The organism is Acinetobacter sp. BEC1-S18-ESBL-01 (assembly GCF_014169935.1).
Lineage (GTDB): Bacteria > Pseudomonadota > Gammaproteobacteria > Pseudomonadales > Moraxellaceae > Acinetobacter > Acinetobacter pittii.
Map to the genome: position 1 here is coordinate 573749 of NZ_AP022302.1, position 57671 is coordinate 631419.

Here is a 57671-nt window from a genome sequence, read left to right on the forward strand (position 1 = left end):
GAGGTTATTATGTCCGGAAGCAAATTGCTAGTACTTTATGATGAAGTTGCAGTACAGGATGTGGCTATCAAACAACAATTAAACTCCTTAGCTCAACAGCGGTGGTTATATTTATTAAATTTTTTAGATGCTCATCAAATTGTTGAGGCTGTCCAAAAATTAAAAGTACAAGACCATACGGGAGAGATGACTCGAAAATTGAATAATATTTTGGGAAAATAAACTAAATATTTAGATTTTATTTTTTAATAATCGCCAACTTGATCATTCAATACATCAAATTCTAGATAAATTTAAAAAATAAAAAGAGCAGGAATCTCCTCTTTTTTATTTTGTTTGCTTTAATAATGCTTTATAAGGAGCAACGAAGCAAATTGATAAAATAAGTTGTATAAGTAGTTTTAGAATATAAATAGGTACAATGTAGAAAGGTAAAGTCTCCAGCGCTGTTATACAGGTTGGCATAATCCGATTATAATAACGACGACGAATAGCTAAAGAAGCATTTTTTCTTAATTCTTTTGATAGACATCTTTGGTTAATTTGATAAGCCTTATTCGCTTCTGGATGTTGATGGGAATAGGCTTTTAAAAACTGTGACATGCTTTGGCGGAACAAAATGACTTGACGTCTAACTTCAAAATGATCTTTTTTCTTTTTTGCCTGCGCAATAACGCTTGTATTATGATAACGAAAATAGTTTAAACATTCATGAGTAAAAAAAATATCGCCTTGTGTTACGATCTTTGCCCAAATTTCCCAATCGCCAATGAAGCGTAAGCTCGGGTTAGCCCCTCCCACATCAAAGTAAGTTTGTTTTTTGAAAATAACCCCACTCGCATTAGGAATAGTATTTTGAGTATTTAAAAATTTTTCTATATATTCAAGCCCTTTCATTTCAAAGTTGTTTTCGAAAAGTTTTGGGTCTACTTGATCTGTAAAATCTTTCCAAGAACCAGTTATTTCTCCTCTAGCGTTCATTCGATATGATTGGCTATACGCCAGTACTAAATTGTGGTTTTTCTCAAACTGTGGTACTAATTTTTCTAAAAAACGAGGATCTGCTATATCATCGGATTCAGCAATCCAGATCAGCTCTCCTTTCGCTAAATGCATCCCTTTGTTCCATTGGTAGAAGGTGGAGCCTGAATTTTTTTCATTGATAATGCAATGAGAAACTTTAGGATGTTTTCGGTATTTTTCTAAAATTTTAGCGCTATGATCTGGTGACAAATCATCTAAAAGGATTAATTCAAATTGTGAATAGCTTTGATTAAGAATACTATTAATTCTTTCTTCTAAATATTGAGCATGATTATAACTTGGGACAATGATACTAACAAACACTGAGTAGAACCTATAACATGAATACTGGTAACGATACTCTTAAAGCAATAGGTCAACAATCGTATCTATCCTATTTTTATAGGTATGATCTCGTTGAACCTTGTCCATTGCTAGTAAGGGATTAATAGAATTTTCTTTGAGTTTGCTTTGCAGTTCGGAAGGGTCTGAAAAAGTTATAATTTCATTTTCTATGCTGAATGCAAATTCAAGATCTTTTACATATTCACTGACTAAAATGCAACCGCAAGCAGGTGCTTCAAAACAACGCATATTCATGCCTTGTCGTATATTTACTTTATTAATGAGGTTAAGAACATACTTATGTTTACGGTAAAGTTCAGCGACATTGGGTAGACTAATATTATGTGGATGAATAATACTGTCATTTTTTACAAGATTATTCCAGCCTTTACCATAAATAGTAATTGGGAGCGGAATTCGTTCAATTAGTTCTTGTCTGTCAGGAGACCAAGCTCCTACAAATAAAAGTCTGTCATTTTTTTGTTCATCCTTCGGAAAAAAGATTTCAGGATTGTAAGCTAGTGGAAGGTAGATTGAATGATCTAATCCTATATCTTTAGCATCTTTAATAAAACTGAAGTCGGTAAAGCAGTATAAGTCAATAATTTCTTTTGTTTTTTTTAGCCTTGAATCAAAAAAATCTCCGATCCAATGAGCTTTTTTGCATGGAAAGTCAGCTAAAACTTCTAGTAGATAATCATTAAAATAAAAGAGATCGGCAATCAATATTAGATCGGGCTGAAATGTTTGTAACTTTTTCTTTAGTAAATTAGCTGTATATATATCTTTATTTGGTAAAATTTTCTTAAGAAATCGTTCACAGGTATTATTGTGATTTAAAGCAAAGCCTTGAATCACATAATTAGGGTGTCGGTGAGAAGTGGCAAGAATATTTTCGAACCATTGCAATATACCCCCACGTTTACCAAGAATGAGTAATTTCTTTTGCATTACTCTTTGTCCGCATTTCCTTTTAAAACCATATAAATCAATGCAACAAAAATGAGCAATGCACCAACCAAGCTACTTACACAGAAAAATAAAATACGTTGATTTGTAGTCATGTTAAATAATTCATTTGCAAGAATATAGCGCATGAAAAACCATTGTGCGAGGGAGAATACAATCACGACTAAAGCATGTCGACGTACATCAGGGCGCATAGCCATAAAGCTGACCTCTTAATTAAAAGCAGCCTATTATGCCACTGACGTGCTTTTTCGCAAAGCATAGCTTATGAAAATTGAATGTTTGTTTAATACTGTCTAATAAGAAACCCTGCATAAGCAGGGTTTTTTAATTTGAAGATCTAAAAAATTATTTAGATTCTTCAGCTTTTGGCTTTTCACGTAAGCGGATACCCAAGTCACGAAGCTGGTTTGCTTCAACAGGAGCAGGTGCTTGAGTAAGTGGACATTCAGCAGTCTTAGTTTTCGGGAACGCAATAACGTCACGAATTGAAGTCGCGCCAGTCATAAGCATAACTAAACGGTCAAGACCAAATGCCAAACCACCGTGAGGAGGAGCACCATAACGAAGCGCGTTAAGTAAGAAGCTGAATTTCTCTTCTGCTTCTTCATCAGAAATACCAAGCGCTTCAAAAATCGCTTTTTGCATTTCTAATGTGTAAATACGAAGTGAACCACCGCCAACTTCAGTACCATTCAATACCATGTCGTAAGCAACAGAAAGTGCTTCACCTGGATTGCTCTTCACGTCTTCTACGCTAGATTTAGGTAGCGTGAATGGGTGGTGAACAGAAGTCCATTTACCATCGTCAGTTTCTTCAAACATTGGGAAGTCAACAACCCAAAGTGGAGCCCACTCACAAGTTGAAAGGTTCAAGTCGTGACCAATCTTGACACGAAGCGCACCCATTGCGTCATTTACAACTTTAGCTTTATCAGCACCGAAGAATACGATATCGCCATCTTGCGCGCCAACACGTTCCAACAGCTCAAGTACAATCGGTTCAATGAATTTCACGATTGGAGATTGAAGACCTTCAATTCCCTTAGCGAGTTCATTAACTTTAATGTACGCTAAACCTTTAGCACCATAGATGCCAACGAATTTGGTGTATTCATCAATTGCACTACGTGGCAATGAAGCTGCACCAGGAACACGTAAAGCAACAATACGGCCTTTAGGATCTTTTGCAGGACCAGCGAATACTTTGAACTCTACTTCTTGCATTAAGTCTGCAACGTCAACGAGTTTCAACGGAATACGCAAATCTGGTTTGTCAGATGCATAGTCACGCATTGCTTCGCTATATGGCATACGGCGGAATTTTTCAAATTTTACGCCAAGCAAGTCGTTAAATAATTTAACAGTCATGCCTTCCATCAAATCCATGATTTCATCGTCGTTTAAGAACGATGTTTCAATGTCGATTTGAGTGAATTCTGGCTGACGGTCAGCACGTAAGTCTTCATCACGGAAACATTTCGCGATTTGGTAGTAACGATCAATACCACCAACCATCAATAATTGTTTAAACAATTGCGGTGATTGTGGAAGTGCATAGAAGCTACCATTTTGTACACGACTTGGTACTAAATAGTCACGTGCACCTTCAGGAGTTGCACGGGTTAAAATCGGAGTTTCAACGTCTAGGAAACCGTGATCGTCTAAATAATTACGGATCAAGTTAGTTACTTTAGAACGGAAACGTAAGCGATCTAACATTTCTGGACGACGGATGTCCAAGAAACGATATTTTAAACGGTGTTCTTCTGACACGTTAATGGTGTCATCATTTAACGGGAATGGCGGAGTTTCAGAAGCAGCAAGAACTTCGATTTCTTTGCCTAAAACTTCGATTTGACCACTCACCATATTTTGGTTTTCAGTACCTTCATAACGGCGACGAACACGACCTGTAATTTTTAATACATATTCAGAACGTGCTTTATCTGCTGTTGCAAATGCTTCTGGAGTATCTGGGTCAATAACCACTTGAACGAGACCATCACGGTCACGCATATCAAGGAAAATAACACCGCCATGGTCACGGCGACGATGTACCCAACCGCATAGTGTAACGGTCTGGTCGATTTGGGCTTCAGTTAAAGAGCCACAGTAATGAGTTCGCATCATGATGAAGATTATCCAAACTATATTGGCTGAAAGGACGGATGCGTAAACCGCGCACCGTCAAAAAAGTAAGTTTTCGATTATGCCTTGTTGGATGGTTTGTCACAAGAACTAGATCAAAAAACCGCAGAAATTAACCTGAAAATGAGCAATTTGGCAGCGATTTTAATTATTCATCCCATTCTTTGTTGTCGATCTAAAACCAAGAATAGTAAGCATCCTAAGCTAAAGGTACTTAACCAACCTTGCATAAATTCATTAATAGAGCGGCCCGTAAAATAATACGTATCGGCATGCCAAACTTCATGAGGAATGTAGCGGGCATAATCCCAAAAAGAAAATAGGCCTAACACTGTAGATAAAATCAAAAGAAACCATGCAAAAAATTTAATTTTTTTACTTACTTTCCAGTGTTGTTTATAGCGCTGATAATAGTGAACACACATCCAAACAATAAAAGGTAAGGCAAGAGCAGAGGAGCCTAACTGTAAAAGACGATGTAAGGGATATGGGTGCCCTAAAAGATGAATATTTGTTGCTAATACATCTTTAAATACAAAGGTCCGAAAGTCTGAGTGTGTTAGACCATCCCAGATTAAATGTGTTGCAATTCCTAAAATAAGTGCGAGTAATGTTCCAACCAAAAATAAAAAAATACGTTTTAAAGAGTTGAGGTCAAGATCATGCTGAATGCCCAAAAAACGATAAATTACAGGCCGGTAAAGTAAATACCAAATAGCACAGAATAATAATCCTAATGCTAGATTTGGGTAGAAAAGTCCTTTCCATTGATGTGTCAACATCCCTGACTGCATTGTAAATAAGCGGTAAAGATCGGGTGTCATACTTCCAATTGCTAGAGCTGCAACTGGTAAAGTGTTTCGGCTAAGCTTTGAAAGAGGAGGAGCTATAACGGCATGAGAGATTGTAAAAGGCATTATAAAACAGAGATTACTCACATCATTTAATTGCCCAGTCTAACGAATCAGCCGATTGGAAATGTTTTTTATTGCAAAAAGACTGAAATGTTATAATATAACAAAACAAAAGGCGTAGCGATCAGAGAATCACCTCATGTTGTTCTATAAAAATATTTTGACCTTATCCATTTTAGCTGTCATATCCGTACCTTCGTTTGCAGCAGAAAGTGAAAATGTTGAAAAGCTAGAAACTATCCGAATTAAGGCTCATCCACTTGAGCAAACTTCACAAGATTTTGCTGTGGCAGATACTGTTGTTGATCAAAAGCATCTGTCGCAAGGCACTGCTACCATTGGGGATGCACTCAGTAGTGAAGTGGGAATTTACGCGAATCAGTTTGGGGCTGGTTCGAGTCGTCCAGTCATCCGTGGACAAGATGGACCACGCGTTAAAGTACTTCAAAATTCATCAGAAAATATTGATGTCTCGACGTTGTCTCCTGACCATGCTGTTACTGTAGATCCTGTGCTTGCGAAACAAGTCGAAGTAATTCGCGGCCCTTCAACTTTACTGTTTGGTGCGGGGACTGTCGGTGGTTTAGTCAACGTCATTGATAACAAGATCCCTACGCAAATGCCTGAAAATGGTTATGAAGGACAAGTTGGCTTACGTTACAACACTGGAAGTGATGAAAAACTGGCGAGCGCTGGCGTAACTGTTGGCTTGGGCAGCCAAGTTGCATTACGTGTTGAGGGGTTAACACGTGATGCGAATAACTATATTGCACCAAACTATATTCATGAAGGTGAAAAAGAGCGCCGTGTAGACAATACTTTTGCTCAGGGTGACTCGGTTAATGTTGGTTTGTCTTGGATTTATGACCGTGGTTATACGGGTATTTCTTATAGTAACCGTCGTGATCAATATGGCTTACCGGGGCATAGCCATGAATACGAAAGTTGTAGCGCTCATCTAGGTGGAAGACCACATTTGCATTGTGGAGACCATGAGCATGAAGAGGGTGAAGAAGCTCACGATCATGAGCATGAAGAACATGAGCACGAGCATGGCGGCCCATGGATTGATTTAAAATCTGAGCGTTACGATTTTAAAACCGAGTTAAATGATCCATTTGCAGGCTTCCAAAAGTTACGTGCGCAAGCAAGCTATACTGACTATCAGCATGATGAAATTGAAGAGGGAACAATTGCGACCCGATTCCAAAACAAAGGTTATGATGGACGTATTGAGTTAGTACATAACCCGATTGCAAGTTGGGAAGGGGTAATTGGCGCACAGTTAGGTCAACAGAAATTAGATTTAACTGGCGAAGAAGCATTTATGGCTCCGACCACTACCAAAAAGTGGAGCGTATTTGCTTTAGAACATAAACAATGGAAAGACGTACATTTTGAGCTTTCTGCACGTGCAGATCAGCAAGAGATTGATGTAGACGATAACTCTAAACAAGATTTTGATGGTTCGGCATTTTCTTACGCAGGTGCTGCGAATTGGGAGTTTGCACCGAACTATAAACTTTCTTTTGTTGCTTCACATCAAGAGCGTTTACCTTTAGCTCAAGAGTTATATGCAAATGGTGGACATTTTGCGACGAATACTTATGAGTTAGGCAATGATCAACTCAGTAAGGAAAAATCGAATAATGTTGAGTTAGGTTTGCATTTTGATAATGACAAACTTGATTATCATCTGCATGTTTACCATAACTGGTTTGATGACTACATCTATGCACAAACTCTTGACCGTTATAAAGACTTCCGTTTAGTTCAATACACTCAAGATAAAGCACGTTTCTATGGTGCTGAGGGTGAAATTGGTTATCAAATTACTCCAATGTACAAGATCAGTGCTTTTGGTGACTATGTACGCGGTAAAATTGATGCCGAGGGTAACGCTCCACGTATTCCAGCGGGACGTTTAGGGACTAAAGTTGATGCAGACTTTGGCGATGGATTTAGTGGTTCTGCCGAGTACTACCATGTCTTTAATCAAGATAAGATCGCAGCTTACGAGACCGAAACTGAAGGCTATAACATGCTCAATCTTGGCGTGGCATATTCTGGACAATATGGTGCAAAAACAGATTATCGTGTTTATATGAAAGCAAATAACTTGTTAGATGACACGGTTTATCAACATGCTTCATTCTTATCAAATATTCCACAAGTTGGACGTAATTTTACTGTAGGTGTTGATTTTAGTTTCTAAGGTTTTAACACGAAACTAAACTTGAAAAATCAATCCAAAAGACCTAATTTGAAACCATCAAGTTAGGTCTTTTTTATGCGTATTTTTCAACGAATTCATCAAAAAATAAATTGGTCAGGGCGTCGTTATATGGCGGTATTACTTTGCGTTGTTGCTATTGCATATCTTGCGTCGGCGATTTACCACACAGTAAAACCATTACCACAAGGGATTAACTTTAGTGGCAAGCTTAGACATGCCGATGTCAAATTTTTAGCTGATAAAACCTACCTAGATGCGAAAGGACAACAGCAGGTTGATCAGCATATTTTTGATGAAATCTTGAAAATGATTGATGAGGCAAAAACCACAATTGTGGTGGATATGTTCTTGTTTAATTCAGAAGTGGGTGACTCGAAAATCAAGCAAAGACCATTAATGCAAGAGTTAACCGATGCATTAGTGAGTAAGAAAAGACAGAACCGTCAAATTCAGATCGTTATGATTACCGATCCGATTAACTCGGTATACGGTGGTATCAGCCCTGAACACTACCGTCAGTTACGTCAGGCAGGTATTGATGTGATTGAAACGAATTTAGTCCCTTTGCGTGCTTCTAACCCGTTTTGGTCTGGGTTCTGGTACATCTGCTGTCAAAATATTGGCAATAACCCTGAAAAAGGCTGGTTACCGAATCCATTCGGTGATGAAAAAATTACACTGCGCAGCTATCTAAACTTATTTAATTTTAAGGCCAATCACCGTAAAACCGTTGTCGTTGATACCGATGCTGGTTGGAAGACATTGGTGACCTCAGCAAATCCACACGATGGCAGCTCTAGACATTCTAATGTCGCATTGGTTGTAACAGGGGCGACAGCTGCTGATGTTCTCCAAACTGAAGCTGCAGTTGCACAAATGTCAGGCAGTAGTTCTCCATCGCTCATTTTAGGTGACTTTGAAAAAGACGTTAGCAAGCCTCAAGTGCAAGTTTTAACTGAAGGTGCAATTTATCAATCTGTATTGAAATTAATTAATTCAGCGAAGCCGAAAGAGCATCTTGATTTAAGCATGTTCTATTTATCTGAACGTAAGATTATTAAAGCCCTAAAAAGTGCTCAAGAACGAGGCGTTATTGTTCGTGTTTTATTAGATCCAAATAAAGATGCGTTTGGTCGACAAAAGAATGGTATTCCAAACCGTCAGGTGGCTTCAGAGCTACACGCTGCGGGCATTCCAATCCGTTGGTGTGATACACATGGCGAGCAGAACCATAGCAAAATGATCTTGAAATATAATGCCCAACACGCTGAGTTGATTGTAGGATCTGCCAACTTTACGGCCCGTAATTTAAAGAATTACAACCTTGAAACGGATATGTTGGTCATTGGCAAAGTTCAAGATCAAGTTTTTAAAGATGCACAAGATTACTTCAATACCTCGTGGTCAAACCTAAAAGATAGACAGATGAGCGTGGATTATGTGAAGTATGCAGATGAGTCTAAAGTGAAGTATTGGATTTATCGTTTTATGGAATGGTCAGGATTATCGACTTTTTAACCACCATCTTGAAGTTTTCCAAAAAATGGCTGTGCCTATAGTCATCCACAACCAGCCCAAAATCTACGATTAAATTGTTTTTGCAATAAAATTAGATAAACGAAAACAGTGAACAGGTTTTGTGGATGACAAATGCTTTTGGTTACTTTGGGCGAAACCAAAGTAACGAATTAGCTACTACAAGTAGAACTTAAAGCGTTAAGACCCCGTCGTGCTAATTAAAAATAGAGAGTAAAACTTTGAATATTTTAAGGCGCTGGCGGAATCAATTGATCCAACGCTTTATCATCAAGTTTTTCGATTTCACTCAAATCCGTTTTAATTTTCCACTGTGACTCATCATCTACAGGGGTTGGTAAACGTGCTTCAAGCCAGTCACAGACCACATCTGGAGAGAATTCAGGATGGTTACATTGAATAATCCATGATAAAAAATCTTTGGCTTCACCATTCATGTAAGGCGGTGGTGAAACAGGGAAGAATAATGTTGGTAGGCGTTCATTCGTCGATAGATAGTTTAAAACATGTCCTAATTCTTGAACTGTTTGCCATGCTAGCGGATGTTCTACATCAATACTGAACTTAAACCACCAAGCATGTTCGCCATCTGCTCCATGAGCCATGATACGGGCTTCTTGTACACTTGGAACTTTGCAAAAAAATTGATGAAGACGCTCAAAACTGATTTCAGACACAGCAATTGACCTAGTTTGAAAAATGCTAATGGTAGCACAGATACAGATTCTTCATATTTTCTTTATAGTCATTACAAAGTTTAGCAATCAAAGCGGTTTTATTCATGGTTTCTCCTTGAGTCTCTTTTAATCTAGCTTCATATCAAGATTAAAAGGAAATAGGCCATGAAAAAGCCAATCGTTCTTGTACTTTCGACATTAATGTTAGGTATATCAGCTACCGCGATGGCCGATTCTGGACACCGTTGGAACAATGACCATGGTAAAAACTATGATCGATATGAGCATCGTGATGACCGCCGTCATGATTATCGTAATGATCACCGAGCGCCAGTTTGGTCAAATGCTGATCGTGGTAAGCATTATGGTAACTATGTTGCTTTTAAACGTGGTGAACGTATTCCTGCTCAATATCGCCATAGCCGCTATTATGTTTCGGACTGGAGAGCACACCGTTTATATGCGCCACCACGTGGATACCACTGGGTTAAAACACCTAATCAATACTTATTAGTAGACTCAAGACACAACATTTACCGAGTTCGTTAAACGTAAAAATAAAAAGGCCTCAATATTGAGGCCTTTTTCTATGCTAATTCGTCATCTTGCGGTTGAGGGGTTTTCAAATTATTAGAAGTTTTTGCATGTTTCTCTTTCATCACTGATGGGTAGTGCCATGAAGCAAATCGAACGACTAAAATAGATAAAGCTAAAATCAAAATTGAGCCCGTAATAATGACTTGATCGATATCCGCTTTATGATCATGTTGAATATCTGAAATGAGTAGACGGGTTAAGGCCGTAATCGCGACATAAATAAGAAAACGCACAGGCATATGATTGGTTTTAAAGTAAATTCCAACCATTGCTCCAAGCTCTAAGTAAATAAATAATAATAAAATATCATCAATTGAAGCATACTTTTTGACGGTCAGAATTTCAAAAACCGTATTGGCTGCAGACCATGCCACCATACACCCGATAATGAATAAGGCTAAATAATGGAAGGCTTCTACTGCATAATGTCCGAAACGGTCGAGTATTCGTTCGTATTTTTTAGGATCAGGCATAATAAGATCTTTTGTTCACTTCGTAATGTTTAGAAATTAAACAAATTTTGTGCCAATGGAAATAGTAAATACAAAATAAAAAACGCCTGATTATTCAGGCGTTTTTATGAAGATTTAATTCAACTCAGGTAGTAAGGTGATATCCACTATAAATACAAAGACTATTTCAAATTTTTATATTGTTGAATGACATCTTCAAATACAATATGGCCTAAAAAGTTACCTGTACTCTTTACGGATTGTTCTTGTTCAATTGCATGCGCAAATTTAACCGCCGCCTCATTTTGTAATTGTTCATAAAGTCGTTTGCAGTTTGGAAATTGATCAATATCAATAACATTATGATATTCCAACCATCGTGCGATACCTGCGTAGTATCCGTCTACAAAAGACAATTGATCGCCAATTAGCCAAGTTTGATTTATCAGACTATTTTCTAAAGCGGTAAATGCTTTTTTAACTTGGACTGCTCCATATTCACATAATGCTTGTTTATTACTTTCTGAGGACGAGTGTTCAAGGCTATACCAGAGAGGGCTAAATGCATTGAATAAAGTCGTATTCAAAAAAGCTAGTTTCTGATTAAAGAGATTAAATTGTTCTGTTCCTTGTTCATAATGAAAAGCCGCATTCAGGCTTTTTGCCATGACATGGTTCAAGATAGCCATGCTTTCCGTTAAAACTTTACCATTATCGTAGAGCAGTGCAGGTGTTTCACCGACTGGATTAATTTGGCTGTATTCCTCGGTATTACACTGAGCCGGCATCTCAATTCTACAGAGTTGATAAGGTAAACCTGACCATTCCAATGCAACTATTGAACCAAATGAGCATCCAGAAGGTACGCCATAAAATAAAGTGAAAGTTGACATGATGATTACTCTTTTTTGATGTGTTAAATCATCATAAGTCGACAGAAAAGTTTCTAGTAGTCAGGTATTATGAAACTTATTGTCTACATATATGGACATTGAATAATGCTACTTAGACAAAACTTGAATGATGTTTATCTCTTTGTTGTTGCTGTAGAGCATCAAGGATTTTCTGCCGCAGCTAAACAGCTCAATTTACCTAAATCAACTATTAGTAAGCGTGTTGCAATATTAGAAAATAAGCTGGGCTTAACGTTAATTCATCGTAGTTCACGTAGTTTTGTCTTAAGCGAATCAGGAAAACTGTTTTATCAACATGCCAAAAATGCAGTAGATGAGTTTCGTTATGCAGAAGAAAATCTATTAATACAACAACAAGAACCAAGTGGTGTAGTCAGACTCAGTGCTTCTGTACCCATTGCTCAGTATCTTCTATCTGATTGTTTGCCTGAACTTGCAGAACGTTATCCTAAGCTGTTATTACAAGTAGAGGTAACTGATCGTTACGTTGATGTTATGAGTGAAAACTTTGATATTGTGATCCGTAGTCATTTTCAACCATTGCCGGATTCTGGATTAATTCAACGTGTGCTTAAAAATGATAAAATCATTGCTGTTGCAGCGCCTACCTACTTAAGGAAATCGGCTCCTATACATACACCAGAAGATTTGCTTAAACACGAAGGTATATGGCCTGAATTGCAAATGAATCCATGGCATTTTCAAAATATAAATGGTCAGAAAGAGATAGTACGTCCAAACATCCGCTTTGTAGCAAATGAGTCGGAGATCTTAAAGGGGGCTGCAAAAAGGGGATTGGGTATTACGCTTTTACCTGAAACTTTCTGTATGAATGAACTATCTGAGGGTAGCTTAATTCATGTTTTGCCAGATTGGTCTGCTGGTAGCGTAACGACAAGTTTATTGATGCTGACAAGACGAGGGCTTTTACCCAGTGTCAATATTACAGCTGACTTCTTGGTCGAGAAATTAAAAACTTAAAAGTTATTCTACTTTTTATGATTATAAAAAAACGCCTGATTATTCAGGCGTTTTTTATAAAGAACTTAATTAAGCTTGATTTGTAAAGTAATCTTCACTAAAGCCCATAATTAAGTCAGAACCAGCTTTAATTTTAGCAATACGCGTATCAATATCTGGCAAGATACGTTCAACAAAGTACTGAGCCAAAGCAAGTTTGTTTTGGTAGAAATCACCAGACTTATCTTTAGCAGCGGCAGCAATTTTCGCAAACATGTATGAGAAGCTGAGTAAACCCACTGCATGTAAATAATCAACCGCAGCTGAGTTAGGAAACTCTACATTCTCAGCAGCTTGCTCAATAATAAACTGAGTGATTGCTTCAATTTCAGTTGCAGCATCTAAAGTTGCATCTTTAATGAAGTTCAAATCAGTGTCTAAGTCATTTGCAAAGTCACGAATTTCAGTGATGTATTCAGCAATGAATGCACCGCCACATTTAATGGTTTTACGACCAATTAAATCTTGAGATTGAACACCGTTGGTTCCTTCGTAGATTTGAGCAATACGAAGGTCACGAATACATTGTTCCATACCCCATTCACGGATGTAACCGTGACCACCAAATACCATTTGAGCATCTAAAGTCGCTTGGAATGCTGTATCTGTGAGGTAAGCTTTTGCAATTGGAGTTAAAAGCGCAACACGGTCATTAGCTTTTTTCACTGCTGCTGCATCAGTTGAGAATTTAGTAATATCGAGTTGTTGACCTACATAGACAGCAAATGCACGAGAAGCTTCATTATTGGCACGTACATTTAACAACATGCGACGTACATCACCATGCACTAAAATGCTGTCAGCAGGTTTGTTTGGTGATTGAACACCAGCTGCACTACGACCTTGTAAACGGTCAGTCGCGTATTGAGCAGCATTTTGATAAGCAAATTCAGATGCACCTAAACCTTGAATACCCATTGATAAACGTTCATAGTTCATCATAACGAACATTGCAGCAAGGCCTTCGTTTTCTTTACCAACGAGGTAACCTTTAGCTCCATCAAAGTTCATCACACAAGTTGCAGATGCCTTGATACCCATTTTATGTTCAATAGAACCTGGACCAACATGGTTACGGTCGCCTAAAGAACCATCTTCATTTACAAGGTATTTCGGTACGATAAATAACGAGATACCACGTGAACCAGCAGGGGCATCTGGAGTTTTAGCAAGTACCAAATGAATGATGTTTTCTGCTAAATCGTTGTCACCGCCAGTAATGAAAATTTTAGTACCGGTAATGTTATATGTACCGTCTTCATTACGTTCTGCTTTACTTTTGATAATACCTAAGTCAGTACCTGCATGTGGTTCTGTCAAACACATGGTACCTGACCATTCACCTGAATAAATCTTAGGTAAATAAGTTTCTTTTTGTTCTTGAGATGCGTAGCTGCTTAAAGCCATACCAGCACCTACTGAAAGAAGCGGGTAAAGCATGAAAGATGGGTTAGTCGCAAATAACATTTCATCAGAAAGAACGGTGAGCATTTTTGGCATGCCTTGACCGCCCCATTCCTCATCGGCACCTAAGCCAATCCAACCACCTTCTGCATATTGACGAAATGCATCTTTAAAACCAGCTGGTGTGAATACTTCGCCGTTTTCATAGCGGGCCCCTTCTTCGTCACCAGTACGGTTTAATGGATGAGTCACGTTCTGAGCAAATTTAGCCATTTCTTCTAAAATTGCTTCAGCTGTTGCAGCATCTACATGAGCGAGTTTCTCATTAGACTGCCAAAATTGTTCTGCTTTAAATACATCATTTAAGATGAATTTCATATCAGCTAAAGGAGCATTGTAAATTGGCATAATCGTTCACCTTTTTTGTGCACATCGGCCTGTGCTAGATATCCTGTAAAACGAAATGGATATGGAATTTAAAGTGTAAATTTATCATTGATTTTATAAAAAAAGGACCGTCAAAACTGAGCAGTCCTTTTTTGTTTTTTAACATTGCATATCGCAACTAACTATGGTTAGAAAGCGAAATGTTCAGCGTCTAATGACATTAATGGATCTAGACCACCAGCGATCACATCTACGTGAGAACGTACACGTGGCAAGATTTTCTTGAAGTAGAAACGAGCAGTAGTTACTTTCGCATTGTAGAAGTCAACATCGGTTGTACCTTCTGCCAATTTCTCTTGTGCTACAAGCGCCATACGAGCCCATAGGTAAGCTAAAGTGATATAACCTGCGAAGTATAGGTAATCTACAGCAGCAGCACCGACTTCATCTGGGTTTTGCATCGCACGCATACCGATTTGCATAGTAAGATCGCCCCATTCTTTGTTAAGCGCCGCAAGCGGTTCAACAAATTCTTTCATAGCAGCGTTGTCTTTGTTTGCTTCTACGAATTTATGGATGATCTTAGTGAAGTCACGTAGCATTGCACCTTGAGTTTGCAATACTTTACGACCTAACAAATCAAGTGCTTGGATTTCAGTTGTACCTTCATACAAGCAAGCAATACGTGTATCACGTACGATTTGTTCCATGCCATGCTCAGAAATAAAGCCATGACCACCGAAGACTTGTACACCGTGCTTAGCAGATTCAGAACCTGTTTCAGTTAAGAATGCTTTTGCAATTGGAGTCAATAAAGACAAGATGTTGTCAGCAAACTTACGCTCTTCTTCAGTTTCGCCTTTTTCAACGATATCTGCGTATTGAGCAAGTAAGTAAACAAGAGCACGACCGCCTTCAGCAAACGCTTTTTGAGTTAAAAGCATGTTACGAACAGCAGGGTGAACGATAATTGGATCTGCTTCTTTTTCTGGAGCTTTAGGACCAGAAAGTGAACGCATTGCTAAACGTTCTTTGGCGTAAGTCAACGCACCTTGGAAAGATGATTCAGACGCTGCTAAACCTTGAACAGCAGTACCAATACGTGCTGTGTTCATGAAGGTGAACATACAGTTCAAACCACGGTTTTCAGGTCCAATCAAGTAACCTTTAGCTTGGTCAAAGTTAATGACACAAGTCGCGTTACCGTGAATACCCATTTTGTGTTCGATAGAACCACAACGTACCGCATTACGTTCGCCAATAGATCCATCTGCATTTACATTGAATTTAGGAACAATGAATAATGAGATACCTTTAGTACCTTTTGGTGCGCCAGGTAGGCGAGCAAGAACGATATGGATGATGTTCTCAGCCATGTCATGTTCACCAGCAGAGATAAAGATTTTCTCGCCAGAGATTGCATAGCTACCATCAGTATTTGGTTCTGCTTTAGAACGGATAATACCCAAGTCTGAACCTGCGTGAGACTCAGTTAAGCACATCGTACCCGTCCAAACACCTGAAACAAGGTTTGGCAAGTAAGTATTTTTTTGTTCATCAGAACCGTGATGCTCTAATGTACGTACAGCTCCGTGAGACAAACCTGGGTACATGCCCCATGCCCAGTTAGAGCTACCTACCATTTCAGAAATTGCGATACCTAAAGAGTTAGGTAATGCCTGACCACCGTATTGTTCTTCTGCTGATAAAGACGGAAAGCCAAGTTCAATATATTTTTGATAAGCTTCTTTAAAACCTGTTGGAGTAGTGACTACGCCATCATTCCAAGTACAACCTTCGCGGTCGCCAACTTGGTTTAGAGGAGAAAGCTCATTTTCACAGAAGTCCGCCGCAGCTTCTAAATATTGATCAACCAATTCACGGCTTACGTTACCTTGGAAATCAGGTAATTTTGCATAGTGTTCTTCAGCATTTAATAATTCATGCAAAACGAATTGCATATCACGTAAGGGCGCTTTGTATTGTGGCATATCGGGTTCCTCAATACTGGTGAAACCAGAGTTATAATCTTAATCTATGATAATGTGCCATGAGGCACCTTGGACTATTACATCGTGCAACAACTTGCATAACTGTACAAGCACCTCAGGACCTTTACTTTGTGACTGCAAAGTCAAGAAAAAAATGCTGAAACTATGTAAGTGCTTTGAGTGTAAATACTTTTAGTTATGTTTATATGATACAAATAGTCAAAATCGTAAACACTTATGTATAAACAAAAGGCGCCTATAGGCGCCTTTTGTTTTATGATTTTTAGAATTATTTTGCTTGAACTGGTGCAGGAGCAGGGGCATTAACAGGTGGTTGAGGGCGTTTTGGTTCAAAACGAAGGTTACAAGTACCTTCAACTGTCTTATCCCCAATTTGAACACTTACGGGTTGTCCATTGGCCTTACCATCACATGCTTTTTGGATTTGTTCAAAGCGAGCTTGACGTTCTGCGCGGTGCTGTTCCCATGCAGCTTTTTGTTCTGGGGTGAACTCACGGTGCTTCATACGGTGGTGACCCTCACGTGGGCCATCTTGCATCATTCCATGCTCTGGTTTAGGTGGTTGAGTTGTCGATTGACACGCAGCCAAACTTCCCATTGTTACAATTGCCGCACTGAATAATGCAATTTTAGCCGTCATTTTCATATTTAAAGCCTTTTAATGTTGTGTTTTCTGATGGCTTAAAGATTAGATAATAAAGATGTAGAAACAATGGAGAGTTTTTCTTTTCGTTGTTGGTTACAATGCAAAATATAGGGTAAAAATGAGAGAGTGCTTTTGAACGTTCTACGTGTTCCCATTGCATTACGGTTATTTTTGACAGTCTTGCTCACCACATTGCTTATTGCGACTGCAAGCTTGAGCGTTTTGCACTGGACCATGCAAAAGAATTTTGCCAAATACGTGGCTGACGTTGAAATGCAGAAACTAGACCGCCTCATTACCAATCTGGGTGACGTCTATACGGTGTATCATGATTGGGGGAATGCGATTCAGGCACAGATTTTACAAATTGAAGGAACCGCAGCTCCTGACGACTATGATCGTCTCTCGCAGTGGTGGCTTCGTCGTCAATATGACATTGCAATACAACAGCATTCTTTCGATGAACATGCCCTTATTAATATTTCACCGCAAGTTGCACCGACCAATAAAAATACTATTTTTAGTGATGAGGAATTAAGAGCACTCGAGCAAAATTTACCTTCCCAGTATCAACCCTTTGAAGGGCTAAGATTCCCTTTAAGCGCAAATCAGTTTCGCCCAAGTGATGATAAAAATAAATCAAAGAAGGGAAGCTTAAAAGATATTGAAACCCAAAATGGCAAGAAACGTTTTATTGCTTTACCAGACCGTTTAGGATTGAGTTCGCGTTTATCTCTATATGATGCACAGCACCAGTTTGTGGTAGGTGAACCGCCTTCATCAGATCAGATGTCATTTCGCCCAATTATTTTAAATAATAAAGTCGTGGGATATTTAGGTTTAAAGCCTGTTTTAGATAAAGAAGACGCTTTGAGTATTAATTTCTTTAGTAATCAAAAGCGTTATTTACTCTTAATCTATGCTTTAACCTTACTATCAAGTTTAGTTGCAGCACTGTTAATGGCGACTTATTTTAAAAAGCCAATTCAGCGTTTATTAAATGCAACCAATGAATTAACCAAAGGAAATTATCAACACCAAGTAGTTATTAAGCGAAATGATGAGTTAGGTGATTTATCAACTCAATTGAACCATTTGGCAGAGATTTTACATCAGCATGAAGAGTCACGACGTCAATGGGTGGCAGATACTTCTCATGAATTAAAAACGCCTTTGGCTGTATTGCAAGCACAAATTGAAGCCATGCAAGACGGGATTCGAAAAGCAACTCCTGAACATTTAGATGCAATGATGCGTCAGGTTTCAAGCTTGAAAAAATTGACCCAAGACCTTGCAGACTTGGCGCAGGCAGATGCTCAGCAGCTTAAGTGTTATTTGAGCTCTGTAAATCCATGGGAAGTGGTACTACAAGAAGTTGAAAACTTTAAACCCAAACTTGAGCAGGCTGGTCTCGAAATTCAAGTTGAAGGAACAAGTTCTCCGCTATTATTAGACCGTGACCGGTTTAAACAGATTATTGTTAATTTAATTAGTAATAGTATTCGTTATACGGAAACAGGTGGCAAAATTCATATTCATACAAGCCAGACTCCTCAAGAGTGGACTTTGTATGTCGATGATAGTCCTTATGGTTTAAGTGATGAGCAGTTATCCCGTTTAGGTGAACGTTTCTATCGCGTAGATGATTCGCGTACGCGTAGTACAGGTGGAACAGGGCTGGGCTTAGCTTTGTCTTGTAAGATTGCGCAGGCGCTTGGTGGTACACTCAGTTTTGAACATTCACCATTAGGTGGTTTACGTTGTGTACTTACTTTTAAAAAGCAGAGTTAAATATAAAAGGAAAAATATCTCATGAAACATGTGATGTTGGTTGAAGATGAAGTCGAATTGGCGCATTTGGTGCGTGATTATCTTGAAGCTGCCGGTTTTGAAGTAAGTATGTTTCATGATGGTCAAGATGCCTATGCGAGTTTCCAGCAACGTAAACCAAATTTGATGATTCTGGACCTAATGGTTCCACGAATGGATGGTTTAACGATTTGCCGTAAAGTTCGTGAACAATCAGATTTACCGATTATTATGGTCACTGCCCGTACCGAAGAAATTGACCGAGTATTAGGTCTTAACATGGGAGCTGATGATTACGTATGTAAACCATTTAGCCCAAAAGAGTTAGTGGCTCGTGTACAAGCTGTTTTACGCCGTTTAGAGCGTAAGGCAGAACCTGAACAAAATGATTCTTTCCGAATTGATAAAGCACAACAAAGAATTTGGTATCAACAAAAATCATTGAGTTTAACACCAACCGAATTTCGCTTACTTGAGCTATTTTTAGAGCATGTGGGGCAAGTTTATTCACGTGCACAATTATTGGATCATATTAATCCAGATAGCTTCGATGTTGCCGATCGTGTGATTGACAGCCATATCAAAAATTTGCGACGAAAAATTAGTGAAGCAGCGGAAACTGGTAACCGCCATGAGTGGATTCAAGCAGTTTATGGCGTAGGTTATCGCTTCGAATATCCTGAAGAGTAAGTCTTCATAAAAGTTATTCTGTGGATAACCACAATGTTATCCACAGAAAATGTGGATAGTTTTAAAGATTTTATGGATAAATTATAATCTTGGTTTGATTGGGTACCAATTGCCAAATTTCATCTATATCTACATTTCTAACCGCGATACATCCTAACGTCCAATCCTTATGGGGCATATAAGTCGAGCTAAAAGGCATCGAGAGTAATGATTTCGGAACAGATCCATGAATCATGATATCTCCTCCTGTTGGTTGATGATGTTGCTTGGCATAAGCAATATCTTTCGCATTGGGATAGGAAATATACAAAGATTTATAGTAAGCACTTTGTGAGTTTCGCCAATCTATAGAATAAATCCCTTCAGGTGTTCTACCATCATTTTCAAAGTGTTTATGTCCTTTGGGATTAAAGCCGAGACGAATCGGATATTGCCGAATCACGTCCTGATTACTCTTGAGCAGAAGTAGGCGTTGGTTTTTAAACACTTCAATTGAAGTAACAGGCTTGGTCTTGATTATTTCTTGGATCTCTTCATTTGAGAGGGCTTGATGGCTTGACGTAAAAGTCGGTAAATATTTTTCATAATTATAAAAAGCGATTCCCAGTGGAACTATAAGAAATGTACAAATAATGAGGGGTTTAATTTTCATATATTATTCTTTGATGTGTAAGAAACTCTCTTAAGCTAAGTGGCTTAAGAGAGTTTAGTTTTTTAATATTAAGATGAACAGCTCACTGCCACATCTGGAACATCACTTGGTAATGGCCCTAAATCTTGTGGTTGCTCAAGATCTGGTTGTCTTCTGTATGGATGATTAAGTAGCTTAAATAAACGATCTACTTCGCTAAAATCATCTCTTTCCGCTGCTTCAATAGCACGCTGCGCCATGTGATTACGTAAAATATAAACTGGATTTGCTTTTTGCATATTTGCATCCAGCTCATCAATATCTTGATGTTCACGAATGCTTTCATATTGGCTAAGAAACTCATCAAACTGTCGAATATCAAGGCAATCATCTCGTAAAGCTTTGTATTCTTTATTTTGAAGACGAATAAAACTTTGAGTGTAATCGAGTTGTTCAGTTTGTAAGATTCTTAAAAACGCAAAACTACAATCAAGGCTGTCTTTGTGGAAATGGGGAAGTCCCATTTTTTGACATAAACCTTGTCCATAGTGTTCTAAAAAGATTGGTTCAAATTGTTCTAAGCAACGTGCTAACTCTTCTTTAAACTTATCTTTTTGTTCAGGTTCAGCGAGAGGAATTAAGTTGTTTAGCCACGTCCATAAGTTCCAATGGCCTATACTCGGTTGATTTTGATAGGTATAACGACCTTGGTAGTCTGAGTGATTGTTGATCCAGTTCGGGCGAAAACGCTCCATAAAACCATATGGCCCAAAATCGAGTGTTGAACCTGTAATATTTAAGTTATCGGTATTCATTACGCCATGAGCAAATCCAACCAATTGCCATTTCGCAATCATAATTGCAGTACGTTCAACTACCTTTTTGGCAAAGGATAAAATTGGATTTTCAGTTTCTAAGCATTCTGGATAATGCCATTCAATACATTTTTGAGTGAATTCTGGTAGCAATTCAGGCGCATATTGATTAATCCATTCGAAGTGTCCTAAACGAATATGACATTCAGATGTTCTAAGTAGCATTGCGCCTAACTCTAATTTTTCACGCTGTACGCCTTGAGTCGAGGTTGTAAAACCGACTGCATGACTAGATGCGACGCCTAAAGCATTTAAAGCATGTCCTGCTAAATATTCACGGACCACAGAACGTAATACTGCTCGCCCATCTCCCATTCTTGAATAAGGCGTAGGACCTGCACCTTTTAGGTGTAGGTCAATGGTTTGGCCCTTTGTATTGAGTATTTGCGCAATGAGTAAGCCACGTCCATCGCCGAGTTGTCCTGCCCATTGTCCGAATTGGTGGCCAGCATAGACCATCGCAAGAGACGGAAATTCAGGGAATGTACGCTGTCCACTACAGATATCAACCCATGCATTTTTATCGTCTTCTGACCATTGCAGTTCATCAGCCAAAGCACTGTTAAAATGTCCTGCTTTTGCACCACGTAAAGGTGATGGTTGCTGAACATGAAATAATTTAGACGGAAGTGAAGGGTAGAGCGGATTAAACTGCATAGGCTTAGCAAAATAGAGAGAGCGGATTTCACTATAACACAGTTAAAAAGCAGGCATAAAAATAGCTCCCGAAAGAGCTATTTTAGATCAGAATTTATTTTAGTCTGACACCACATTGGTATTCTTTTTAACACTACGCATAAGTGTTTCTAAGCATTCGCGGTGATGACTTAAACGGTGTTCAAGCAATTGGAAATCAACTTTAAGCTTATGATCCATTCTATGAATCTTTTCAGCCATTGCTGCTTTTTTAGCTTGTAACTCTTGTTCTTTAAGTTTTGCCCAATCATTTAATGTATGTGTAAATGCTTCGTACTCTTGTGCAATACGTTGCTTCATTTGAGTAATGTCTGCATTTACATCATGACCATAAATAGCGAGGTCTTGTTCAGCGTATTTAAATTTCATCGCCAGTTCTGCTTTTTTAATATTAAAGCTTGGAATACGACGTAAATTTTTAGCTAAACCAATTTTAGAACATGACCAGATCAACCATTTTGTTGGGTCATATTGCCACCATTTCACACCATTACGATAGTCGTATTGGAAGATATGGTGATAGTTGTGGTAACCCTCGCCCCAAGTGGCAATAGCTAACCAGAAATTATCACGTGCTGAGTTTTCGTCTGTATAAGGACGTTTACCAAACATATGGCAAAGCGAGTTAATAAAGAATGTAACTTGATGGCTGATGATTAAACGTAAGAGACCACCTAGGAGGACTACACCCCATAGATCACCTGTTGCCCAACCAATTAAACCTAAAATACCAACATGAACTGCAACTACAAGTAGCGCGTAATATTTATGCTGGAACATGACCAATTTATCATTGAGTAGATCTGGTGCATTTTTAAAGTCTGGCTCAGATGGTGAATGATCGCGGATCATCCAACCCATATGGGCATACCAAAAACCACGTTCAATTGAATACGGATCTTCATCAACATCATCAACATGTCGATGGTGAGTACGGTGACCAGATGCCCAGAACAAAATACTATTTTGTACGGCAAATGTTCCACCGATCATTAAAAGAATTTTAAGCGGTAACGATGCTTCATAAGCTCGGTGAGCCCAAAGGCGATGGTAACCAGCAGTAATCCCCATACTACTTAGAGCTAAAAGAAAAAATAAGCTTACCCATGCGCTTACACTAAAATCATAATAATACGCATAAATCGGGATTATGATTGCGGCAAGAATTGGTAAACCAATTAAGGTAATGCTAGCGGTCCAGTTAATTGGGGCTTTGAGTGGGGCGGAAGTCATATCCGGCAGCGCTCCTAGAATCCTTGTGAAACAAGGTACAAAGACAAAACGACATAGCAAAACCAATCATCAAGATATATTGCTATTCTATCCTTCATATTAGCACGTGCTTAGTGAGAATCACTAGCATTATTGTACAGATGTATTGAAAGAACCGTAACAGAATTAAACTATGTCAAAGAGTTTTTCAAGCAGGAGAAGTTGTTTAATGAACGTACAACGATTGAAAAAAAAGAACAGCATTGATATTTCAAGAAAATTATCATTGAAGTGTGTCTTGGTCACAATCAGTCTTGTATTAGCCGCATGTCAAAGTGCACCCGAACAAACTACGAAAAAAGTTCAAACAAAAAGAACAGTTCATCAGACTCAAACCCCTATTGTAAAAAAGCGAGTGAGTCCAGATGGCATTCAAGATATTGATTGGCAGATCACTCAGATCAGTGGTCATAAGGCAAAATTTTTTAACCAATGGCCAACCCTTTCACTGAACTCAGCAGTCAAAACAGTATCGGGACATACTGGCTGTAATGCTGTTTTTGGCCGTTATACATTTAATTTTAGTCAGCAAAAACTTGATATGCAAGTAAATGCAGGCCATTCAAGCTGTGATGGTGCTTTGGCTCAAGAAGCAGAGCTGGTAGATGCTTTGCAACGTATTCAACGCTTTCAACTCGTAGGTAATACGCTATATCTACTTGACCAGAGTGGTCAGCGCCTCATTCAGGCACAAAAGAAATAAAAGGTGGTTTTTACCACCTTTTTTATATTTACAGGGCTTGTAACATCGTGGTTGGAATATCTGTAATTAAGCCCTGAATCTCTAAATCACGCAGCCTTTTTGCTCTTTCTACATCATTGACTGTCCAGACACTAATGTTCAAACCAGCTTGATGTGATAATTGAATCATTTCATCTGTTGCCAGTTGGTCGTGCCAACCAATATGACAGCACCCATATTGATGCGCGAGTTCAATTGCCGTTGCCCCAACTGGAAGCTCAACTAACAATCCGCGTTTAAATTGAGAGTTGATATCGCGTAAGGCGTTTAGAATTTGAAGATCAAAACTTGTGATGGTTACAACTTTTTCAAAGCCCTGTAATTCCGTCTCAAGCTTTTGAACGAGTTTTTCGGCCAACGCCATATCTCTTACAGCTTTAACTTCAACTTCAATATGATCGAAATTATCAAGTAAGTTTAAAACGGCTGTGAGTGTAGGTGTTGGCTCTGAATTTGGCCAGTCAGGCCAGCTTTGACGATGATCAAATGATAATGCTTGAGCTAAAGTAGATTGTTCTACAACTTGATCGACTCCAGCTGTACGCAAAAAATTGTCATCATGAATAACAACCAACTCTTGGTCTTGAAGCTGACGAATATCGAATTCGACACCACGAATACCTAAATTTTTTATGTACTGAAACCCACCAAGTGTATTTTCAGGAGCTTCTCGGCGTGCACCACGATGACCAATAATGCGCATAATTTTCTTCTATGAAATCTTTTGATTATGGTCTCTTTAAAAAGAGCAGAGACCATGTTTAATCTAATCTATTTTTAAATAATCTCATTAATATTTTTTTGCCAAAGCACTTCTTGACCACCTTCGGCACGCTGTAAAGCTCGTGATGCAACAAATAACCAGTCAGATAGGCGGTTTAAAAGTTGGAGTGCTGTAGCTTGAATATTTTGATCACGAGTTTGTACTGACATGAGCGATCGTTCTGCACGGCGGCAAACGGCACGGGCTTGATGAGCATAACTACAAGATAAAGAACCAGACGGTAGGATAAACTCTTTAAGCATCGGTAAGTCTTCATTCATACGGTCAATTTCTTTTTCAAGAAATTCAATACAAACCGGCTGGAGTAGATTGTAATTTGGAATACAAACCTCTCCACCTAAATCAAAAAGCCAATGTTGAATCAGACTTAAGCTTTTATCCCAAGCGGCCTTATCAGTTACTTGGCTATCTGTGATTTGAGCACGAAGTACCCCAATAATGGCGTTGAGTTCATCAACATCACCAAGTGCCGTAATTCGTAAATCATCCTTGGCAACACGAGAACCATCGCCTAAACCTGTGGTACCTGAATCGCCTGTGCGTGTATAGATTTTGCTTAAACGGTGTCCCATGATGGATATCCTGAACAAAAAAAAGGGATAATGTCGGTCAGAACATTACCCCGAAACTGGAGTTAAGAAAATATTTTTATAGTTGGCGTGAGAAATTAATAACGGAAAGTTACGCCAACAGAAGCTTGACGGCCACCGTTCACATACCAGTTACTAAAGTTGTAAACTGTTTTATATTCAGCATCACCTACATTTTCGATATTAGTAAATACTTTAACATTTGGATTGATATTCCAGTAAGCACTTAAATCGACAGTAGCATAGCCTGGTACTTTTTGTGGATTAGAGCTATTCTGCGCATTAGAGCTAGAGCGGGCAATAACAGAAGCGCTAACACCGTAAACAGCATTTTCTAAGCCTGTAGTTAAGGTAAGTGTTTGTTTAGGTCGATAAGCAATTTCTAAACCAGTTTCTTTATTCTCAGTTTTTACATAGGCATATTCAGTCGATAAAAATAGATCATCTTGTTTCCATTTAAATCCAACTTCTCCACCAGAAAATTGTGCTTTGTTTAGATTTTCATAAGTACTTGTCGTTGTATTAGTTGCAACATCAAAGCTTGAAGTTGAGGCAATTAAATTTTTGACGTCTGTTTTGTATGCCGATAAATATGCTGTTAATGCAGGAGTAAACTGATGATCTAAGCCAATTTCATATGAAGTACTTTCTTCTGGTTTTAGATTAGTATTCCCATAAGTATGATAAATTCCAAAAGAACCATAATCCGCTTCGCTGTGATAATACAATTCAGTAAGTGAAGGAGCTCTAAATGCTGTTCCGATATTTGCATATATACTGGTTGACGGTAATACAAAGTAACGAATAGCCCCTTGTCCTACATTATGTGTTCCAAATTTTTCATTATCTTCGAGGCGGATGCCTAATTGCGTGCTGATTTTATCAGTTTTATATTGATGTTGTAGATAATAGCCAGTAGAGTCAATATCTTGCTTTCCATTTAAAATGGAGGCATCTTGATACTCTGTATTATCAATACTTGTGCCAACCAAGATGTTTTGTGCCTGTGTAAATTGCCACTTAACATTTAAATCACCTTCATTGCGTTTAGTGTCGGCATGATAAGGTGATGATTCACGATACTTTTGTGTATCTTTAAAATTAGAATATCTTGTATTGATAGTGATATTAGTTGTCGGTTTGTATTCGACTCTGGTACTGACTAACTGATTGTCAAACTCACGTTTAGCTGTATTACTTATGCCACCATTGTCTGAATAATTATTAGCGCCTTTATTTTGAGAAATTTCAACACTTGTATTTAAATTATTTTTATTGTCATATCCTAATTTTGCGCTATAACCTTTTTGATCATAAGCAGCTTTTAAATTGTCTGGTTGTGTGTTGAAAATATGTGTTCCATCACTTTCCATACTTTGCCCACGAATCTGAGCAAAGAATCCTGCATCACTGACCAAATCTGTTCCAATAATGGCCTTATAAGTATTATCTTCACCATAAATACCTGTAACGAATGCAGAGTTTCTTTCAGGTGTAGATGTAATCATTTGAATCACACCACCAATCGCATCAGTACCATATTGAACTGATGCAGGACCTTTTAATATCTCAATGCGGTCAAGATTAGTTGTATCTAAAAGTTCAGGATAGATTGGGGAAAGGGTATTTGGAGTATTTAGACGTGCTCCATCTTTTAATAACAGTACATGATTTGGATTTGTACCACGAATCAAAAGATTAGTGCCTTGTCCAAGACCACCATTTTGTTTGATATAAATAGATGCATCTTTTTGTAAGATATTAGATAAATTTGAAATAGGATTTTTTTCAATTTCTTCTTTTGAAATCACTGAAATACGCGCCGGAACCTCACTGGCTTTTTCAGCACTTTTTGAAGCAGTCACTACAATTGGATCAAGCTGAGTTACATTCGTTGTATCTTCAGCAAAAATAACAGGTGAACACCCCATCGCAATAGCGATAGCCCCTACCAGACGAGTAGGTTGAAAAGACTTAGACATAACATGCTCCATACATTCACCCCACGTGAATGATCGGGTAGATAGATGAAACAAGTAGGTCTCCGGACTTCAGCGCCATATTTAATTTATGGACATATTCACCTTCCCACATTACTGCAGTGGTGTAAGTCGAGAACGACTTAAAAAATATGCTTTACATTGTTACCGTTGCGGGGGCAGTGCCGGACTTTCACCAGCTTCCCTAAAGCATGAATTGCTTACACTTGCTTCCAATTTTACGCAGTATAAAGTGGCGATTTACTTCATACAATGTCATTTGGAGCAATTCCCTGAGAACTTTTACGCAAGGGACAAAAATTGCATTACAATGGCGCTTATTTTAAGAAATGGTTGTAGTTTAGGCAGATCATGAGCCAATCAAACCAAAAACGTACACGAGCAAAAATCTGTGGAATTACTCGCATTCAAGATGTTCAGGCAGTTGTTGTTGCTGGAGCAGATGCGATTGGTTTTGTTTTTTTCCCGCCAAGTCCAAGACATGTAACGGTTGAACAGGCCCAAGAATTAGCAAAAGTAATTCCACCTTATGTACAAATGGTAGGTTTGTTTGTAAATGCGAGTGCTGCTGAAATTCAGGATGTACTTGATTGTGTTCCCCTAGATGTATTACAACTACATGGCGATGAAACTCCAGAACAATGTCAGGAAATTGCTCGCCATTGTAAACGTCGCTGGTATAAAGCGATTCAGGTTAAACCTGATCTGGATGTAGTTGCTGAAATTCAAAAATATCAGGCAGCTGGTGCCAGTGCTGTATTGCTCGATGCGTGGCATCCTGAGCTCAAAGGGGGCACAGGACATCAGTTTGACTGGTCTAAATTCCCAAAACTTGATATTCCATTAATCTTGGCAGGCGGTTTAACCCCTGACAATGTCATTGACGCTATTCATACTACCGGTGCTTTTGCAGTAGATGTGAGCGGAGGCGTAGAGTCCGCAAAAGGTATAAAAGACCAACAACTCATTGAACGATTTATGCAAGGAGTCCAACGTGGATCAGCAAAACAATGTGATTGACTATACACAGTACCCAGATGCTGCAGGGCATTTCGGTATCCATGGCGGACGTTTTGTGTCAGAAACTCTAATGGCGGCATTAGAAGATTTAGAAAATCTCTATTCCCGCATGAAAAATGATGAACAGTTTTTGGCAGAATTCGACCGTGACCTCGCCTACTATGTTGGTCGTCCTAGTCCACTTTATTATGCTGAGCGATGGTCAAAAGAGTTAGGTGGTGCGCAAATTTACCTTAAACGTGAAGACTTAAACCATACAGGTTCACACAAGGTAAATAACACGATTGGTCAGGCGTTATTGGCAAAGCTTTCTGGTAAAAAACGTATTATTGCCGAAACTGGAGCAGGGCAGCATGGTGTAGCAACAGCAACCATTGCAGCACGTTTAGGTCTCGAATGTGTTGTTTATATGGGTGCTGAAGATGTTAAGCGTCAAGCGATGAATGTTTATCGTATGCGTTTGTTGGGTGCTACAGTTGTTCCTGTACAAAGCGGCTCTAAAACGCTGAAAGATGCCATGAACGAAGCGATGCGTGACTGGGTAACTAATGTTGATACGACGTACTATGTGATTGGTACAGTTGCAGGCCCGCATCCATATCCTCAATTGGTTCGTGACTTCCAGTCGATTATTGGTCGTGAAGCACGTAAACAGATTTTGGAACAAGCAGGTCGCTTACCAGATGCATTAGTTGCCTGTGTAGGTGGTGGTTCAAATGCAATGGGCTTGTTCTATCCATTCTTAAACGATGCCAACGTGAAAATGTATGGTGTTGAAGCAGCTGGTTTTGGTATTGAAACTGGTAAACACTCTGCGCCGTTAAATGCAGGTCATGTGGGTGTATTACATGGTAATCGTACTTATTTAATGAGTGATGAACAGGGCCAGATTATTGAGACACATAGTATCTCGGCGGGCCTTGATTATCCGGGTGTTGGCCCTGAACATAGCTTCTTGAAAGATATGAAGCGTGTAGAGTACGTGCCGATTAATGATACAGAAGCTCTACAAGGTTTCCGTGATTTAACTAAAATCGAAGGGATTATTCCTGCACTTGAAAGCTCGCATGCGATGGCTTATGTCTCTAAGCTTGCACCGACGATGTCTAAAGATCAGATTATTATTGCGACTGTTTCAGGTCGTGGTGATAAAGATTTAATGACAGTTGCACGTATTGATGGCGTAGAAATGGTCGAGATGTAAGAGGAAAAAATGCCAAGTTTGTTTATGGTGATGTTAGGCGGGCGTCATGCTCGCGCTAATACAGAAGTTCATGATGTAGTCATGGCTGTAGGAGATACTTTGGAAGAAGTTTATCCTCAACTTAAACAGGCTTGGTTTGGTGAGACTCAAGGATTGCATATTGATGCTTGGGCCAAGCTCTCAGGAGTTAGCTCTCAAGGGCAAAATTATCAAATTCATTTTACAGATGCTGCTCCACAACCAGATGATTTAAAATTATATTTAATTAATCTGGGCGGATATAATGCAAGTGAATTCGGTGAACTTCACCGTTATGAGTTTGTGGTTGCACCGAATGCGGTAGCTGCCAAACAATTAGGTAAACAATTTATAGATCGGCAGTGGCAAAAAGCACATACAGATCGAGTCATTGATATTGATGACTGCTTAGCGATAGATTGTGTAGCAGGGCGCTATATTCATTTAATAAAAGGCGATTTTGCTGAAACAATTTGGGAAAATACGTATTTGACCGTGGTATAGGTCATTTGAAATCTAATATTCATATGGAAGTGGGTAAATGGATTTAATTCAAGAAAATGGACAGCCTCGCTACGGGCGTTTTGAATCTGTACCGTCAACCATTCACGTACAACATTATATTTATAAAACCCCTTACGGTAAGGTCCTTAAAGGCTGGCGTAAACAATTAAAATATAAAAAATTTAAATTCTGCGGCATTCAACATAAACACTATAGTATTGGTCTGGCAATTGTAGATATTGGCTGGGTTGGGCACGGTTTTTTCTATATTTATGACCATGTAACAGAGCAAGTCATCGAGTGGAATGCGATTCAGCCTTTGGGGCATAAAACCTACCTTGATGAACAGCCCTTATTTAATCAAAGTTATTTTTCTAAATCGCCTTATCAGTTTGATATCCAGCATGCCAATGGTGTGCGATATATCCGAGTCACTAAATATGGTGAGATTCAACTTAGCGCTCGAATTTTTTGTGCTGGAACCGATATATTAAGTTTGTGTACACCAACTGGCATCAATGGTTGGACTTATACCCAAAAGCAGACCACATTGGCTGTAGAGGGGATGTTTATTAATAAACAAAGCCAAATCGTACAATTTGATGAAAAGACATTTGCCTCTTTAGATGATACTTGTGGTTTTTTGCGGCCTGAAACAGCTTGGTTCTGGCTTTCATGTAATTTCTGGGATGAGCAAGGGCGGCGTATTGGTTTAAATTTAGCTTCTGGTGTTAATGAAAGCTTTGGTAATGAAAATTGCTTATGGATTAACGGCGTTTTATTTCCACTGACTGATGTTTTATTTGAAAAAGTAAATGATGAGCTTTGGCAAATTAGCTCTTTAGATCAAAAACTTAATCTCCAAGTGCATATTGGTTGGTGCCGATATGAAAATATAAACTTAAGAATGATCGGCAGCCAGTTCAATCAGTGGCAAGCTAAAATTAGCGGCACGATTGAGCATGAGGCAACCGATATCATCAATTGCAATGAGCAATACGGTTTACTAGAACAACATTATGCAAAATGGTAACAAGCAGGTTATAAACCTGCTTGCCAAAACGCTTCACCAGCTGCAATAGGATCATTCGTCTTTTCAAGTGTTTCAATCCAAACAGGATATTGGCGAATGACCGGATGCTGACTTGGATGAAAGTCTTTTTTAAACCAATCTAAATATTGGCTTTTCATGGCGGTTAATGTGCCATTTTTCCCAAAGAACCAAGGTAAGCCTTTAAGGCTCATCAAGAGTCGTTCTCTAGAACTAAAGCCATCACATTTCAACATGATATTCGTGCGATAGAGTGTGAAGCCAAACATCAGTACCGTCGTAAGAACCAATACAAAACGACGAGTCGACTCAGGAACTTCACCTACTTGTTTCATGACATCAAAAGCAACATCACGGTGCTCCATCTCTTCAATGGCATGCCACGCGAATAGCGCTCGAACATAGGGGTGAGCATTTTCTAAAGTTTTTTTATGGCTATAAAAGGTTTCTGCCATTAGTGCTGTTAAATGTTCCGCTGCCGCTGTCATCGCAATATTGTATTGTGGTGAGCGTTTGGTGAGTTCAAAACGAAAAATTTTTTTAAGTGTGGCTGTGAACTGGTCAACAGGCATGCCTTGCTCTTTCATGAGCTGATTCATTTTGTCATGTGCAATACCGTGTTGAGCTTCTTGTTTAATAAAGTCTGCAACCCGTTTTTGTAGTTCGGGATCATCAATTTTGTCTCGGAACATACGGACACATTCAATAAAATAACGCTCTCCATCTGGAAAGGTTAAGCTGAGCGCATCAAACATACGAGTCAAAAAAGGATCATTATTAAACCAAAAGCGAGGTGCTTCGTTTAAATGAAAATCCAGATCTTTACGAACCACTGGCTCGACCTGATAAGAAACATGTGCGTTCATATTTTTATTTCTCGCATCTAACATGTTCATTAGTATGTCGCTAATAGTCGGCTTTGTTTTGACAGTTATTGCCAATTTTTATACAGTTTGCGACAAGATGGCATTAAAAAAAGGATGAGCCATGCAGGATTTTACGATTTCAAACGGCTACTTTTATCTGTGGAATACTTATCTAAAAGAAAAAGGAATCGATTGGCAGGTATTAAACCTTACAGATGTTCAGGCCCGTCAAGTTCAAAATATTTTAGCTTCATCTATTGATGCTCAATCTTCTTTAAACTTTTTTCTTGAACTTTTAGAACTGACAGAGTCTCGTCTACAAGTTTCTAATTTAGCCCTAGAAATGGCAACTTGTATTACACCTGCCAATTTTGGTGTACTGGGATATATGGCTTCTCGAAGTGGGAGCTTTGCAGAGGTTCTTGAATATGTCATGAAATTCCATCGTCTCGTGATTGACGGTGAGCAAGTCGTGCCTATGCAAGTTGAACAAGATGCTTCTAACATTCGTTTGTATTGGCCTTTGGTTGATGCCAGTAATATCATACTTTGTGAGCTGACTTTAGCTGCTATGGTTCAGCTTGCTAAACAAATTGCTCCTTTCCATGATTTTCTCTTGCAGCATGTTGAGTTTGTGCACCGCTCACGTGGTCCCTTAGTTCACTATCAGCGTTTCTTTCAATGTAAATTATCATTTGAGCAACCTTACTATGCATTAACTTTTGCAAGTGAAGGATTGAATGTTCGTCCTCGACATGCAGACCCCAGCTTAATGCAACTTTTAGTGAAACAAGCAGAAGAGGCATTAGCTCAGCGGAAAATACATACAGATTTAGCTCAGCAAATACATTGGATTGTTCATGAATATTTCAAACACAAGCAACAAGCCCCGAAAATTGAGGATATTGCCATCGAGTTGAATATTTCAGTACGAAGCTTGCAGCGTCAATTACAGTCATTAAATACTTCATTTAAATTAATTTTAGATACTGAACGCATGAAACGCTGTGAAATATTACTTCACCAAAATGAAAGCCTCACCACAATTGCTGAACAGTTGGGATATTCGGATCAGTCGGCACTTGCACGGGCTCATAAAAATTTGACGGGACAAACTTTACTTACGCGGAAAAGGGAATTACAACTCGCCAATAAAAATATTGAGAAATAAGCTTTATGCGGTTAATTTTTGGTCAGTCGACGATCTAATAATGGCTCGAAAATAGGAAGCTTTGATCATTGAGAAAAGTTTCAAAATATTGATAAATGTACACCATGGGTTGTATGAATCATACAATCGAATATCGCCATAACGTTAGACCTGTTCAATGGACAAAAAATAGCGTTAAAATGCGATGTTCTTGTATTTCTACAAACAACTCCTCAATTTTAAATAATTCAAGGAAAGCACAACCCTATGTCACGTCTTGCCACCCGTTTTGAAAAGCTTAAGTCCCAACAACGTAAAGCGCTTGTATCTTATGTTATGGCGGGTGATCCACAGCCACAAGTAACGGTTCCGTTACTGCATAAAATGGTTGCAGCAGGAGTAGATGTCATTGAGCTTGGTTTACCATTTTCAGATCCAATGGCTGATGGTCCGGTAATTGCGCTTGCAGCTGAACGTGCGCTTGCAGCAGGGACTAACACGTTGGATGCACTCAACATGGTAAAAGAGTTCCGTGAGCAGGATCAGGAAACACCTGTTGTTTTAATGGGTTATCTCAATCCGGTTGAAGTGATTGGTTACGAGAAGTTTGTTTCTCATGCGAAACAATGTGGTGTAGATGGCTTATTACTTGTGGATTTACCACCAGAAGAGTCAAAAGAATTTGGTGCTGTGTTGAAACAACATGATATGGACCAAATTTTCTTACTTGCACCAACTTCTACAGATCAACGCATTCAACATGTGACAAATCAGGCAAGTGGTTTTATTTACTACGTTTCACTTAAGGGTGTAACTGGAGCAGCAACACTTGATACGGCAGAAGCTGCTGCACGTATTCAAAAAATCAAAAATGCCACTAATATTCCAGTGGGTGTTGGTTTTGGTATTAGTGATGCCGCTTCAGCAAAAGCAATGGGTAATGTTGCTGATGCCGTGATTGTGGGTAGTGCTTTCGTTAAAAATTTTGCAACGTTGGCAGCGGATGACGCTGTTGAACAGACGGTGAGTAAAGTCAAGGAGCTTCGAGCAGCGCTCGATGAGTTAGTATGAATCAAGAAGTGAAACCAGGGAAAGTTCTTAGCCCTTCGACACCATGGACAAAACGTCCGGTTCCAGGTATTGAAGTCGCAGATGAGCAACAAATTCTCAAAGCAACATTTACTGAGCCAACGATTGAATGTCCTGAATGTCATGCACTAGTGACACGTACAGCAATTTCTTTCAATGCATATGTTTGTCCGCAATGCGACGAACACTTACGAATGAAAGCTCGTGACCGCTTGAACTGGTTCTTCGATAATGTTGTAACTGAATTGGGTCAAGAATTTACTGCTAAAGATCCATTAAAGTTTGTTGACTCTAAACCGTATCCAGATCGTATGCGTGAAGCGCAAAGCAAAACTGGTGAAACGGAAGCATTAATTGCCATGCAAGGTAACTTAAATGGCGTAGATATGATTGCATGTGCTTTTGAGTTCGACTTTATGGGCGGCTCAATGGGTACAGTTGTCGGTGACCGTTTTGTAAAGGCTGCCGAGCTTGCAATTGAAAAACGTCAGCCATTAATCTGTTTCGCAGCTTCTGGCGGCGCGCGTATGCAAGAAGGTATGTTGTCGCTTATGCAAATGGCGCGTACTTCTGCCGCGATTCAAAAATTAAAAGATGCTGGCTTACCATATATCGTTGTGTTAACACATCCTGTGTATGGTGGTGTAACAGCTTCTTTAGCAATGTTGGGTGATATTCATATTGCTGAACCTAAAGCGATGATTGGCTTTGCTGGTAAGCGTGTAATTGAGCAGACTGTACGTGAAACTCTTGAAGAACCGTTCCAACGTGCTGAATATTTGCTTGATCATGGTGTAATCGATCAGATTGTTCATCGTCATGCTTTACGTGATACTGTATCTCGACTTGTATCGAAATTGATGAACTTACCTTGAACCAACAAGCTCCACTTTCAATAGACTCTTTAGATACATGGCTCAATTATTGGAGCCATGTTCACGTTACAGGGATAGATCTTGGTCTGGAACGTGTAATTCCTGTTGCAGAAAAGCTGGGTGTAACTCAGCCTAATGCTAAAGTTTTTACAGTAGCCGGAACGAATGGTAAAGGCTCAACCACAACCACACTGGCTGCGATATTAAACGCACAGGGTTATAAAGTTGGGTTATATCAGTCACCGCATATCTATCGCTTTAATGAGCGAGTTAAGTTAGGTGGAGTTGAAGTCGATGATCAAAGTCTGATTGATGCTTTTGTTCAAGTTGATCAGGCTCGTCGCGATTGTGATTTAAGCTTATCTTTTTTTGAAGCAACCACTTTGGCTGCTTTTGTTATTTTTAAACAACAACAATGTGATGTATGGGTGCTCGAAGTTGGTTTGGGCGGGCGTTTAGATGTCGTCAATGTGATTGATCCCGACATTGCAGTAATTACTAATATTGGCCTAGATCACACAGATTGGCTAGGCGATACCATCGAAAAAATTGCTTTTGAAAAAGCAGGCATTATTCGTCCATATATTCCGGTTATCTTCGCGGGTGAGCAACAATTACCGCAAGCAATTCAAGATAAAGCACAAAGTTCACAAGCAGACTTATATACCGTTAATCGTGATTATTTTTATAAGCTCGCAGAAGATGGACAAAACTGGTACTTTGCTTCGGAAGGAACCACTTTAAAACTTCCTTTAGGTACATTAGCGATTGAAAATATTGCAGGAGCAGTTGCGGCCATTTTAAATAGCGGACTTGAAATTTCTCAGTCAGCATTAGAAAAAGGTATTCAATCTGCTCGCTTAGCAGGGCGTTTTGAACAGCGTCAAGTGAATGGGAAGACGGTCATTTTTGATGCTGGGCACAATCCACATGGTGTTGAATTTTTGTTAAAGCAATTGCGAAATTTCTTAGAATACAATAAACAGTACACAGAAGTTGTCGCAGTATTTTCAATGCTGGCAGATAAAGATATAAAATCAGTAGTCGATTTATTGAAACCTACTGTTTTACATTGGAAAATTGCTGAATTGAATGTGCCGCGTGCTGCGCCGATTCAGCAACTCAATGATGCCTTGCAAGGCCAGACAGTACAACAATATGGCAATATCAAAGAGGCTTTTAAATCAGCGCTTGAGCAAACAAATAACAATCAGCTGATTTTGGCCTGTGGTTCGTTTCATACTTTAGAAGCGATTTGGGAGTATTTGGAAGAATGTCAATGAATAACAAACAACGCTGGATGGGTGGCGTTGTTTTACTAGGAGGTGGTGTTTTATTGGCAGCATTACTTCTAAAAGGAAATGAGGAAATAAAACAGGTTGAAGCTCAACCATCCGCATCCACATCGCCAAAAACTCAAACTAAACCAAAAGAGACAACTGAAGGGCAAATGGTACAACTACAACCGCTTGCGGTTGATGTTGAAACTGAAAAACGTTTGCTAGAAGAACAGCGTCGTGCTCGTGAAAAGGCCGTTGCTGAACAAGAAGCACGTGCAGCTGAGTTCTTAGCAATGCAGCAGCAAGCTGAAGCTGATGCTGCTCGTAAAGCTGCAGCAGAGTACGCTGCTATTAATGCGCGCCGTACAGCGGCTCAAGAAAGTTCAGATAATATTCCACCGGAGTTAGTGGGTGAGGCGAAAGCTAAAAACCAGCAAACCAATACGGTGAATAAAACAACTGATACTTCAAAAATAGATGCAGACAAAAAAGCTGCTGAAGCAAAACGCCAAGCAGAAGCAGACAAGAAAGCAGCTGAAGCTAAACGACAGGCAGAAGCAGACAAAAAAGCAACTGAAGCAAAACGCCAAGCAGAAGCAGACAAGAAAGCAGCTGAAGCTAAACGACAGGTAGAAGCAGATAAAAAAGCTGCTGAAGCAAAACGCCAAGCAGAAGCAGACAAGAAAGCTGCTGAAGCCAAACGACAAGCAGAAGCTGATAAAAAAGCCTCTGATGCTAAACGAAAAGCTGAAGCTGAGAAAAAAGCTGAAGCTGAAAAAGCACGTGAACTGCTTGAAAATGGCGATAAAAAGTGGATGGTTCAAGTCGCTTTGGCTGCTAACCAAGCCAATGCAGATGCAGTTGTTTCTAAATTACGAGCTAAAGGCTATAAGGTCACTACAAGCCCAACCAGTAAGGGTATTCGTATTATGGTTGGACCTGCAAAAGACCGTGATACAGCAGATGCTGCTCGTAAGAAAATTACTTCTGATTCAAGTTTAAACATGAAATCAGCGTGGGTGATTGACTGGGTACCGTTAGACCAACGTTAACCAAATTAAAAATTCCACTCAAGATGTCACTAAGATGGATTCGACAGTTGCTGTTGAATCCATCTTACATTTTCAGGTGTAAATAATCGGTCAATGTTCTTCCAAATAATATGATAACCGTAACCCCCTTGTTTCATTTCCTTAACCGCATCATCAATTGCCCAATTTTCAAAAATAATGCGATACATGGCAACGCTGGCCCCTGTACGATCTGAACCATGGTAGCAGTGCAATAAAACGCGCTGATCATTCTGCTTGGCAATTTTGATTTGTTGCATGACTTCTAAGAGATCTTGTCGGTCAATTGCCCAAGTGTTGATAGGAATATGTACAAGATTAAAATTTTCATTTTTAAAAACTAAACTATCTGCGTCTTTGGCTCTTAAATTAATGATCGTTCCAATTTGGTGATTCTTTAATTCAGAAATCATTGCAGTATCAGGTTGTTCACTACGATAAACATCATTACTAATTTGATAAAAGTTATGAGTCTGAGAAACTAAGCTTCCCCAATCTTGTGGTCGATGCTCATGGGCGATACTTTCGTGCTGCATACACCCTTGTAAACTTATACAGATGACAAGTGTAAGGAGCGATAATTTCTTCATGTTTGATACCGTTTAAGCTCATCAGGGTCGTGAGCACAAATTATTTCAATCGTGGGTTCATGTTGAGCTAAATGCTGTAAACGCTTGAGGTTAAAAAGACGCTTTTCATTATCTTCTGCAAATGTTTTTTCCACCAGACCAAGTGATCTTAATTTATTTTTAGGGTTTAACTCTAGGTGTGAGTAGTAGGCATCTCCACAAAATAATAACCATTGATTTTGTTGCTTTATGGCAATACCGCAATGTCCAGCTGTATGTCCTAACAGTGGTATCATTAAAATTTCATCTTGAAACAGGGGAAAACCTTTGACTTTTTCGAGGTTGAACCATGCTTCACCTTTTTGATATTCAACGAAGTTCCAATACCGATGATCTTTATATTGATTGGTTCTATAGCGAAGTTTGCCTTTAAAATTTGGAAGTTGGGCAGCGTTGTATTCTGCTGCTAAAACATGAACTGTGGCATGAGGAAAATCTGAGATACCGCCAGCATGGTCAAAATCAAGATGAGTGACAAAAATATGCTGTACATCTTTGGGGCTAAACCCGAGCTTTTGGATTTGTTGGATCGCACTAAATTCAAGATTATGCTCAATATTGCCTAAGCGTTTAACTAATGAGCCTAGGCGCTGCTTCATATGTAAGTAATCTTGCAAGCCAAAGCCAGTATCGATAAGCACTAAGCCTCGATCAGTTTCAACTAAAAGACAATGACAGATTACTTCAGCTCGGAAGCCTTTTTGTCCAAATAATGGCGCACAAACCGGGCACATGCTGCCACACTTTAAATGATGAATTTTATAGATCATGATTTTTATTTTTTTACCAAATCGTTTCGAGTTATAACTGATCTGAGCAATAAAAACCATGAGTATTCAATACATAAATAAAAAAGCCATCACTACGGATGACTTTTTCGGGTGTGATATTTAATCTAAGTGTGCCTACGCGCTTTGCTTGTCTTGTAGGGAATTTTTCAGATATTTGCCTACGCACTGCGTTTGTCTTGAAAGCAATAAAACCTTTAGTCGGTTTTATTGCTTTCAGGCTGTGGCGTGAGGCGTAAATAAGGTTTAACAGCCATATAACCTTTAGGGAAACGTTGTTTAATTTCTTCTTCATCTTTAAGTGATGGCACAATAACGACATCTTCACCTTGCTGCCAGTTCGCAGGTGTAGCGACTTTATGCTTGTCTGTTAATTGTAATGAATCCACAACACGTAAGACTTCGTTAAAATTTCGGCCCGTCGAAGCAGGGTAGGTAATGATTAAGCGAACTTTTTTGTTAGGATCAATAATCACTAATGAGCGCACCGTTAGAGTTTCACTGGCATTAGGGTGAATGAAGCCATAGAGCTCAGATACTTTACGATCTTTATCTGCAATGATTGGAAAGTTTACAGTTGTATTTTGTGTTTCATTAATATCATTGATCCAGCCTTTGTGTGATTCTACATCGTCTACAGACAAAGCAATCGCTTTAACATTCCGCTTCGTAAATTCATCTTTTAATTTTGCTGTATAACCTAATTCAGTTGTACATACGGGAGTATAGTCGGCTGGATGTGAAAATAAGATTCCCCAACTATCCCCTAAAAAATCATAAAAATTAATTGTGCCTTCACTCGATTCTTGTTGAAAATCGGGAGCAGTATCTCCTAATCGTAGTGTCATGATCTTTCCTCAATTGCGCATAATTTGTTATTCGATTGAATGAATATGCAGCATTTACTTTATGATTAAAATTATTGTTTTTGTATTTTATTATGAACTTTTTATATAAGTGTAAATATATATGACTAAAACTCATTATTTTAAGTGCTTAATCAATGTAACTTTAAGGTAAATTTGCTAAATTAGATTTCTCGGAAGTTATGCTTAATCGATGAGCGTTAATGGTGTGTTTTTGGTGCTCGGCACATTAAGGGGAGATTAGATGAATGAAAAACCATTCGTCTAACTATCAGATTTTTTTTAGGGGTTTTGTGCAAACCCCTTGTACTTCAAATTTCTGGCACCATAATAAACGACTGAGAAAAAGTTTATTCATTTGACCAAGCAAGATTTAGAGAGTTTATCCATGTTGGCAAGTCTGATCGGAGGTATCTTCGGTACAAAAAATGAGCGTGAACTCAAACGCATGCGCAAAATTGTTGAGCAAATCAATGCGCTCGAGCCGACGATATCAGCTTTAAGCGATGCAGACTTATCTGCAAAAACTCCAGAATTCAAACAACGTTATAATAATGGCGAAAGTTTAGATAAATTACTTCCAGAAGCGTTTGCGGTTTGTCGTGAAGCTGCTAAGCGTGTGATGGGTATGCGTCACTATGACGTTCAGTTAATTGGTGGTATTACCTTACATGAAGGTAAGATTGCCGAGATGCGTACTGGTGAAGGTAAAACCCTTATGGGTACTCTGGCGTGTTATTTAAACGCTTTGAGTGGCCAAGGTGTACATGTCATTACTGTGAATGATTATTTGGCACAGCGTGATGCCGAGTTGAACCGCCCATTATTTGAATTTTTGGGTCTATCAATTGGTACGATTTATTCAATGCAAGGTCCGTCAGAAAAAGCGGCAGCTTACCTTGCCGATATTACTTACGGTACCAATAACGAATTCGGTTTTGACTACTTACGTGACAACATGGTGTTTTCTTTAGCAGAAAAGAAACAACGTGGTTTGCACTATGCCATTATCGATGAAGTTGACTCCATCTTAATTGACGAGGCACGTACACCATTAATTATTTCTGGTCAAAGTGAAGACTCTTCACACCTCTACAGTGCAATCAATACAATTCCACCTAAATTACATCCGCAAAAAGAAGAAAAAGTAGCAGATGGTGGTCATTTCTGGATTGATGAAAAGCAGCGTTCAGTTGAAATGACTGAAATTGGTTATGAAACTGTTGAACAAGAACTTATTCAAATGGGCTTGTTGGCTGAAGGCGAAAGCTTATATTCAGCAACAAATCTAAACCTTGTTCATCATGTGTCTGCTGCCATTCGTGCACATTTCCTATTCCAACGTGATGTTCACTATATTATTCATGATGGTGAAGTGGTTATTGTCGATGAACATACGGGTCGTACGATGCCGGGTCGTCGTTGGTCAGAAGGTTTGCATCAAGCTGTTGAAGCAAAAGAAGGCTTAGAAATTCAGCCTGAAAACCAAACTTTAGCGACAACAACATTCCAGAACTATTTCCGTCTCTATAAAAAGCTTTCAGGTATGACAGGTACTGCTGATACTGAAGCTGCGGAAATGAAAGAAATTTACGGTCTTGATGTTGTGATTATTCCAACGCATCGCCCAATGATTCGTAACGACCAAAACGATTTAATTTATTTAAACCGTAACGGCAAATATAACGCGATTATTCAAGAAATTATGAATATTCGTCAGCAGGGTGTTGCTCCTATTCTGATTGGTACAGCAACCATTGAAGCCAGCGAAATTTTATCTTCTAAGTTAATGCAAGCTGGTATTCATCATGAAGTTTTGAATGCAAAGCAGCATGAGCGTGAAGCTGACATTATTGCTCAAGCGGGTAGCCCGAATGCAGTAACGATTGCAACTAACATGGCTGGTCGTGGTACGGATATTATCTTGGGTGGTAACTGGAAAGCGAAACTTGCCAAACTTGAAAACCCAACTGCAGAAGATGAAGCACGTCTAAAAGCACAATGGGAACAAGACCACGAAGATGTATTGCAAGCAGGTGGTTTGCATATCATTGGTTCTGAACGTCATGAATCACGTCGTATTGACAACCAGTTACGTGGTCGTGCTGGTCGTCAAGGTGACCCTGGTGTTTCTCGTTTCTATTTGTCTCTTGAAGATGACCTTATGCGTATTTTCGCAGGTGACCGTGTCGTTGGTATGATGCGCGCGATGGGGTTAAAAGAAGATGAAGCGATTGAACATAAAATGGTGAGCCGTTCGATTGAGAATGCTCAGCGTAAAGTTGAAGCGCGTAACTTCGATATTCGTAAGAACTTATTGAAATACGATGACGTGAATAATGAACAGCGTAAGATCATTTATTCTCAACGTGATGAAGTATTAGCTGAAAATACCTTAAAAGAATACGTTGAAGAAATGCATCGTGAAGTGATGCAAGGCATGATTGCTAACTTTATTCCACCAGAGTCAATTCATGACCAGTGGGATGTGGAAGGTTTAGAAAATGCTTTACGTATTGATTTAGGTATTGAGCTGCCAATTCAAGAATGGTTAGACCAAGATCGTCGTTTAGATGAAGAAGGTTTGGTTGAGCGTATTAGTGATGAAGTGATTGAGCGTTATCGTCAGCGCCGTGCTCAAATGGGTGATGAATCAGCAGCAATGCTTGAACGTCACTTCGTTTTAAACTCTCTTGATCGCCATTGGAAAGATCACTTGGCTGCAATGGATTATTTGCGTCAAGGTATTCACTTACGTGGCTATGCGCAAAAGAACCCTGAGCAGGAATATAAGAAAGAAGCTTTCAACCTGTTCGTAAACATGTTGGGTATTATTAAAACTGATGTTGTGACTGATTTGTCTCGTGTACATATCCCAACACCAGAAGAACTTGCAGAAATGGAAGCTCAACAGCAGCAGCAAGCTGAATCGATGAAGCTTTCTTTTGAACATGATGATGTAGATGGTTTAACTGGTGAAGTCACACTTTCTCAAGAAACCATGAACGAGTCTGCCGATCAGCAAGCTTTCCCTGTTCCAGAAAGCCGTAATGCCCCATGCCCATGTGGTTCAGGATTAAAATATAAGCAATGTCACGGTAAGATCTAATCTGCCTTCACAGAAAAAGCAGAACAATTGTTCTGCTTTTTTTATGTTTGTAGTAAGCCTGTGAATAATGTTTGCAGTTTTAAGCATTAAATGCTATTTACTTCTCATCCAGAGTGTATGTTGGAAAGACAATGAAAAAAGTATTACAACCTTTATTTTTAACTGTTCTTGCTGTACCAAGTTTTGTTTTTGCAGCAGAAGCAGCTTCAGCCCCTCAAACGACAACGGTTGACAAAGTGCTTGCAGCAAAAGGCCCAACTTCGGCTCAAGCTGTAGTGAAGCAAGAAAATACTACAGTGATTAGCCCACGTACAGGTATTCGCTATACGTTGGGTAACACAGGTAATCGCCCAATTATTTTACAAACTACTGCGATTGCTCCAGCAAACTCAGCAAACATTAATCGTATTGTGGCAAGTAACCCAGCTCTCTCTGCAAAAAGCCAAGAAAAAGCAAAAGTTGCTTTAATCGGTGAAGCAGCTGTAGCAGGACCAGCAGCAGTTGCAGCAAGCAATGTAACAGCGCCAGCTGCAACAAATAGTGTTGCTCCAGCAAATCCTGCATCAATGAATTAATTCATATACATATAAAAAAGCCAGTTCAATTTGAACTGGCTTTTTTATATGGGTGTCTTTAAAACTTTAAATCTGATTATTTACATCATCATTTTTTGTTTCACGAATAAGTAAGAAGGCAACTAATGATAAAAGTGATGCAGCAGTCAGATAATAACCAACTGCATATAAACCATAAGTTTCAGCAAGCTTAGTCGCAATGAGTGGGGCAAAAGATGCACCAAAAATACCAGCCAAGTTAAAGGTTAATGCTGAACCTGTATAACGAACTGAAGTTGGGAAAAGTTCAGAAAGAACTGTACCAATTGGACCATAGGTTAAGCCCATAATCGCCAAGCCAGTACATAAGAAAAGGAATACGATTAAGGTATTTCCAGACTCTAACATGCTAGAGAAAAACAAGCCGAAGATCGCAGCAGCAATACAAACACCAATAGAAGTTGTTTTACGACCAAATTTTTCTGCAAAAATAGCCGATAAAGGAATGAATGCGGCGAAGCAAAGTGTGGCAAAGAGTTGAAGTTCTAAGAATTCACCACGCGCATAACCCAGTTTAGTTGTTCCCCAGTTTAAGGCAAATACGGTAGTAAGATAGAACACAACAAAGGTACAGATTGCTGCAACTGTACCAAGAATAAGCTTACCTGTATGTTTGGTTAAAACTTCTTTAAATGGAATATTAACTTCTTTTTGCTTATCTAAGACTTTCTGGAAAGCTGGAGTTTCATGAAGTTTTAAACGAATATATAAGCCAACAATAACCAATACAGCACTGGCAATGAATGGAATACGCCAACCCCATTGCATAAATGCTTGCTCAGGAATAACTGCGCTCAATAATAAGAATGAACCTGTTGCCAGAATAAAGCCAATTGGAGCACCTAGCTGTGGAAACATGCCATACCATGCTCTTTTACCTTCTGGGGCGTTTTCAGTCGCTAATAATACTGCGCCGCTCCATTCACCGCCTAAACCTAAGCCTTGTCCTAAACGACAAACAGCTAATAATAATGGTGCGACAATCCCGATTTGAGCATAAGTCGGAAGTAAACCAATACATACGGTTGAAATACCCATGGTCAGTAAAGCTGCAACTAAAGTTGCTTTACGACCAATACGGTCTCCTAGATGACCAAATAATGCGGCACCGATAGGACGAGCAATAAAGGCAATTGCAAAGGTTGCCAAAGATTGTAAGACTGCGGCACTGCCACTACTAGCTGGGAAAAATAGGTGAGGAAAGATAATCACGGCAGCTGTTGCATAGATATAAAAGTCGAAGAACTCAATGGTTGTACCGACTAAGCTTGCAAACAAAACTCGTGTTTTTGAATTAGTGGCTACTACAGGAGCAGCAGTCGCAGAAGTTGACTCCATATAAGTCCTTATATCCGTTAAAATTTATTTTTAATGACTACTCTTTTTAAAGACGTATTTTTCTCAAAGAATAGCGTGAAAGAACATCATCCATGACTCTTTCAGGATCACTGAATATGAGTGAAAAATGGACTAAACTACGTACCAATAGATTGCAAGAAAATGTGCCCCTGCACCTAAAAGCACAAAAATATGCCAGATCGCATGGGTATATCTTACCTTTTTTAACGCGTAAAACAATGCTCCAACCGTATAAGCTAATCCGCCAATAATTAACAAAATCAACGCGTCTTTACTTAGATAGGTGCGCATATCATCCATAACAAATACAGCAAGCCAACCCATAAGAACATAAGCAAGTAGCGAAATTTTCTGAAAACGATGAATAAAAACTAACTTGAAAAGTGTACCAATTGCAGCAATGCTCCAGAGAGCAATAAGTAAAATATGAGCTTTTTGCGTAGGTATAGCAATGCTTAAGAACGGGGTATATGTTCCCGCAATTAAATAATAAATAGCAGTGTGGTCGAGTTTTTTATACCAGTAGCGTAGGTTTTGTGTTTGAGCAAAATGATAGAGTGTAGAACTGGTAAAAACTAAAATTAGGCTAAATGAATATACCCATAAGCCCACCCATTGAGCAGTGGAAAGATAAGATCCCTTTATAATTAAAAAGATAGAAGCTACAACCGCCATAACAACGCCAGCACCATGACTATAGGCATTAAATAGTTCTTCTTTTGGATCGTAAGTTTCCAACACAGATTTACTCATAACTTTAATTTTTTTGATTAAAAATACAAATGTATAGAAATACAAAACAGTCGTAAAGTTATTTTATTTTTAATCCTAGACGCTTTAAACTTCTATTTTATATGAGTCTTCATTTTTCAGGTATATCCGTGTCGGTTTTCTCCTTTGAGCAAGAACAGCAATTCTTTCATGAAATCAAGCAAATTCTTGACCAACAAGCTTTTGAGCGTTTGATCTTGAGCCAATATAAGGGAGAGTTGGCGCAGCTGGAAAAAATTACTTTCCGCGTTGTAGAGCTACATGGTCAAAAACAGCTTTCAGCTCTATATCATCACACGACCCAAGATGTGACTAAAAACTATTCATTTCAAGAAGGTTTGCAACAGATTGAGCAATTAATCACTCAGTGTAAGCAAGCAAACTTATTTTCGACCACTCAAGAAATTCAGCTTAAAAAAAATAAGAAAAAAGCCATATTAAATATGGGTAAAAAGCAGGCTGTAAATACGACACAAACGGTTCAGGCGCATGACCGTGAAAAGCAGCGCTATGTACAGCAGGGCAATGCATTTTTAAAAGAGCTGGGTATTACTGATGAAAAAGCTCAGGTCATTCCAAGCATGGCCCGTAAATGGAAACAGATTAATAAATTTATCGAAATTTTTGCGAGTGCCTATGAACAGATTGATGCGTCTCAACAAGAGTTACGCATTGTCGATTTTGGCTCGGGGAAAGGTTATTTAACTTTTGCATTGTATGATTATCTGCAACAACAGCAGAAAACACCATTGATTACTGGTGTAGAGCTGCGCCGTAATTTGGTGGAGTTTTGCCAGAACGTTGCAGACAAAGTTCATTTCAATCATTTAGATTTTTTTGAAGGTGACGTTCGTAGTTATCAACCGGAAAAGCTGGACGTTATGATTGCTTTACATGCGTGTGATATTGCGACTGATTTTGCTATTCATACCGGAATTCGTTTAAACGCTTCGATGATTATGTGCGCGCCATGTTGCCACAAAGAGTTACGCCCTCAATTACATAGCCCAGAAGTTTTACAACCAATGCTACAGTTTGGTATTCATGCTGGACAACAAGCCGAGATGCTGACTGACACTTTACGTGCGTTACTTTTAAAAGCGTATGGTTATGAAACCAAAGTTTTTGAGTTTGTATCGCTTGAACATACCAGCAAAAATAAAATGATTTTGGCAACAAAACGCAAAAATGTTTCACAATCTGACGCCAAGATTATGGCTCAAATCCAAGCATTGAAAGAAATGTATGGTGTTAAAAAACAAACGTTGGAATTGCTATTACAAGATCAGTTGCCGATCGAAAATATCGGCTGTAAGTGCTAGGACGGTGAATGGATGTATAAAATTGTAGAGGGTGGTTGGGAACAGCTTGAGCAAGATGCGAAATACATCCGTGAACAAGTCTTTATCCAAGAACAGGGAATTGCACCTGAAGATGAATGGGACGACTTGGATGCCACAGTTCTACATTTTATTGTCTATGACAAAGAGCAGCCTATTGCTACAGCACGTTTGTTGCCGCAGCATAGCGTAGGGCGTGTTGCTGTTTTAATGCCTTATAGAAAGCAGGGTATTGGTAAAATTTTAATGCAGCATATTATTGACTATGCACGTCGTCATAAACTGCCTTACTTAAAGCTTTCAGCACAAACCTATGTAACAGCCTTTTATGAAGCTTTAGGTTTTCACGTGCAAGGTGAAGTTTACCAAGACTGTGGCATTCCACATATTGATATGGTTTTGAAGTTAAATTGAGACTTCTTTTTAGAAGTCTCAATTTAGATTTATTTCATTGCATTCCAGCTTTCAATTGCCTGTAGTCCTGTTTCTAAGCCGACTTCATAACTGTAGCGAAGCTTTTTTGGATTGGTAGTTAAACGGCCAGCCATATTTTTAAGAGGCGGTGGACACACTTCTAAAATTTGCTGGTCTGAGTTTTGACCACGAACAAAATCGACCGAAGCGTTATAACGATCACAGCGGCTACGCAAGCTACTAGCGAAACCATAATGATGTTTAAACGCATATTTTGCGAGGAATTGATCACCTCGACTACTTGCTTTGAAATAGTTTTTCGGACGAGTACGTAAAACTAACAGTTTTTTTACGCCACTTTGCTGAGCCGTCCAGCGAACGGGTAGGGCATCTGCAACACCACCATCAAAATAAGGTTCACCCATAATATCGACGGGATGACGCGTTAAAACTGGAATTGAGCTAGAAGCTCGAAGCGCATTCAGCAAATTATCTTTACCCGCACGAAGATATTCTGCATGACCTGTTTTAGCATGCGTCAACACCATATAAAAATCTGGATTTTTAGCGAAAAGACTCTGTTGATCAAGTGGATGTTCTTTTTCACCAATTTCCCACATCCATTTTAAATCAAGTAAGTCGCCGCCTTTAAAAAAGCGCTTGTAATCGATAAATTCAGGACGCAGTGAATGATCAATATAAAATGTTAGAGTGCGGCCTTGCTGGCCTGCCAGATAGTTGGCGACATTAGTTGAACCAGACGATACACCAACATATAAATCGAATGGGTTGAACTGTTGTTGTAAAAACGCGTCAAGTACACCACTGGTAAAGGCACCACGCATGCCTCCACCTTCTACAACCAGGGCGTTGCGGGAAAAATCTGTCATTTGAAAAATATCTGATTACTGAGTTGATTGCTTATGTTCTTGCATATCCATTTCAGGCATGTTGTCACTATGTTGAGCGTGTTGCTCTGTAGAGTGCTCAGCCTTTTGCTGCATTTGCTCTTGTTGTGCTTTGCGCTGTGCACCTGGCATATAGTCAGGTTCATTACTCATTGCTAAATAGAAAAAGCCAAGGAAAATTGCACTTAAAACACCAACGATCAGAACAAATTTCCAGCCTAAAATTGCTGACTCGGAAGAATTTTTATCGGACATAAGAATTTCTCGAATGTGCTGTAGAAGCACAAAAATGAAGTCTATTTATAGCATATTTAGGCAGGGGGCTGAAATCTTAAAGGTCATAAAGAAAAACCCATATAAATAAAATATATTTATATGGGTAAGGTTTATGCAGTTTTTTAAATATTCAATAAGACTAAATTACTGAATATCTTGTTTCTGCTCAGCTTTGGTTTTTAGTAAAGCTGGTGGTGTAAAACGTTCACCATATTTGGCAGCTAATTCTTCGGCACGTTTTTGTGCTTTATCAGTACCATACTGATTTAGGAATTGAATTGCTCCTCCAGTCCAAGGTGCATAACCAATCCCAAAGATAGAACCGACATTGGCATCAATTACAGACTCCAATACGCCTTCTTCATAACAACGTAAAGTATCTAAGGCCTGTACAAACAGAATGCGATCAATCATATCTTGTTCAGAAATATCATGATCTTTTTTCCAGCGGTTTAAGCCTTCCCATAGATGCTTTTTGCCATTTTCTGGGTATTCATAAAAACCAGCTCCAGCAGCTTTACCTTTACGGTTTAACTCATGAATCATGGTGCGAACCACTTCATCTACAGAAGTTTTAGGTAAATCTTTTCCTTCGGCTTGTAGAGCTTTGCGTGCTTCACTGGCAACATGTTCGGTTAATGTTAAAGATACTTCATCTTGAATAGCGAGGGGGCCAACTGGCATACCCGCTTTCAGTGCAGCCATTTCAATACGCGCTGGGTGGACACCTTCGGCAAGCAAGCGCATACCTTCTTGAATGAACGTACCAAACACACGACTGGTAAAGAAACCACGGCTATCATTAACAACAATCGGTGTTTTTCCAATTTGTTGTACAAAGTCGTAAGCTTTGGCAAGTGTCTCTGCGGAGGTGTTTTTACCTTTAATAATTTCAACCAACTGCATTTTGTCGACAGGGCTAAAGAAATGCAGACCGATAAAAGCTTTATCATCCTTGCTTGCTTGAGCTAAACCTGTAATTGGCAGGGTTGAGGTGTTTGATGCCATCACACCGTTAGGCGCTAGATATTGCTCGGCTTCTTGAGTGACTTTAGCTTTAAGTTCTTGATTTTCAAATACCGCTTCAATAATTAAATCACAACCTTGTAAGTCTTCGGCAGAAGCTGTAGCCGTAATGAGCGATAAAACCTGATCACGTTTTTCTGCAGTCATGCGGCCTTGTGAAACGCGTTTATCTAAGAGCTTTTGTGAATACGCTTTGCCTTTCTCTGCATTTTCAACAGCTACATCTTTAAGTACAACTGGAATGCCTTTAACTGCAGTTGAATAAGCAATGCCAGCACCCATCATGCCAGCACCCAACACACCTACTTTAGTGGCTTGCCATTTTGGAACGTCGGCAGGGCGGCTCGCACCAGACTTAATTGCATTTAGACCATGCCAGAAAGTGCCGATCATATTTTTAGAAATTTGACCTGTTGTAAGCTGAGTAAAGTAGCGAGACTCAATACGCAAGGCGGTATCGACATCGACTTGAGCACCTTCAACTGCGGCAGCCATAATTGCTTCAGGGGCAGGGTAACAACCTTTGGTTTTGTCTTTTAATATGGCTGGTGCAATTGCAAGAACTTGTGCAACTGCTGGAGTTTTTGGATCACCGCCTGGAATTTTATAACCCTTCACATCAAAAGGCTGCTGAGATTTTGGATTGGCCTTGATCCAAGCAATTGCTTTATCTAAAAGTTCTTGCTCATTTTCGGCAGTGTCATGAATTAAACCTAAAGATTTTGCTTTATCGACACCGAACTGTTTACCCTCCATTAAAAATGGGAACGCATTTTGAAGTCCGAGGAGACGTACCATACGCACAATACCGCCGCCGCCTGGTAACAAACCTAAAGTGACTTCTGGTAGACCAAATTTGCTTTTCGGGTCATTGATAGCAATACGGTGATGACAACTTAAGGCTATTTCCCAACCACCGCCAAGTGCTGTGCCATTTAATGCTGCAACGACTGGAATACCAAGCGTTTCAATTGTACGTAAATGATCTTTTAGCTTTTCAACCATATTGAAAAAGTCAGTTGCGTGTTCAGGCTGAACTTGAATCAGCTCATCTAAATCACCACCTGCAAAGAAAGTTTTTTTAGCCGAGCGGAAAATAACCCCTGAAAGTTCTGTTTCTGCTTTAAGTTTCTGAGTCGCTTCATCGAGCGAGTCACGAAACTCGGCATTCATGGTGTTCGCAGATTGACCAGTTGAATCAAGCGTTAAAATGACAATATTGTCGGCATTTTTTTCGTATTGAATTGCACTCATCTTCTATATCCCTAATTTTTATACGCGTTCAATAATGGTGGCAATACCCATCCCACCGCCAACACAGAGCGTCGCTAAACCGCGCTTTTTATCTTGTCGTTCAAGCTCATCAAGTAAAGTGCCTAAAATCATGGCACCTGTTGCCCCTAATGGATGGCCTAAAGCAATCGCACCGCCATTTACGTTGACTTTCTCAGCTGGGACGTTGAGTTCATTAATAAAACGCATAACAACTGCCGCGAATGCTTCATTGACTTCAAACAGGTCAATATCGTCAATCGTAAGACCAGCTTTTTCTAAAGCTTTACGTGCAGCAGGAGCAGGGCCAGTCAGCATGATGGTTGGATCAGTACCGACTAATGCAGTTGCCAAAACTTTAGCGCGTGGTTTTAAATTTTGTTCTTTGACAGCTTTTTCAGAAGCTAATAAAACTACAGCTGCTCCATCGACAATACCTGATGAGTTACCTGCGTGATGAACATGATTGATTTTTTGTGCTTCTGGATATTTTTGTAAAGCAACTGCATCAAAGCCCATTTGTCCCATCATTTCAAAACTTGGGTTGAGCTTCGTTAGACCTTCGAGTGTGGTATTGCCTTTAATAAATTCATCTTTCTCTAAAATCACCACACCTGCATGATCTTTTACTGGCACAACTGATTGGTCGAAATAACCATTTGATTGAGCCGCCGCCGCTTTTTGCTGTGACTTTACAGCAAAATTATCAACATCTTCACGGCTATAGCCATCTAAGGTTGCAATGAGGTCGGCCCCAATACCTTGTGGAACAAATGATGACTTAAGATTTGTTTCTGGATCTAATGCCCACGGGCCACCATCCGAGCCCATTGGAATGCGTGACATTGATTCAACGCCACCAGCAACCACTAAATCTTCCCAACCAGAGCGGACTTTCATTGCTGCCATATTGACTGCTTCTAAGCCTGATGCACAAAAGCGATTGATTTGTACCCCAGCAACATCATCATTCCAACCTGCTGCAATCGCTGCTGTTTTGGCAATATCACCACCTTGATCGCCAATTGGTGTTACGCAGCCCAAAACAATATCGTCAACTTTAGAGGTATCGAGTTGATGGCGCTGCTGTAATTCATTTAATAAGGTCGTCAGTAATGTAATTGGTTTTACTTCGTAAAGAGAGCCATCTTTTTTTCCTTTTCCGCGTGGGGTGCGAATGGCATCAATAATATAAGCCTCGCTCATAACAGTTCCTTTTTTATTACTTAAACTTTGTTGTGTTTTGAGTGTACTGGTTTTAAAAGGCAACGCAATGACGATAAGCGCACCAGTCAGGTGATGATTTTTGCCAATAGAAATACAAAAAAGCCCAAGTTGAACTTGGGCTAAATGTGAAGCTAAATAGATTTAAGAATTAGTGATAACCATGTAGCTGGCGATATAGGCCAGGGGTTACACCCGTCCACTTTTTAAATGCACGGTGGAAAGTACTGGTTTCACTAAAGCCAACTTGTTGGGCAACATCTTCAAGTGTTAACTCAGGGTTGAGTAACAAGTGAATCGCAGCATCCCGGCGTAGGGCATCTTTTACGCCTTGATAGCTTTTACCTTCTGCAGCCAAGCGACGACGTAAGGTTTGAGGAGATAAATATAACATTGATGCAACGTCATTAAGCGTTGGCATTTCTTCACCAATTTGGCTTTTGAGCACTTCACGGATACGCGAAGTTAGCGAGTTAGTATTTTTGAATTTTACTAAAAGCTGAGCAGGAGCTGCTTTTAAGAATTCTTCTAGCGTTTTTTCATCTTGGCGGATTGGCAAATCAAGATAATCAGCTGCAAAGGTAATTTCAGTACGTGGTGCATCAAACTGCATAACTGGTGCAAAAAATAATGCATCATATTCATCGGCATGTGCAGGACGTGGATAGCTAAAATGAACACGTTCTAATGGCAAGCGGCGTTCAATCAACCATGATGCTAGACCGTGCCAAATCATGAGCATGCTTTCAGTAATGAAATGGTCAGGATCTAAAGTTTTTGGAATGAGGGGAACTAGACGTGCTTCATGTTTGTCACGCTCTAGAGTTACAGACCATTCATCGCCAAATAATTTGTAGAATTGAGATGACAGTTCAAGGGCTTGGCCCAATGTTTTTGCGTGAATAATCAACTGACACATAATGGCAAAAGTGCCCAGACGACGCGGTTGTACGTCAAATCCAACGTGTTCATCCTGTGTGACCATCCACAACATTTTTATAAAACGAGTGTATTGTTCTGGTGAGATTCGAGCTTTAGGTTGACGTAATAATTCCGCTTCAATACCCACATGTGAAAGGAGCATTTCAACATCCATGCCAAGGCGTTTTACGCCTGTCAAAGCCGCATTCACGAAGTGGATGCTAATCGTATCGCGACTCATATTGAATCCTTCAGTCTCTTTGATGTTCACTTTAAATTGACCTAAATGACCGTCTAAAAAAATAAATTGGCGATTTACAACAGAGTAAAAGCACTTTTTACATGTTAAATTGCCGAAATGATCAAGGTAAATGGCTGAACATGACATTGTTTTAGTATATTTGCTTAACTAATATAAAAGAAAATTCGAATAATAGTGGTTAAAAATACGATGACGACAGCATTAAATGGACTTAAAGTTCTCGATTTCTCGACGCTCTTACCTGGCCCTTTTGCCACAATGTATTTGGCTGATATGGGAGCAGAAGTCATCCATATCGAATCTCCATCACGTCCTGATTTAATCCGAATCATGCCACCATACGCAAATGGTCAAGCAACAGCACATAGTTATCTAAACCGAAATAAACAGTCGATTGTTCTGGATTTAAAAGATAAAGCGAGTATTGATCTGATTAAAGCCAAAATTTCTGAGTTTGATATTGTCATAGAGCAGTTCCGACCTGATGTGATGCGTCGTCTCGGACTAGACTACGCGACACTTGCTGAAATTAACCCACGTCTCATTTATTGTTCAATTACAGGTTATGGACAAACAGGGAGCTATAAAGACAGAGCTGGGCATGACATTAACTATTTAGCTTTAGCAGGTATTGCTGGATATAGCGGCCGACAAGACAGTGGTCCACCACCACTCGGTATTCAAGTTGCAGACATTGCAGGTGGTTCACTTCATGCTGTTATTGCAATTTTAGCTGCAGTTGTCGAACGTGGACGTAGTGGAATGGGACAATATATTGATATTTCCATGACCGATTGTGTTGCTAGCCTCAATAGTATGGCCGCATCAGCGACACTTGCTGCACAGGTTGAACAGGCACCAGAGCATGGCATGCTCAATGGCGGTATTTTTTATGACTATTATATGACTCAAGATGGCCGTTATCTTTCAATAGGTAGTCTTGAGCCACAATTTATGTCTGGTTTATCAGTGGCGCTTGATTTGCCTTTATTATTACAAAAAGGTGCTTCCTTAGATGTCGAAGACCGACAAGAAGTTAAACAAGCCATTCAAGAGAAAATTAAAACGAAATCATTTAAAGAATGGCATGAAATTTTTGCAAATCTTGATGTGTGTGTAGAACCTGTTTTAAGCCTAACTGAGTCCTTAAACTCGCCTTTAGCACAAGAACGTGGATGGATTGTGGATGTACCTTTGCAAAATAATACAGCGGATACAGAACCACAATTGGCTTGTCCAATTAAGTTTTCAAGATCGAAAATGAGATATTCCTTTATAGGTCAAAAACTTGGTGAAGGACAGTGGTAAAGAGCTGGGGCCATTTTTCATACAATGTGTATTAAGATTATTATTAGATTAATCAATCGATTAACATTTTGAATAATTTCTTTACATAAAATTAGCGTACCCTTTATAAACAAAGACATAAAAGGTATGTAAACATGAAAACACATAAATCCTTGATGGCTTCCTGTTTATCCGTTTTATCAATTACTCTTTTTATACAGCATGCACAAGCTGCTGCTGCATTCGACCCAAATAGTCCTTGGATGTTGGGTGATTGGAACGGTCAACGCACCGCGTTACAAGCACAAGGTTATGATTTTTCTTTTGGATATACCGGCGAATATGCCGGTATTTTAGATTCAAAAAATACGTCTACGCATGGTAGTGCTTATACGGGGCAACTTGCACTAGGAACTCATTTTGACCTAAATAAAATTTTAGGTTGGCAAGATACTGAAGCTCAAATCACATTAACTTATCGTGATGGGCAGTCGCTTTCTGAACATTCACCAGCTTTAGCAGGGCACTTAAGCTCAGTACAAGAAGTGTGGGGGCGTGAGCAAACTTGGCGTTTAACAGATTTGTGGATCAAGAAGAAATTCCTTGATCAGAAGTTAGATGTGAAAGTCGGTCGTTTTGGTGAAGGTGAAGACTTTAACAGTTTTGACTGTGATTTCCAGAATTTAGCGCTTTGTGGTTCGCAAGTCGGTAACTGGGTGGGCGATCAGTGGTATAACTGGCCAGTAAGCCAATGGGCAATGCGTGTTAAATATAACTTGCAACCTGACTTATATACCCAAATTGGTGTATATGAATACAACCCGGAAAATCTGGACCGAGGTAAAGGTTTTAACTTAAGTACTGATGGTTCTCACGGTGCAATTATTCCTGCCGAAGTAGTTTGGTCACCTAAATTAGGCGCTCAAAGTATGGCTGGTGAATACCGTTTAGGTTATTACTACAGCACTGCTGACGCTGAAGAAATTACGAATAAGGCCCAAACATCTCATAAACAAGGGGTGTGGGTAACTGCAAAACAAAAATTATTCCAGCCTGCTGATCAAACAGATCGCGGTTTGACAGGTTTTGTGAACCTGACTTTCCACGACTCTGATACCAACAAAATTGATAACATGCAAAACGTAGGCTTGGTCTATAAAGGTTTGCTCAATCAACGTCCTCAAGATGAGTTGGCACTCGGTGTGGCTCGTATCCATATCAATGATGATTGGAACGATGTTCAAACTAAAGAATATGACACTGAATACAATACCGAGCTTTACTACGGTATTCATGCCACTAACTGGTTAACTATTCGTCCAAATGTGCAATATGTTCGTCATGTTGGTGCATTAAAAAATGGTGATAACACTTGGGTTGGCGGTATTAAATTCTCAACTGCATTCTAAGCGTAATTACTCCGAAAAACGGATTGTCGAGGGCTAAATCATTGATTGAATTATCCTGACCTTCCGTTTTTTCTTGATGCCTGAATTTGTTTTAGATGTATTGGTGATGCCATTTTTCTATAAGGTTCTTGGCACATCTTTCCTATAAAAATGATGATTGATAAGAGGTGGTTTATGAATCAACCTACTTCAAGATCAGGTTTAACGACTTTTACCGTAATTATTATTGGGTTACTGGCGTTATTCCTGTTAATTGGAGGTATTTGGCTCGCTACACTAGGCGGTTCAATTTACTACATTATAGCTGGAGTATTACTCCTCATTGTTGCATGGCAACTCTACAAGCGTGCTTCTACTGCTTTGTGGGTTTATGCTGCATTAATGCTAGGAACTATTATCTGGAGTGTCTGGGAAGTTGGAACAGACTTTTGGGCGCTTGCACCACGTTTAGATATTTTAGGTATTCTTGGTTTATGGTTATTGGTTCCGGCTGTAACTCGTGGAATCAACAACCTTGGATCAAGTAAAGTTGCCTTATCTTCAACTTTAGCAATTGCAATCGTGTTGATGGTTTATTCTATCTTCAATGATCCGCAAGAAATTAATGGTGAAATCAAAACACCTCAACCAGAAACAGCCCAAGCCGTGCCTGGTGTTGCTGAAAGTGATTGGCCAGCTTATGGCCGTACTCAAGCAGGTGTGCGTTATTCTCCATTGAAACAGATCAATGACCAAAACGTAAAAGACTTGAAAGTTGCTTGGACTTTACGTACTGGCGATCTTAAGACAGATAACGATTCTGGTGAAACGACCAATCAGGTTACACCGATTAAAATCGGTAATAACATGTTTATCTGTACAGCTCACCAGCAGTTAATTGCGATTGATCCTGCTACAGGTAAAGAAAAATGGCGTTTTGATCCGAAACTTAAAACGGATAAATCGTTCCAGCATTTAACTTGTCGTGGTGTGATGTACTACGATGCAAACAATACAACTGAGTTTGCAACGAGTCTTCAAAGCAAGAAATCTAGCTCTACACAATGTCCACGTAAGGTATTTGTACCAGTCAATGATGGCCGTTTAGTGGCTGTAAATGCTGACACTGGTAAAGCATGTACTGACTTTGGTCAAAATGGTCAAGTGAACTTACAAGAGTTCATGCCATATGCTTATCCAGGCGGTTATAACCCGACATCTCCTGGTATCGTGACTGGTTCAACTGTTGTTATTGCTGGTTCTGTAACAGATAACTACTCAAATAAAGAGCCATCTGGTGTGATTCGTGGATATGATGTTAACACTGGTAAACTTCTTTGGGTATTTGATACTGGCGCAGCAGATCCAAATGCAATGCCGGGCGAAGGTACTACTTTTGTTCATAACTCACCAAATGCGTGGGCACCTTTAGCATACGATGCCAAACTTGATATCGTTTATGTACCAACAGGTGTAGGTACACCAGACATCTGGGGTGGTGACCGTACCGAGCTGAAAGAGCGTTATGCAAACTCAATGTTAGCGATTAATGCTTCTACTGGTAAATTAGTGTGGAACTTCCAAACAACCCATCACGATTTATGGGATATGGACGTACCATCACAACCATCTTTAGCTGATATCAAAAACAAAGCTGGCCAAACTGTTCCTGCAATCTATGTATTGACGAAAACAGGTAATGCCTTTGTGCTTGATCG

The 57671-nt window shown here is 39.3% G+C and carries 52 protein-coding genes and 1 riboswitch (2 of these 53 running past the window's edge); of the genes, 24 read left to right on the forward strand and 28 right to left on the reverse strand.

Going from position 1 to position 57671, the window contains the following annotated elements; genetic code table 11:
• Positions 1–222: the 3' end of an ELM1/GtrOC1 family putative glycosyltransferase gene (locus H7R46_RS02845; protein WP_005064198.1), read on the forward strand. Its footprint begins 822 nt before the window's first position; 222 of the gene's 1044 nt are visible here — the last part of the coding sequence; the start codon falls outside the window, past its left edge; the stop codon is at positions 220–222.
• A 105-nt stretch (positions 223–327) separates the two neighbouring features.
• On the opposite strand, the gene H7R46_RS02850 is transcribed toward H7R46_RS02845, so the two are convergent.
• The 5 genes from H7R46_RS02850 to H7R46_RS02870 all read right to left on the reverse strand — a co-directional run bounded on the left by H7R46_RS02850 (position 328) and on the right by H7R46_RS02870 (position 5405).
• Entirely contained in the window at positions 328–1347 is a 1020-nt protein-coding gene (locus H7R46_RS02850) for a glycosyltransferase family 2 protein (protein ID WP_002116408.1), read from the reverse strand.
• Between the two features lie 39 nt (positions 1348–1386).
• Positions 1387–2319, reverse strand: coding sequence for a glycosyltransferase (locus H7R46_RS02855; protein ID WP_002116205.1), 933 nt, complete (start codon positions 2317–2319; stop codon positions 1387–1389).
• The gene (locus H7R46_RS02860; protein ID WP_002116556.1) at positions 2319–2537 is read right to left on the reverse strand and encodes a hypothetical protein; all 219 of its coding nucleotides are present in this window, start codon (positions 2535–2537) and stop codon (positions 2319–2321) included. The genes H7R46_RS02855 and H7R46_RS02860 overlap by 1 nt, the downstream gene beginning before the upstream one ends.
• Positions 2538–2685: 148 nt before the next feature.
• On the reverse strand, positions 2686–4470 hold the full coding sequence (gene aspS / locus H7R46_RS02865; RefSeq protein WP_005064200.1) for an aspartate--tRNA ligase: 1785 nt from the start codon (positions 4468–4470) through the stop codon (positions 2686–2688).
• A 170-nt stretch (positions 4471–4640) separates the two neighbouring features.
• Positions 4641–5405 (reverse strand): DUF4184 family protein, encoded by a 765-nt coding sequence (locus tag H7R46_RS02870; RefSeq protein WP_005064202.1) that lies wholly within the window; start codon positions 5403–5405, stop codon positions 4641–4643.
• Positions 5406–5541: 136 nt separating this feature from the next.
• Here H7R46_RS02870 and znuD point away from each other — a divergent pair, with 136 nt between their 5' ends.
• The gene (gene znuD / locus H7R46_RS02875; RefSeq protein ID WP_005064204.1) at positions 5542–7617 is read left to right on the forward strand and encodes a zinc piracy TonB-dependent receptor ZnuD; all 2076 of its coding nucleotides are present in this window, start codon (positions 5542–5544) and stop codon (positions 7615–7617) included.
• 75 nt (positions 7618–7692) lie between these two features.
• Positions 7693–9156 carry a phospholipase D family protein gene (locus H7R46_RS02880; protein WP_005064206.1) on the forward strand — a complete coding sequence of 488 codons (1464 nt, stop codon included), beginning with the start codon at positions 7693–7695 and terminating at the stop codon, positions 9154–9156.
• Between the two features lie 248 nt (positions 9157–9404).
• Here H7R46_RS02880 and H7R46_RS02885 read toward each other — a convergent pair whose 3' ends face one another.
• Positions 9405–9851: a hypothetical protein gene (locus H7R46_RS02885; protein WP_005064208.1), complete on the reverse strand. Its 447-nt coding sequence runs from the start codon at positions 9849–9851 to the stop codon at positions 9405–9407.
• Positions 9852–10016: 165 nt separating this feature from the next.
• Here H7R46_RS02885 and H7R46_RS02890 point away from each other — a divergent pair, with 165 nt between their 5' ends.
• On the forward strand, positions 10017–10400 hold the full coding sequence (locus H7R46_RS02890) for an RcnB family protein (RefSeq protein ID WP_005064209.1): 384 nt from the start codon (positions 10017–10019) through the stop codon (positions 10398–10400).
• A 38-nt stretch (positions 10401–10438) separates the two neighbouring features.
• Here the strand turns inward: H7R46_RS02890 and H7R46_RS02895 are convergent, their stop codons facing one another.
• Both H7R46_RS02895 and H7R46_RS02900 read right to left on the reverse strand, forming a co-directional pair.
• Positions 10439–10921, reverse strand: a complete 483-nt coding sequence (locus H7R46_RS02895; RefSeq protein WP_002116490.1) for a phosphate-starvation-inducible protein PsiE — start codon at positions 10919–10921, stop codon at positions 10439–10441.
• A 161-nt stretch (positions 10922–11082) separates the two neighbouring features.
• Positions 11083–11793: a glutathione S-transferase family protein gene (locus tag H7R46_RS02900; protein WP_005064212.1), complete on the reverse strand. Its 711-nt coding sequence runs from the start codon at positions 11791–11793 to the stop codon at positions 11083–11085.
• A gap of 123 nt (positions 11794–11916) precedes the next feature.
• On the opposite strand from H7R46_RS02900, the gene H7R46_RS02905 reads away from it, so the two are divergent.
• Positions 11917–12795, forward strand: coding sequence for a LysR substrate-binding domain-containing protein (locus H7R46_RS02905; protein WP_080630969.1), 879 nt, complete (start codon positions 11917–11919; stop codon positions 12793–12795).
• Between the two features lie 69 nt (positions 12796–12864).
• Here H7R46_RS02905 and H7R46_RS02910 read toward each other — a convergent pair whose 3' ends face one another.
• The 3 genes from H7R46_RS02910 to H7R46_RS02920 form a co-directional block, all read right to left on the reverse strand.
• Complete coding sequence (locus H7R46_RS02910; protein WP_182924240.1) at positions 12865–14646, reverse strand: acyl-CoA dehydrogenase C-terminal domain-containing protein; 1782 nt, start codon at positions 14644–14646, stop codon at positions 12865–12867.
• Positions 14647–14813: 167 nt separating this feature from the next.
• Positions 14814–16616, reverse strand: a complete 1803-nt coding sequence (locus H7R46_RS02915; RefSeq protein ID WP_005064220.1) for an acyl-CoA dehydrogenase C-terminal domain-containing protein — start codon at positions 16614–16616, stop codon at positions 14814–14816.
• A gap of 289 nt (positions 16617–16905) precedes the next feature.
• On the reverse strand, positions 16906–17283 hold the full coding sequence (locus tag H7R46_RS02920) for a hypothetical protein (RefSeq protein WP_005064222.1): 378 nt from the start codon (positions 17281–17283) through the stop codon (positions 16906–16908).
• 132 nt (positions 17284–17415) lie between these two features.
• Here H7R46_RS02920 and baeS point away from each other — a divergent pair, with 132 nt between their 5' ends.
• The gene (gene baeS / locus H7R46_RS02925; RefSeq protein ID WP_005064224.1) at positions 17416–19074 is read left to right on the forward strand and encodes a sensor histidine kinase efflux regulator BaeS; all 1659 of its coding nucleotides are present in this window, start codon (positions 17416–17418) and stop codon (positions 19072–19074) included.
• A 21-nt stretch (positions 19075–19095) separates the two neighbouring features.
• Positions 19096–19782 (forward strand): response regulator, encoded by a 687-nt coding sequence (locus H7R46_RS02930; RefSeq protein WP_002116101.1) that lies wholly within the window; start codon positions 19096–19098, stop codon positions 19780–19782.
• Between the two features lie 70 nt (positions 19783–19852).
• Here H7R46_RS02930 and H7R46_RS02935 read toward each other — a convergent pair whose 3' ends face one another.
• From H7R46_RS02935 to H7R46_RS02945, 3 genes are all read right to left on the reverse strand, one after another.
• Positions 19853–20434: a L,D-transpeptidase family protein gene (locus H7R46_RS02935; protein WP_005064226.1), complete on the reverse strand. Its 582-nt coding sequence runs from the start codon at positions 20432–20434 to the stop codon at positions 19853–19855.
• Between the two features lie 68 nt (positions 20435–20502).
• Positions 20503–21945, reverse strand: a complete 1443-nt coding sequence (locus H7R46_RS02940; protein WP_005064227.1) for a protein adenylyltransferase SelO — start codon at positions 21943–21945, stop codon at positions 20503–20505.
• Between the two features lie 99 nt (positions 21946–22044).
• Complete coding sequence (locus H7R46_RS02945) at positions 22045–23217, reverse strand: acyl-CoA desaturase (protein WP_002116208.1); 1173 nt, start codon at positions 23215–23217, stop codon at positions 22045–22047.
• Positions 23218–23425: 208 nt separating this feature from the next.
• On the opposite strand from H7R46_RS02945, the gene H7R46_RS02950 reads away from it, so the two are divergent.
• Positions 23426–23959 carry an META domain-containing protein gene (locus H7R46_RS02950; RefSeq protein WP_005064230.1) on the forward strand — a complete coding sequence of 178 codons (534 nt, stop codon included), beginning with the start codon at positions 23426–23428 and terminating at the stop codon, positions 23957–23959.
• A gap of 28 nt (positions 23960–23987) precedes the next feature.
• Here the strand turns inward: H7R46_RS02950 and H7R46_RS02955 are convergent, their stop codons facing one another.
• The 3 genes from H7R46_RS02955 to H7R46_RS02965 all read right to left on the reverse strand — a co-directional run bounded on the left by H7R46_RS02955 (position 23988) and on the right by H7R46_RS02965 (position 27366).
• On the reverse strand, positions 23988–24701 hold the full coding sequence (locus H7R46_RS02955) for a glycerophosphodiester phosphodiesterase (protein ID WP_005064234.1): 714 nt from the start codon (positions 24699–24701) through the stop codon (positions 23988–23990).
• A 74-nt stretch (positions 24702–24775) separates the two neighbouring features.
• Positions 24776–25354 (reverse strand): cob(I)yrinic acid a,c-diamide adenosyltransferase, encoded by a 579-nt coding sequence (locus H7R46_RS02960; protein ID WP_005064237.1) that lies wholly within the window; start codon positions 25352–25354, stop codon positions 24776–24778.
• A 95-nt stretch (positions 25355–25449) separates the two neighbouring features.
• Entirely contained in the window at positions 25450–27366 is a 1917-nt protein-coding gene (locus H7R46_RS02965; RefSeq protein WP_080630961.1) for a TonB-dependent receptor plug domain-containing protein, read from the reverse strand.
• A gap of 23 nt (positions 27367–27389) precedes the next feature.
• Positions 27390–27597: riboswitch (cobalamin riboswitch) on the reverse strand.
• Positions 27598–27723: 126 nt separating this feature from the next.
• Between H7R46_RS02965 and H7R46_RS02970 the strand changes: the two genes are divergently transcribed.
• The 4 genes from H7R46_RS02970 to H7R46_RS02985 are packed head-to-tail and all read left to right on the forward strand — an operon-like array spanning position 27724 to position 31151.
• On the forward strand, positions 27724–28392 hold the full coding sequence (locus H7R46_RS02970) for a phosphoribosylanthranilate isomerase (RefSeq protein ID WP_005064242.1): 669 nt from the start codon (positions 27724–27726) through the stop codon (positions 28390–28392).
• Complete coding sequence (gene trpB, locus H7R46_RS02975; protein WP_002116129.1) at positions 28367–29596, forward strand: tryptophan synthase subunit beta; 1230 nt, start codon at positions 28367–28369, stop codon at positions 29594–29596. Before H7R46_RS02970 ends, trpB begins: the two co-directional genes overlap by 26 nt.
• Before the next feature lie 9 nt (positions 29597–29605).
• Positions 29606–30118, forward strand: a complete 513-nt coding sequence (locus tag H7R46_RS02980; RefSeq protein WP_005064244.1) for a DUF1543 domain-containing protein — start codon at positions 29606–29608, stop codon at positions 30116–30118.
• A 37-nt stretch (positions 30119–30155) separates the two neighbouring features.
• Positions 30156–31151, forward strand: coding sequence for a DUF2804 domain-containing protein (locus H7R46_RS02985; protein ID WP_005064247.1), 996 nt, complete (start codon positions 30156–30158; stop codon positions 31149–31151).
• 8 nt (positions 31152–31159) lie between these two features.
• Here H7R46_RS02985 and H7R46_RS02990 read toward each other — a convergent pair whose 3' ends face one another.
• Positions 31160–32035: a metal-dependent hydrolase gene (locus tag H7R46_RS02990; protein WP_005064248.1), complete on the reverse strand. Its 876-nt coding sequence runs from the start codon at positions 32033–32035 to the stop codon at positions 31160–31162.
• Between the two features lie 121 nt (positions 32036–32156).
• Here H7R46_RS02990 and H7R46_RS02995 point away from each other — a divergent pair, with 121 nt between their 5' ends.
• From H7R46_RS02995 to H7R46_RS03015, 5 genes are all read left to right on the forward strand, one after another.
• Positions 32157–33206, forward strand: coding sequence for an AraC family transcriptional regulator (locus tag H7R46_RS02995; protein WP_005064251.1), 1050 nt, complete (start codon positions 32157–32159; stop codon positions 33204–33206).
• Between the two features lie 246 nt (positions 33207–33452).
• Positions 33453–34256: a tryptophan synthase subunit alpha gene (gene trpA, locus H7R46_RS03000; protein ID WP_002116163.1), complete on the forward strand. Its 804-nt coding sequence runs from the start codon at positions 33453–33455 to the stop codon at positions 34254–34256.
• The gene (gene accD, locus H7R46_RS03005) at positions 34253–35149 is read left to right on the forward strand and encodes an acetyl-CoA carboxylase, carboxyltransferase subunit beta (RefSeq protein ID WP_002116475.1); all 897 of its coding nucleotides are present in this window, start codon (positions 34253–34255) and stop codon (positions 35147–35149) included. The genes trpA and accD overlap by 4 nt, the downstream gene beginning before the upstream one ends.
• The gene (gene folC / locus H7R46_RS03010) at positions 35146–36432 is read left to right on the forward strand and encodes a bifunctional tetrahydrofolate synthase/dihydrofolate synthase (RefSeq protein WP_005064256.1); all 1287 of its coding nucleotides are present in this window, start codon (positions 35146–35148) and stop codon (positions 36430–36432) included. The genes accD and folC overlap by 4 nt, the downstream gene beginning before the upstream one ends.
• A complete protein-coding gene (locus tag H7R46_RS03015; protein WP_005064258.1) occupies positions 36423–37481 on the forward strand; it encodes an SPOR domain-containing protein in 1059 nt (352 codons plus the stop codon). The genes folC and H7R46_RS03015 overlap by 10 nt, the downstream gene beginning before the upstream one ends.
• Positions 37482–37510: 29 nt before the next feature.
• Here the strand turns inward: H7R46_RS03015 and H7R46_RS03020 are convergent, their stop codons facing one another.
• From H7R46_RS03020 to H7R46_RS03030, 3 genes are all read right to left on the reverse strand, one after another.
• A complete protein-coding gene (locus H7R46_RS03020) occupies positions 37511–38089 on the reverse strand; it encodes a dual specificity protein phosphatase family protein (RefSeq protein WP_005064259.1) in 579 nt (192 codons plus the stop codon).
• Positions 38086–38898 (reverse strand): MBL fold metallo-hydrolase, encoded by an 813-nt coding sequence (locus H7R46_RS03025; protein WP_182924257.1) that lies wholly within the window; start codon positions 38896–38898, stop codon positions 38086–38088. Before H7R46_RS03025 ends, H7R46_RS03020 begins: the two co-directional genes overlap by 4 nt.
• A 215-nt stretch (positions 38899–39113) precedes the next feature.
• A complete protein-coding gene (locus H7R46_RS03030; protein ID WP_005064262.1) occupies positions 39114–39764 on the reverse strand; it encodes a peroxiredoxin in 651 nt (216 codons plus the stop codon).
• A gap of 406 nt (positions 39765–40170) precedes the next feature.
• On the opposite strand from H7R46_RS03030, the gene secA reads away from it, so the two are divergent.
• Both secA and H7R46_RS03040 read left to right on the forward strand, forming a co-directional pair.
• Positions 40171–42891: a preprotein translocase subunit SecA gene (secA, locus tag H7R46_RS03035; RefSeq protein WP_005064264.1), complete on the forward strand. Its 2721-nt coding sequence runs from the start codon at positions 40171–40173 to the stop codon at positions 42889–42891.
• Positions 42892–43022: 131 nt separating this feature from the next.
• Entirely contained in the window at positions 43023–43466 is a 444-nt protein-coding gene (locus H7R46_RS03040) for a hypothetical protein (protein ID WP_002116535.1), read from the forward strand.
• 66 nt (positions 43467–43532) lie between these two features.
• Here the strand turns inward: H7R46_RS03040 and H7R46_RS03045 are convergent, their stop codons facing one another.
• Positions 43533–44843, reverse strand: coding sequence for an MFS transporter (locus tag H7R46_RS03045; RefSeq protein WP_002116183.1), 1311 nt, complete (start codon positions 44841–44843; stop codon positions 43533–43535).
• A 132-nt stretch (positions 44844–44975) separates the two neighbouring features.
• Positions 44976–45617 carry a PAQR family membrane homeostasis protein TrhA gene (trhA, locus tag H7R46_RS03050; protein ID WP_031944657.1) on the reverse strand — a complete coding sequence of 214 codons (642 nt, stop codon included), beginning with the start codon at positions 45615–45617 and terminating at the stop codon, positions 44976–44978.
• A gap of 128 nt (positions 45618–45745) precedes the next feature.
• Here trhA and H7R46_RS03055 point away from each other — a divergent pair, with 128 nt between their 5' ends.
• Entirely contained in the window at positions 45746–46957 is a 1212-nt protein-coding gene (locus tag H7R46_RS03055; protein ID WP_005064269.1) for a class I SAM-dependent methyltransferase, read from the forward strand.
• 12 nt (positions 46958–46969) lie between these two features.
• Positions 46970–47389, forward strand: coding sequence for a GNAT family N-acetyltransferase (locus H7R46_RS03060; RefSeq protein WP_005064271.1), 420 nt, complete (start codon positions 46970–46972; stop codon positions 47387–47389).
• Positions 47390–47418: 29 nt separating this feature from the next.
• Here H7R46_RS03060 and H7R46_RS03065 read toward each other — a convergent pair whose 3' ends face one another.
• The 5 genes from H7R46_RS03065 to H7R46_RS03085 form a co-directional block, all read right to left on the reverse strand.
• Positions 47419–48279 carry a patatin family protein gene (locus tag H7R46_RS03065; protein ID WP_005064275.1) on the reverse strand — a complete coding sequence of 287 codons (861 nt, stop codon included), beginning with the start codon at positions 48277–48279 and terminating at the stop codon, positions 47419–47421.
• A gap of 15 nt (positions 48280–48294) precedes the next feature.
• Positions 48295–48552: a hypothetical protein gene (locus H7R46_RS03070; RefSeq protein ID WP_001280981.1), complete on the reverse strand. Its 258-nt coding sequence runs from the start codon at positions 48550–48552 to the stop codon at positions 48295–48297.
• Between the two features lie 165 nt (positions 48553–48717).
• Positions 48718–50853: a 3-hydroxyacyl-CoA dehydrogenase NAD-binding domain-containing protein gene (locus H7R46_RS03075; RefSeq protein ID WP_086260928.1), complete on the reverse strand. Its 2136-nt coding sequence runs from the start codon at positions 50851–50853 to the stop codon at positions 48718–48720.
• A gap of 18 nt (positions 50854–50871) precedes the next feature.
• Positions 50872–52077 (reverse strand): acetyl-CoA C-acetyltransferase, encoded by a 1206-nt coding sequence (locus tag H7R46_RS03080; RefSeq protein WP_005064279.1) that lies wholly within the window; start codon positions 52075–52077, stop codon positions 50872–50874.
• A 169-nt stretch (positions 52078–52246) separates the two neighbouring features.
• Positions 52247–53257: an AraC family transcriptional regulator gene (locus tag H7R46_RS03085; RefSeq protein ID WP_002116561.1), complete on the reverse strand. Its 1011-nt coding sequence runs from the start codon at positions 53255–53257 to the stop codon at positions 52247–52249.
• A gap of 210 nt (positions 53258–53467) precedes the next feature.
• Between H7R46_RS03085 and H7R46_RS03090 the strand changes: the two genes are divergently transcribed.
• From H7R46_RS03090 to H7R46_RS03100, 3 genes are all read left to right on the forward strand, one after another.
• On the forward strand, positions 53468–54586 hold the full coding sequence (locus tag H7R46_RS03090; RefSeq protein WP_002116185.1) for a CaiB/BaiF CoA transferase family protein: 1119 nt from the start codon (positions 53468–53470) through the stop codon (positions 54584–54586).
• A gap of 155 nt (positions 54587–54741) precedes the next feature.
• Positions 54742–55974 carry a carbohydrate porin gene (locus H7R46_RS03095; RefSeq protein ID WP_075383779.1) on the forward strand — a complete coding sequence of 411 codons (1233 nt, stop codon included), beginning with the start codon at positions 54742–54744 and terminating at the stop codon, positions 55972–55974.
• A gap of 174 nt (positions 55975–56148) precedes the next feature.
• Positions 56149–57671, forward strand: partial view of a glucose/quinate/shikimate family membrane-bound PQQ-dependent dehydrogenase gene (locus H7R46_RS03100; RefSeq protein ID WP_005064285.1) — the 5' portion only. Its footprint extends 883 nt past the window's final position; the window shows 1523 of its 2406 coding nt (coding positions 1–1523); it begins with the start codon at positions 56149–56151; its stop codon lies beyond the right edge, outside the window.

Excerpts from the sequence above, each read along its gene's own strand:
- H7R46_RS02855 (WP_002116205.1), bottom strand. The coding sequence starts at position 2,319 with ATGCAAAAGAAATTACTCATTCTTGGTAAACGTGGGGGTATATTGCAA.
- H7R46_RS02860 (WP_002116556.1), bottom strand. The coding sequence starts at position 2,537 with ATGGCTATGCGCCCTGATGTACGTCGACATGCTTTAGTCGTGATTGTA.
- aspS (WP_005064200.1), bottom strand. The coding sequence starts at position 4,470 with ATGATGCGAACTCATTACTGTGGCTCTTTAACTGAAGCCCAAATCGAC.
- H7R46_RS02870 (WP_005064202.1), bottom strand. The coding sequence starts at position 5,405 with ATGCCTTTTACAATCTCTCATGCCGTTATAGCTCCTCCTCTTTCAAAG.
- znuD (WP_005064204.1), top strand. The coding sequence starts at position 5,542 with ATGTTGTTCTATAAAAATATTTTGACCTTATCCATTTTAGCTGTCATA.
- H7R46_RS02880 (WP_005064206.1), top strand. The coding sequence starts at position 7,693 with ATGCGTATTTTTCAACGAATTCATCAAAAAATAAATTGGTCAGGGCGT.
- H7R46_RS02890 (WP_005064209.1), top strand. The coding sequence starts at position 10,017 with ATGAAAAAGCCAATCGTTCTTGTACTTTCGACATTAATGTTAGGTATA.
- H7R46_RS02895 (WP_002116490.1), bottom strand. The coding sequence starts at position 10,921 with ATGCCTGATCCTAAAAAATACGAACGAATACTCGACCGTTTCGGACAT.
- H7R46_RS02900 (WP_005064212.1), bottom strand. The coding sequence starts at position 11,793 with ATGTCAACTTTCACTTTATTTTATGGCGTACCTTCTGGATGCTCATTT.
- H7R46_RS02910 (WP_182924240.1), bottom strand. The coding sequence starts at position 14,646 with ATGCCAATTTACAATGCTCCTTTAGCTGATATGAAATTCATCTTAAAT.
- H7R46_RS02915 (WP_005064220.1), bottom strand. The coding sequence starts at position 16,616 with ATGCCACAATACAAAGCGCCCTTACGTGATATGCAATTCGTTTTGCAT.
- H7R46_RS02920 (WP_005064222.1), bottom strand. The coding sequence starts at position 17,283 with ATGAAAATGACGGCTAAAATTGCATTATTCAGTGCGGCAATTGTAACA.
- H7R46_RS02930 (WP_002116101.1), top strand. The coding sequence starts at position 19,096 with ATGAAACATGTGATGTTGGTTGAAGATGAAGTCGAATTGGCGCATTTG.
- H7R46_RS02935 (WP_005064226.1), bottom strand. The coding sequence starts at position 20,434 with ATGAAAATTAAACCCCTCATTATTTGTACATTTCTTATAGTTCCACTG.
- H7R46_RS02940 (WP_005064227.1), bottom strand. The coding sequence starts at position 21,945 with ATGCAGTTTAATCCGCTCTACCCTTCACTTCCGTCTAAATTATTTCAT.
- H7R46_RS02945 (WP_002116208.1), bottom strand. The coding sequence starts at position 23,217 with ATGACTTCCGCCCCACTCAAAGCCCCAATTAACTGGACCGCTAGCATT.
- H7R46_RS02950 (WP_005064230.1), top strand. The coding sequence starts at position 23,426 with ATGAACGTACAACGATTGAAAAAAAAGAACAGCATTGATATTTCAAGA.
- H7R46_RS02955 (WP_005064234.1), bottom strand. The coding sequence starts at position 24,701 with ATGCGCATTATTGGTCATCGTGGTGCACGCCGAGAAGCTCCTGAAAAT.
- H7R46_RS02960 (WP_005064237.1), bottom strand. The coding sequence starts at position 25,354 with ATGGGACACCGTTTAAGCAAAATCTATACACGCACAGGCGATTCAGGT.
- H7R46_RS02965 (WP_080630961.1), bottom strand. The coding sequence starts at position 27,366 with ATGGAGCATGTTATGTCTAAGTCTTTTCAACCTACTCGTCTGGTAGGG.
- H7R46_RS02970 (WP_005064242.1), top strand. The coding sequence starts at position 27,724 with ATGAGCCAATCAAACCAAAAACGTACACGAGCAAAAATCTGTGGAATT.
- H7R46_RS02980 (WP_005064244.1), top strand. The coding sequence starts at position 29,606 with ATGCCAAGTTTGTTTATGGTGATGTTAGGCGGGCGTCATGCTCGCGCT.
- H7R46_RS02985 (WP_005064247.1), top strand. The coding sequence starts at position 30,156 with ATGGATTTAATTCAAGAAAATGGACAGCCTCGCTACGGGCGTTTTGAA.
- H7R46_RS02990 (WP_005064248.1), bottom strand. The coding sequence starts at position 32,035 with ATGAACGCACATGTTTCTTATCAGGTCGAGCCAGTGGTTCGTAAAGAT.
- H7R46_RS02995 (WP_005064251.1), top strand. The coding sequence starts at position 32,157 with ATGCAGGATTTTACGATTTCAAACGGCTACTTTTATCTGTGGAATACT.
- trpA (WP_002116163.1), top strand. The coding sequence starts at position 33,453 with ATGTCACGTCTTGCCACCCGTTTTGAAAAGCTTAAGTCCCAACAACGT.
- accD (WP_002116475.1), top strand. The coding sequence starts at position 34,253 with ATGAATCAAGAAGTGAAACCAGGGAAAGTTCTTAGCCCTTCGACACCA.
- H7R46_RS03015 (WP_005064258.1), top strand. The coding sequence starts at position 36,423 with ATGTCAATGAATAACAAACAACGCTGGATGGGTGGCGTTGTTTTACTA.
- H7R46_RS03020 (WP_005064259.1), bottom strand. The coding sequence starts at position 38,089 with ATGAAGAAATTATCGCTCCTTACACTTGTCATCTGTATAAGTTTACAA.
- H7R46_RS03025 (WP_182924257.1), bottom strand. The coding sequence starts at position 38,898 with ATGATCTATAAAATTCATCATTTAAAGTGTGGCAGCATGTGCCCGGTT.
- H7R46_RS03030 (WP_005064262.1), bottom strand. The coding sequence starts at position 39,764 with ATGACACTACGATTAGGAGATACTGCTCCCGATTTTCAACAAGAATCG.
- secA (WP_005064264.1), top strand. The coding sequence starts at position 40,171 with ATGTTGGCAAGTCTGATCGGAGGTATCTTCGGTACAAAAAATGAGCGT.
- H7R46_RS03040 (WP_002116535.1), top strand. The coding sequence starts at position 43,023 with ATGAAAAAAGTATTACAACCTTTATTTTTAACTGTTCTTGCTGTACCA.
- H7R46_RS03045 (WP_002116183.1), bottom strand. The coding sequence starts at position 44,843 with ATGGAGTCAACTTCTGCGACTGCTGCTCCTGTAGTAGCCACTAATTCA.
- trhA (WP_031944657.1), bottom strand. The coding sequence starts at position 45,617 with ATGAGTAAATCTGTGTTGGAAACTTACGATCCAAAAGAAGAACTATTT.
- H7R46_RS03060 (WP_005064271.1), top strand. The coding sequence starts at position 46,970 with ATGTATAAAATTGTAGAGGGTGGTTGGGAACAGCTTGAGCAAGATGCG.
- H7R46_RS03065 (WP_005064275.1), bottom strand. The coding sequence starts at position 48,279 with ATGACAGATTTTTCCCGCAACGCCCTGGTTGTAGAAGGTGGAGGCATG.
- H7R46_RS03070 (WP_001280981.1), bottom strand. The coding sequence starts at position 48,552 with ATGTCCGATAAAAATTCTTCCGAGTCAGCAATTTTAGGCTGGAAATTT.
- H7R46_RS03075 (WP_086260928.1), bottom strand. The coding sequence starts at position 50,853 with ATGAGTGCAATTCAATACGAAAAAAATGCCGACAATATTGTCATTTTA.
- H7R46_RS03080 (WP_005064279.1), bottom strand. The coding sequence starts at position 52,077 with ATGAGCGAGGCTTATATTATTGATGCCATTCGCACCCCACGCGGAAAA.
- H7R46_RS03085 (WP_002116561.1), bottom strand. The coding sequence starts at position 53,257 with ATGAGTCGCGATACGATTAGCATCCACTTCGTGAATGCGGCTTTGACA.
- H7R46_RS03090 (WP_002116185.1), top strand. The coding sequence starts at position 53,468 with ATGACGACAGCATTAAATGGACTTAAAGTTCTCGATTTCTCGACGCTC.
- H7R46_RS03095 (WP_075383779.1), top strand. The coding sequence starts at position 54,742 with ATGGCTTCCTGTTTATCCGTTTTATCAATTACTCTTTTTATACAGCAT.